At 28.7% G+C, this 40,953-nt stretch carries 38 protein-coding genes and 1 pseudogene; 10 read left to right on the top strand and 29 right to left on the bottom strand.

From position 1 onward, the window contains the following. From Q0V24_RS11555 to Q0V24_RS11580, 6 genes and pseudogenes are all read right to left on the bottom strand, one after another. A pseudogene (locus Q0V24_RS11555) lies at window positions 1–715 on the bottom strand (serine protein kinase); the annotation flags it as partial. Between the two features lie 163 nt (window positions 716–878). After that, entirely contained in the window at window positions 879–1,838 is a 960-nt protein-coding gene (locus tag Q0V24_RS11560; protein ID WP_297521635.1) for a DMT family transporter, read from the bottom strand. Between the two features lie 142 nt (window positions 1,839–1,980). After that, complete coding sequence (locus tag Q0V24_RS11565) at window positions 1,981–2,460, bottom strand: acyl-CoA thioesterase (protein ID WP_297521637.1); 480 nt, start codon at window positions 2,458–2,460, stop codon at window positions 1,981–1,983. 181 nt (window positions 2,461–2,641) lie between these two features. Beyond that, window positions 2,642–3,937: a M18 family aminopeptidase gene (locus Q0V24_RS11570; RefSeq protein WP_297521639.1), complete on the bottom strand. Its 1,296-nt coding sequence runs from the start codon at window positions 3,935–3,937 to the stop codon at window positions 2,642–2,644. 186 nt (window positions 3,938–4,123) lie between these two features. Further along, the gene (locus Q0V24_RS11575; RefSeq protein WP_297521641.1) at window positions 4,124–5,608 is read right to left on the bottom strand and encodes an SH3 domain-containing protein; all 1,485 of its coding nucleotides are present in this window, start codon (window positions 5,606–5,608) and stop codon (window positions 4,124–4,126) included. A gap of 32 nt (window positions 5,609–5,640) precedes the next feature. Then, window positions 5,641–8,244 (bottom strand): SH3 domain-containing protein, encoded by a 2,604-nt coding sequence (locus Q0V24_RS11580; protein ID WP_297521642.1) that lies wholly within the window; start codon window positions 8,242–8,244, stop codon window positions 5,641–5,643. Between the two features lie 186 nt (window positions 8,245–8,430). Here Q0V24_RS11580 and Q0V24_RS11585 point away from each other — a divergent pair, with 186 nt between their 5' ends. Together Q0V24_RS11585 and Q0V24_RS11590 are read left to right on the top strand one after the other, a co-directional pair. Continuing rightward, window positions 8,431–9,612 (top strand): cation diffusion facilitator family transporter, encoded by a 1,182-nt coding sequence (locus Q0V24_RS11585; RefSeq protein WP_297521644.1) that lies wholly within the window; start codon window positions 8,431–8,433, stop codon window positions 9,610–9,612. A 275-nt stretch (window positions 9,613–9,887) separates the two neighbouring features. Further along, window positions 9,888–10,472, top strand: coding sequence for a hypothetical protein (locus Q0V24_RS11590; RefSeq protein WP_297521646.1), 585 nt, complete (start codon window positions 9,888–9,890; stop codon window positions 10,470–10,472). Window positions 10,473–10,504: 32 nt separating this feature from the next. Here Q0V24_RS11590 and Q0V24_RS11595 read toward each other — a convergent pair whose 3' ends face one another. From Q0V24_RS11595 to Q0V24_RS11635, 9 genes are all read right to left on the bottom strand, one after another. Next, the gene (locus tag Q0V24_RS11595; RefSeq protein ID WP_297521648.1) at window positions 10,505–11,245 is read right to left on the bottom strand and encodes a hypothetical protein; all 741 of its coding nucleotides are present in this window, start codon (window positions 11,243–11,245) and stop codon (window positions 10,505–10,507) included. A 59-nt stretch (window positions 11,246–11,304) separates the two neighbouring features. Next, window positions 11,305–11,874: an isochorismatase family protein gene (locus Q0V24_RS11600; protein ID WP_297521650.1), complete on the bottom strand. Its 570-nt coding sequence runs from the start codon at window positions 11,872–11,874 to the stop codon at window positions 11,305–11,307. Between the two features lie 12 nt (window positions 11,875–11,886). Further along, window positions 11,887–12,906: a hypothetical protein gene (locus Q0V24_RS11605; RefSeq protein WP_297521652.1), complete on the bottom strand. Its 1,020-nt coding sequence runs from the start codon at window positions 12,904–12,906 to the stop codon at window positions 11,887–11,889. 99 nt (window positions 12,907–13,005) lie between these two features. Then, on the bottom strand, window positions 13,006–14,334 hold the full coding sequence (locus tag Q0V24_RS11610; protein WP_297521654.1) for an ABC transporter permease: 1,329 nt from the start codon (window positions 14,332–14,334) through the stop codon (window positions 13,006–13,008). A gap of 14 nt (window positions 14,335–14,348) precedes the next feature. Further along, entirely contained in the window at window positions 14,349–15,683 is a 1,335-nt protein-coding gene (locus tag Q0V24_RS11615) for an FtsX-like permease family protein (protein ID WP_297521656.1), read from the bottom strand. A gap of 1 nt (window position 15,684) precedes the next feature. Then, window positions 15,685–16,371: an ABC transporter ATP-binding protein gene (locus Q0V24_RS11620; RefSeq protein ID WP_297521658.1), complete on the bottom strand. Its 687-nt coding sequence runs from the start codon at window positions 16,369–16,371 to the stop codon at window positions 15,685–15,687. Between the two features lie 54 nt (window positions 16,372–16,425). Continuing rightward, entirely contained in the window at window positions 16,426–17,250 is an 825-nt protein-coding gene (locus tag Q0V24_RS11625; RefSeq protein ID WP_297521660.1) for an SDR family NAD(P)-dependent oxidoreductase, read from the bottom strand. A 60-nt stretch (window positions 17,251–17,310) separates the two neighbouring features. After that, on the bottom strand, window positions 17,311–17,778 hold the full coding sequence (locus Q0V24_RS11630; protein ID WP_297521662.1) for a TetR/AcrR family transcriptional regulator: 468 nt from the start codon (window positions 17,776–17,778) through the stop codon (window positions 17,311–17,313). Window positions 17,779–17,914: 136 nt separating this feature from the next. Next, window positions 17,915–18,232 carry a hypothetical protein gene (locus tag Q0V24_RS11635; RefSeq protein ID WP_297521664.1) on the bottom strand — a complete coding sequence of 106 codons (318 nt, stop codon included), beginning with the start codon at window positions 18,230–18,232 and terminating at the stop codon, window positions 17,915–17,917. 405 nt (window positions 18,233–18,637) lie between these two features. Here Q0V24_RS11635 and Q0V24_RS11640 point away from each other — a divergent pair, with 405 nt between their 5' ends. Continuing rightward, a complete protein-coding gene (locus Q0V24_RS11640; RefSeq protein WP_297521666.1) occupies window positions 18,638–18,928 on the top strand; it encodes a hypothetical protein in 291 nt (96 codons plus the stop codon). 46 nt (window positions 18,929–18,974) lie between these two features. On the opposite strand, the gene Q0V24_RS11645 is transcribed toward Q0V24_RS11640, so the two are convergent. The 8 genes from Q0V24_RS11645 to Q0V24_RS11680 all read right to left on the bottom strand — a co-directional run bounded on the left by Q0V24_RS11645 (window position 18,975) and on the right by Q0V24_RS11680 (window position 25,513). Then, window positions 18,975–19,532, bottom strand: coding sequence for a hypothetical protein (locus Q0V24_RS11645; RefSeq protein WP_297521667.1), 558 nt, complete (start codon window positions 19,530–19,532; stop codon window positions 18,975–18,977). A 114-nt stretch (window positions 19,533–19,646) separates the two neighbouring features. Continuing rightward, a complete protein-coding gene (gene lepB / locus Q0V24_RS11650; RefSeq protein WP_297521669.1) occupies window positions 19,647–20,141 on the bottom strand; it encodes a signal peptidase I in 495 nt (164 codons plus the stop codon). 140 nt (window positions 20,142–20,281) lie between these two features. Next, the gene (locus Q0V24_RS11655) at window positions 20,282–20,875 is read right to left on the bottom strand and encodes a hypothetical protein (protein ID WP_297521671.1); all 594 of its coding nucleotides are present in this window, start codon (window positions 20,873–20,875) and stop codon (window positions 20,282–20,284) included. Window positions 20,876–21,074: 199 nt separating this feature from the next. Further along, window positions 21,075–22,853: a DNA helicase RecQ gene (gene recQ, locus Q0V24_RS11660; protein ID WP_297521673.1), complete on the bottom strand. Its 1,779-nt coding sequence runs from the start codon at window positions 22,851–22,853 to the stop codon at window positions 21,075–21,077. Window positions 22,854–23,064: 211 nt separating this feature from the next. Continuing rightward, window positions 23,065–23,382 carry a hypothetical protein gene (locus Q0V24_RS11665; protein ID WP_297521675.1) on the bottom strand — a complete coding sequence of 106 codons (318 nt, stop codon included), beginning with the start codon at window positions 23,380–23,382 and terminating at the stop codon, window positions 23,065–23,067. 142 nt (window positions 23,383–23,524) lie between these two features. After that, window positions 23,525–24,139, bottom strand: a complete 615-nt coding sequence (locus Q0V24_RS11670; RefSeq protein ID WP_297521677.1) for a thiamine phosphate synthase — start codon at window positions 24,137–24,139, stop codon at window positions 23,525–23,527. A 356-nt stretch (window positions 24,140–24,495) separates the two neighbouring features. Then, on the bottom strand, window positions 24,496–24,855 hold the full coding sequence (locus tag Q0V24_RS11675; RefSeq protein WP_297521679.1) for a hypothetical protein: 360 nt from the start codon (window positions 24,853–24,855) through the stop codon (window positions 24,496–24,498). Between the two features lie 103 nt (window positions 24,856–24,958). After that, window positions 24,959–25,513 (bottom strand): hypothetical protein, encoded by a 555-nt coding sequence (locus Q0V24_RS11680; protein WP_297521681.1) that lies wholly within the window; start codon window positions 25,511–25,513, stop codon window positions 24,959–24,961. 273 nt (window positions 25,514–25,786) lie between these two features. Here Q0V24_RS11680 and Q0V24_RS11685 point away from each other — a divergent pair, with 273 nt between their 5' ends. Both Q0V24_RS11685 and Q0V24_RS11690 read left to right on the top strand, forming a co-directional pair. Further along, window positions 25,787–26,011 carry a DUF2164 domain-containing protein gene (locus Q0V24_RS11685; RefSeq protein ID WP_297521683.1) on the top strand — a complete coding sequence of 75 codons (225 nt, stop codon included), beginning with the start codon at window positions 25,787–25,789 and terminating at the stop codon, window positions 26,009–26,011. Between the two features lie 71 nt (window positions 26,012–26,082). Beyond that, window positions 26,083–26,976, top strand: a complete 894-nt coding sequence (locus Q0V24_RS11690; RefSeq protein ID WP_297521685.1) for a TetR/AcrR family transcriptional regulator — start codon at window positions 26,083–26,085, stop codon at window positions 26,974–26,976. A 43-nt stretch (window positions 26,977–27,019) separates the two neighbouring features. On the opposite strand, the gene Q0V24_RS11695 is transcribed toward Q0V24_RS11690, so the two are convergent. After that, window positions 27,020–28,672, bottom strand: coding sequence for a nucleoside kinase (locus Q0V24_RS11695; RefSeq protein ID WP_297521687.1), 1,653 nt, complete (start codon window positions 28,670–28,672; stop codon window positions 27,020–27,022). 121 nt (window positions 28,673–28,793) lie between these two features. Between Q0V24_RS11695 and Q0V24_RS11700 the strand changes: the two genes are divergently transcribed. From Q0V24_RS11700 to fba, 3 genes are all read left to right on the top strand, one after another. Continuing rightward, the gene (locus tag Q0V24_RS11700) at window positions 28,794–29,489 is read left to right on the top strand and encodes a DUF421 domain-containing protein (protein ID WP_297521689.1); all 696 of its coding nucleotides are present in this window, start codon (window positions 28,794–28,796) and stop codon (window positions 29,487–29,489) included. An 8-nt stretch (window positions 29,490–29,497) separates the two neighbouring features. Beyond that, a complete protein-coding gene (locus Q0V24_RS17110) occupies window positions 29,498–29,893 on the top strand; it encodes a DUF4363 family protein (protein WP_366938306.1) in 396 nt (131 codons plus the stop codon). A gap of 142 nt (window positions 29,894–30,035) precedes the next feature. After that, the gene (fba, locus tag Q0V24_RS11705; RefSeq protein WP_297521690.1) at window positions 30,036–30,968 is read left to right on the top strand and encodes a class II fructose-1,6-bisphosphate aldolase; all 933 of its coding nucleotides are present in this window, start codon (window positions 30,036–30,038) and stop codon (window positions 30,966–30,968) included. A 116-nt stretch (window positions 30,969–31,084) separates the two neighbouring features. Here the strand turns inward: fba and Q0V24_RS11710 are convergent, their stop codons facing one another. Further along, window positions 31,085–32,125: a nucleoid-associated protein gene (locus Q0V24_RS11710; RefSeq protein WP_297521691.1), complete on the bottom strand. Its 1,041-nt coding sequence runs from the start codon at window positions 32,123–32,125 to the stop codon at window positions 31,085–31,087. Window positions 32,126–32,394: 269 nt separating this feature from the next. On the opposite strand from Q0V24_RS11710, the gene Q0V24_RS11715 reads away from it, so the two are divergent. Beyond that, entirely contained in the window at window positions 32,395–33,723 is a 1,329-nt protein-coding gene (locus Q0V24_RS11715; RefSeq protein ID WP_297521692.1) for an amino acid permease, read from the top strand. Window positions 33,724–33,771: 48 nt separating this feature from the next. Here Q0V24_RS11715 and Q0V24_RS11720 read toward each other — a convergent pair whose 3' ends face one another. From Q0V24_RS11720 to Q0V24_RS11735, 4 genes are all read right to left on the bottom strand, one after another. After that, window positions 33,772–34,788, bottom strand: coding sequence for a DUF4179 domain-containing protein (locus tag Q0V24_RS11720; protein WP_297521693.1), 1,017 nt, complete (start codon window positions 34,786–34,788; stop codon window positions 33,772–33,774). Continuing rightward, window positions 34,778–35,353 (bottom strand): sigma-70 family RNA polymerase sigma factor, encoded by a 576-nt coding sequence (locus tag Q0V24_RS11725; RefSeq protein WP_297521694.1) that lies wholly within the window; start codon window positions 35,351–35,353, stop codon window positions 34,778–34,780. Before Q0V24_RS11725 ends, Q0V24_RS11720 begins: the two co-directional genes overlap by 11 nt. A 157-nt stretch (window positions 35,354–35,510) precedes the next feature. Further along, window positions 35,511–38,111 (bottom strand): transglutaminase-like domain-containing protein, encoded by a 2,601-nt coding sequence (locus tag Q0V24_RS11730; protein WP_297521695.1) that lies wholly within the window; start codon window positions 38,109–38,111, stop codon window positions 35,511–35,513. Window positions 38,112–38,327: 216 nt separating this feature from the next. Continuing rightward, entirely contained in the window at window positions 38,328–39,869 is a 1,542-nt protein-coding gene (locus Q0V24_RS11735) for a Csa1 family protein (protein ID WP_297521696.1), read from the bottom strand. A 463-nt stretch (window positions 39,870–40,332) separates the two neighbouring features. Between Q0V24_RS11735 and Q0V24_RS11740 the strand changes: the two genes are divergently transcribed. After that, a partial coding sequence (locus tag Q0V24_RS11740; RefSeq protein WP_297521697.1) for an IS110 family transposase occupies window positions 40,333–40,953 on the top strand: 621 nt, incomplete at its 3' end.

Raw genomic sequence — 40,953 nt, forward strand, 5'->3', positions numbered from 1 at the left:
CCTCTGCATACATATCCATTCTTGAAATATCAATTGACCCATTTAGAATACTAGTATCCTGATTATTAGGGTCAACTGGTGGCACTACCCCAATCCCTTTTCTTGAACGAATTGAAAAATGTTTAGTTTCAACAGGAACATTTTCATATTCTCCATTATACTCATTCATAAGTCTGTGCTTACATATTGGACATAAATCTCCCTCTATTTGAATACCTAAAAGCTCCTCAAATTGTGTTCTAAGATGCTTAGGTATAAGATGCATTGGTTCTTCATGCATTGGACATCCTTTTATACTATAAATAGGTGGTGCTGTTTCAAGTACTTTTTTAACTGCTTCAACAAGGGAAGATTTACCCGCACCAACTGGTCCTACAAGATATAAAACCTGTCTTGCTTCTTCACCTTTCATTGATGCTGAATAGAAGTAATTCATAAGTTTCATTATTACCTTATCTATTCCATAAAAATCATCTTTGAAGAAATTGTACTTTTTGATTTTTTCATTGCCATAAAGTTTTTTAATCTTTTGGTTATCCTCTGGCTTTAAAATTTGTGCACCTTGTTCCATCAATAGTTTATAAATTCTTTTATGTGATAATTCAGTTATATCAGGATTATCTTTAACAAGCTCTAGATACTCTATAAACGTACCTTCAAATTTATAATTATTACGGCTTTCTCTATCATTTTGAATAAACTCTTTAAAATCCATATATAATCCCTCCTTTTGTTATAAATATATTCATACTTATGCTCTATATATGATTATTTTTTAACTTTTTTCTTTAAAAAACTTTCTTATTTTACATAAATTTTTTTTATTGATAATTTTATTTCTTTCATAAAAAACACTATAAAAAAAGAAACATCCTAAATTAAGAATGCTTCTTTTCTGCTTTTCTTCGTGGTTGTGAAACCATATAAAGAGTTCCAAATATAACTATAACTGCTGCAATTATCATTGTTGGAGTTATAGACTTCCCTTGGATAATTAATGCAAATATCATTGACCAAATAGAAGCTGTTGAATTAAGCCCCATTGCCTTTGTTGGTCCAACTGAATCTATAGTCTTATAATAAAATATTATTGATATAGTTCCTGCAAGTGCTGCAAGTCCAAATACAAATAATGTTTCTTTATAAAATATTACATCTTTGACAACTGGAAATGCTGATAAAAGTGGCAAGAAAATTATAAGATATGTAAACCCTGAAATTATCTGCCTTATTTGAAGTATGTACTCTGGCTTTAAATTTTCATTTGCTTCAAATCCAACTGAACATAAAACAGTTTCTCCACCCCATCCTAGAATTGCCATAAGACCAAATAAAATACCCGTTGTAGTCATTGACTGTGAATCTCCACCATAACCTAAAATTATAACTCCTATAATTGTAAGCCCAAGACCAAGCCATGCTTTATAATTTAATCTCTCTCTTAAAACTATTGTTGAAAATAATGCTCCAACGGCTGGATATATAGCTGTAAATGTGGCCGCATTAGATGCCCCCATATAATTAACAGCCCCATAGTACCCTGTCATTGCAATAGGTCCTGCTAAAACCCCAATCATTACTGCTGTTCTAACAGACTTAGTTTTCATAACCCTTAATAAATCACGAAGTTTACCTGTTATAACTATGTATATAAATGTCCAAATCCCTGATATTGAATCATGGAAAAACACCCCTACAAAAGGTGCCATTAAAGCGGCTTGTTTTAAACTTATAAATGGAAACATTGATAATGCCATAGCACTAAAAACTGTATCTAATCCCCACATAAGCCCTGCCATAAGCCCTTGACTCGTCCCTTTGACTATATTATTTTTCATCTGTTTATATAACTAAATTTATAATTTAATTATTTCTCCTTTATAAAAATTTAATTATAAAAAATAAAGTTTCATAGATTTACTAATAAATCTATAAAACTTTATTTTTTATTTATATTCTAACTCATAACTATGAATTATACTATTTTTTCTTTTTTTGAGCTTCGTATTTTTCTTTACCCTCTTCATAATTAGCTTTTTCTTTTTCTGTTTCAATTACTAAAGTAGGTACTTGTACTGGCTTATTATTTTCATCTAAAGCAACCATTGTAAAGTATGCTGATAATGCTTTATTTCTATAACATACATCTTTACACTCAAGGCTTTCAACCTCTACTATTACTTTAACTTCCATTGAAGATCTTCCAACATAAACAACCTCTGCTGTACATGTTAATAAGTCTCCTATGTATACTGGTGAATGGAATTGAAGTTCATCAACTCTAGCTGTTACCGTATTCGTATTTGCATATCTTCTTGATGCTGCATATGCTGTTGAATCCATTATTTTCATTATTTCTCCACCATGCATATTTCCTGCTATGTTTGCTTTATGCGGCCATACCACTTCACTTGTTATTATCTTTGAATCTGAAGGTCTTTTTTCAATTACTGCTGGCATATTTATATTCTCCTTTTATCTTTTGTTAAAGTTTTCTATCTTATTAAGTAATAATCATTATTACTTCTTTCTAAATAAAGTATAAAGTATTTTTTATTTTTTATCAAGTTTTTTTATCAATTAATAATTTATTTATAAAAAAGGAACATTTTCATCAAATGCTCCCCTAATATAAATACTTTTATAAATTAAAGAATTCTGTAAATACTTTTATACAATCCGCATGATCATCAACTGAACCAAGCTCTCTTATTGAGTGCATTGCAAGAACAGCATTTCCCATATCAACTGTTTTAACAGCTAAGTGTGATGCAGCTATAGGCCCTATTGTTGACCCGCCTCTAACATCTGATCTATTTACAAATCTTTGAACTGAAACATCTGCTTTTCTAGCAACCATTTCAAACGTAGCAGCTCCCTCACTATCTGTAGAATAACTTTGTGATGCAGCTATTTTTATAACTGGACCTTTTCCCATCATTGGTCTGACTACTGGGTCGTGCTTCTCTGTAGCATTTGGATGAATAGCATGTGCTAAATCTGCAGAAATTAAGAATGAATTTGCCACTGCTCTAAATAAATCTTCTCTATCCCCACCAAGTGAAAGAACTATTCTCTCTAAAACCTCTGGGAAGAATGGTGAATCTGCTCCCTGCTTTGTTCTACTACCAACTTCTTCATTATCATAGCAAAGCATAACATTTACTCCATTTTTAACTTTAGCATCTACTAAAGCCTTTGTACCAGCTTGTATCATCGCAAGGTTATCAAGTCTTCCTGTTGAAATAAATTCTTCATTTAATCCAATTATTGAACCTTTTTGATATTCATATGGCATAAGTTCAAAATCTAATATATCCTCAACCTCAACTCCCATCTCATCTGCTAAAAGAGTTAATAAATAATTTTCTTTCTCCATTTCTTCATTCATCAATGCAAGCAGTGGTAATGTATCTTTTTGCGGATTTATTTTAATACCATTATTTATCTCTCTATTCATATGAATAGCTACATTTGGTATTATCATAACTGGTTTATTTATATTTATTATCTTACTTACAGGTTTTAATGGATTTTCTGAAACAAGAGTAACTCTTCCAGCAATTCCAAGAGGTCTATCAAACCAAGTATTTAATATTGGTCCTCCATAAACTTCTGTATTAAGTTTTACATAATTTTTTTCTACTTTCATATCTGGTGATGGTTTAATTCTAAAACCAGGTGCATCTGTGTGCGCCCCTATTAATTTAAATCCATGTTCTGCAACATTTCCAGACCCTACTGTAAATGCAACAAGTCCACTATTATTTTTATCAACAAAATACTTTCCACCCTCTAAAAGGTTCCATCTATCGCTTGATTTAATTTCTATAAACCCTTCCTTTATAAGCCATGCTCTTAATGTTTCTACTGCATTATAAGCTGTTGGACTATCATATATAAAATCTATTAATTCATTTGCTATTTGCTTTTTCATAGTTAATTTCTCCTTCACGCACTATTATTAATATTTATTATACACCTTTTATAAATCTTTTACCTACTCAAAAAGTTGCGAAATCCTCATTTAACTCTCTTTTACTTAATAATTATTATCATTAACTATCAAATTCAATTATACTAAAAAAAGGTATAGAATCTTACGATTCCATACCTTTTTATATTAACCTAGTTTGATATATTTTTTTGAAACATAAGCAGAATTAGCTTTAGATGATTTAATCTTATACCAACTTCCTGACTCTCCTATTATTTCAACAGTTTCATTATTTCTTAGGTAAGTTATAACTGAACTTGACATACTTGCACCATTTCTTACATTTAAAATTGTGCTTATCCCCGTAACTTTACCTCTTTTAATATTTTCTATATTTTCATCACTGTCATTTCCTGAAGAAGATAATACTTTTATATATTTGCTACTTACATATCCCGATCTACCATTAGCAAGTGTTACATGATACCATCCACTCTTTTCTGAGTTTATTGTAAGTTTTGTATTATTTGTAATAGTTGTAATGACAGAATAATTTGTTCCTGCCCCACTTCTTACATTTAATCTTGAACTTATATTTATAACTTGCCCCTCCTTAATACCATTTCCAGTATCAGGCTTTTCTGGTTCTACAGGTTTTGATGTATCTGGTTTTTCAAGATTTTCAGTTATATTAATATACTTGTCACTAACATAACCATAACTCGTACTACCATTTATAGCATAATCAATTTTATACCAACTATTTGTTTTTTCATATATATTAACACTTTGATTATTTCTAAGACTTGAAACAATAGAATGATTCGTCCCAGCTCCACTTCTTACATTTAATCTTGAACTTATTCCTGTAACTTTACCTTTTGCAATTAAACTTGAATCTGGCTTTGATATTTCAACATCTGGCTCATCAATATCTGGTTTTGATGTATCTCCATCATGAACTCTAGCTTGGTCAATTAATTTATAAATTTGTTGCCCATAAGAATCATTAGATTTTGCAGCAGCTTCTAAAGAACTATATTTTGATGTAGAATATCCTGGATATGCCCATCTACCTGCAAGTTCTTCAACCGATGGTCCACTTCCTCTTGATACAAGATTAAATCTTGGATCTACACATTTTTGTATAAGTGCCTGTGTTGAACCATACGCCTTTAAATGTTGAACTTGCGCTCTAATTCCAATTCTTGCTGTTGGGAAGCTTTCTGATGCGCCTGATGCTCCAGTAACCCCAATCCCAGCAAAATTATTATCTTTATAAGTCAGTTCTCCACCAAACTTGAAATAACCAGTTTCTTTTATAGCTTGTGCTACAACTATATCTGCTCTAACACCTTCTATTTTTGATTCTTCATATACAGTATCTACCCACTCATTCATGCTACAAGTTAACTTATATTCAAATCCATATTTATCTTGCTGAGCTTTTAAAAATGCTTTAAATGCATCTGCTGATACATTAGCTTCTCCCATTATATTATGTTTAATTGGGAATATATCTCGATGTGAAGCCTTTGAAAGTTTATTTTCCTCTTGATAATCTCTTTGAATATCATCATTATCTTGTGCAATTGCAATATTAGTATTGACCCCTAAAGTTCCTGTCACTATCGAAGTAGCAATCAGTGTGTTTATTATTTTCTTCTTCATAAATTCCATTCCTCTTTTTTATCATAAATTTTTTATAAGATTTTCACAAAATCATCTTTAACATATCCTGTTTTTTTACCACTACTTGTTGTATATTCGATTTTATGCCATCCCTCTTTATGATCTAAAACAGTTATTATCTCATTACCTAAAACATACCCTACTATTGAATAGCTTGTCCCTCTGCCAGCTCTAACATTTAAATTAGTGCTTACATTTATTATCTTTCCTTTTTGTGATGTGCTCTCAACTGTTGTATCATCAACTTTTATATAATCTTTACTTACAAATGCTGTTGACCCATTAAAATTAATATTATACCAACCATTTTTCTCATAATTTATAGTTACCTTAGCATCTTTATTTAAAGTCCCCACTTTTGAGTGGTTAGTTCCAGCACCACTTCTAACATTTAAAGTATTACTTACATTGATAACTGACCCTGTTTTCTTTTCTGTTTCTGGTGTTATAGTGTCCCCACCTGTTGAGCCACCACCACTTGAACTTCCTGAAAGTTTAATATAATCTTTGCTTACATATCCTATTTTTCCATCATAGCTAATATTATACCAACCATCTTTTTCTGAATTAACTTTAACAACTTTTCCTTTTGAAATCTTATCTTTTATACTATAAGAAGTACTTGGACCAGTTCTTACATTTAATGATGTGCTTACATTGATAACTGTACCATTTTGATTTATGTTACCCCCATCTGTACTTCCACTATTCCCGTCTTCTATAAGCTTTATATAATCATCACTTACAAATCCAGTTTTTCCTGAATAGCTAATATTATACCACCCATTTTTTGTTTTATAATTTACTCTTACTTTTGTATTTAATGATAATTTATCTTGTATGCTATTTGTAGTTCCTGGACCTGTCCTTACATTTAATGCTGATACTGAACCTAGATTTGCTACTAAGCCATCTTTATTTACTGGTGTTGTGTCAGTTTGTCCACCACCACCTGTGCTACTATCTTCTATAATCTTTATATAATCTCCACTTACAAATCCAGTTTTTCCTGAATAACTAATATTATACCAACCATTTTTTGTTTTATGATTCACTCTTACCTTTGTATTTAAAGGAAGCTTATCTTGTATACTATTTGTAGTTCCTGGGCCTGTCCTTACATTTAATGCTGATACCGAACCTAGATTTGATACTAAACCATCTTTATTTATTGGCGTAACATCTACTTGTCCACTACCATCTGTATCCGTATCTTCTACAATTTTAATATAATCATCACTTACAAAAGCTGTTGACCCATTGAAATCAATATTGTACCAACCATCTTTTGCATAATTTATAGTAACACTCGCATTAGCTTTAAGTATTCCTACTTTTGCATGATTAGTGCCAGCTCCACTTCTAACATTTAAAGTATTACTTACATTGTAAACAATACCAGTCTTTTTATCAGTTTCTGGAGTTGTAGTTCCACCACCTGACCCTTCATTTCCCGATTCAGAAAGTGTTATATAATTTTTACTTACATAGCCTATTTTTCCTGATCCATAAGTTATGTTATACCAATTATTTGTTTCATAATTAACCTTAACTTTTGTATCTTTAGGCAATCTATCTTGAACTGAATTGGCTGTACTTGGGCCACTTCTTACATTAAGTGCTGATCCTAGTGCAATATTTGAAACTAAACCATCTTTATTTATTTCAACTTTATCTTGAGTACTTCCATCTGTGTCTTCATCAATATTACCACTCAAAATTTCAATATATTCTTTTTTTACATACCCATAAGTTTTTCTAGTACCCATAAAATCTACTTTATAGTAACCATTTTCTTCTCCATATATGTTCATTCTTTTATTTGGATAAACATTTCCTAAAACTGGAGCATAGGCATTCGCCTCTGTTCTTATATTTAAATATGAACTAACATTTATAAGCTTCCCTTTTGCTATTGGTGCTATCCCATCATTGACTAATGATTCTCCTGGCATTCCAACTGCTGCTTTTGATTTAAATTCTTCCCAAAGGTTAGGTCTATCCTGTATCATCATTCTAGAACAAATTTTTCCTGAAGCATGATTATGCATTACTACATTTTGTGCAGGAATATTATACTTTCTCATAAGATGTCTTGTAAGTTCTATACCTGTCTGGTATGTTTTATCAAAATTATTTCCACTATTTACTGCAAGTTCAATTCCAATTGAGTTACCATTTTGCACTGCTGCACTATTTCCCCCATCCCCTACATGCCAACCTTTCCAAGTATCTTCCAAAGCTTGTACTATATTCGAATCGTCTATTATGTAATGTGCTGATGATTTTGCATTTGGATGATTTGCAAAATAATTTCTATTTGCCATCGCATCTGCTGTTGCTGCTCTATTATCAGTGTCATGTATTACAATATATTTAGGTGATATTGTTACACCTTTTGAATAGTTAATATCGATTAATTGTTTATTGACCTTTATCCCATTGATAACCGGAGTTGATTTTTCATTTACCTGTTGTGTTACTTCTCCAGTATTCTTCAAAAATTCTGCATTTGTTGTCATATCTTCTGCTAAAGCTAAAGTTGAACTATCTAACATTGCTCCTGTAAAGATTGCTGTTGACATCAAAAGTGCTTTTAACTTATTATTTTTCATCTTTTTACCCCTCTAAATGATTACAATTTGGTTACACTCCATTATTATATCATTTATCGTCCTTTTTCAACCATTTTTTAAATAAATTAGCAAATTCTTTATAAATTCTTCATTAAACAAATAATAATTCACAAAGTTTGCTTTATGCTATAATATAATAAGGTCTAAATTCAATGGAGGTAACCTATGTTTTCAAAAATATTAATAAAAAAATTCGTCGAAAATAATGAGAATTATAAAGACGAAAAAGTAAGAAGTTCTTATGGATATCTTGCTAGTGTGATTGGAATAATTTCTAATCTAATTTTATTTGTTATTAAATTTGTTATCGGTTTTATAACTGGAAGTATAGCAATAACTGCTGATGCTTTTAATAACTTATCAGATGTATTATCATCTATAATAACAATCGTTGGATTTAAATTAGCTCAAGCTCCACCTGACAAAGAGCATCCTTTTGGGCATGGAAGAATGGAGTATATATCTGCATTTATAATTTCTTTCATGGTAATGATTGTAGGATTTGAATTTCTTAAAACATCTATAGAAAGAATTCTTAATCCTTCTATAGTTAAATTTGCTTTACTACCTTTTATACTTTTAATAATTACAATATTCGTAAAGCTTTGGCTCGGATATTTTAATACAAGTATAGGTAAAAAAATAAATTCTAGTGCAATAAAAGCTACTGGTATGGATGCTTTTGGTGATGTTTTTGCATCAACTTGCGTCGCTATTTCATTTTTAGCAGTTAAATTTACAACAGTGCCTGTTGATGCTTATGTCGGTGGTCTTGTTTCATTCTTCATAATTTATGCTGGACTTTCACTTTTAAAAGAAACTATTAGTTCGCTTTTAGGTGAAGCACCAGACCCTGAATTTGTAGAACAAATAACAAATGAACTTATGGAATATAATAACTTTATTGCTATTCATGATTTAATGATTCATAACTATGGTGTTGGGAATACAGTCGCTTCTGTTCATGTAGAATTTCCTGCAGATGTTAATATAATAGATATGCATAATACTATAGATCAAGCTGAAAGAGAAATCTCTGAAAAACATAAACTGTTATTAACAATTCATATGGATCCTATTTATATTGCAAAAGGTGAAACTGTAATAGTTAAGGACAAGCTTCTTAAAATGATTGAATACAATCCCTTATTAAAATCAATGCATGATTTTAGAATTATTGAAAAAAAAGATTCTATAGATTTAAGATTTGATATCGTGGTTCATTTTGCTAAATCTAAAAATATAATGAGTGATGATGAAATTATTAACTCTATTAAAAATACTATAAAAGCTGAACATCCAAAATATAATTGTATAATTACTCTTGATAGAGACTATACTGAATAAAATCTTTCTTTTTTACCCATACTATTAAATGTAGGGTATAGCTATTAACTAAGAATACTAGCTATCATAAAAACATTTATAACACGGCATAGATGTTTTAAAGGAACTCTCCTAATATACTATTAGGAGAGTTTTTTATTTTTATATTAGATTTTGTAAGTTTATATAACTATTATATAGAATTACATCCAAGTAGTATTTATGTTTCTTATTTCTCTTTAATACAACTTTGTTATATAATATACTTAAATTTCAAACAAAGGATACAAAAAAAAATGAATAATAAACAAAAGAAAACAACTCATCGAAGAACTCGTTTTAATTTTTTTAAATTTTTAAGAAATATGACTATTCTTGCAATAATTATATTTGCTGGCTATTGGGTGATTAGTGCTTTATTTACATCTACTGAAAAACCACTCCCTAAGGTTGTAACTGCACCAACAAAAATCAGTTTACCTAAGCCGGTAGCTATAAATCCAGTTCAAGAATATAAAGCTAAACAAGATAAAATTATAAATAGTATCTTTAGATTTAATGAAAATCTTTATATGTCTATGAATAATAATAATGTTGTGAATTTATATCCTGATTCTCAAAATGCAGTCACTGCTTTAAATGATAATTTAAGCTCTTCTGCTAGCAAACTTCAGTCATCTGATGTGCGTGCTGAATCATTATTTTTAAGTGAATTAACTCTTAAAAATAATGCTTACATAAATGCAGTTATTGCTTACAACAAAGAAGCTTTAGTAAAGGTTCCAAATCCTAAAAATTTAAAAGCACTTAATATTACAGTTCAGAAGTCTTATAATGATATAAATACTTTTATGAACAAAAATTTATCATTATTTAAATAAGTAAAAAATGCAGGGTATACCCCTGCATTTTCTTATTTATTTGATTTATCAATTCCTACAAGATGTATCCCACTAACTCCATTTACGTTAATAGAATCGCCATTTGCCAATGTTAGTTTTATATTTTGAGAACCCTGATTATTTAAAATTTGGCTGAATAATGGTATCCCAATGGGGTTATTTACAGATACCATCCCACTGCTTGATGGTATCTCCATAATATAATCCCCTTGCTTTATATCAACTCCAACTTCATATGTCCCTGTGCTTAAAACAGTTTTAAAATCTCTTTTATATGGGCTAAATTTAACACTACTCATCCCTGTTATCTCAAGTGTGTCTCCTTCCTTTAATAAAAAGATAGATTTTAGAGGAATAGAACCACCTTTATCAACTACATCTGTTTCTTGTATTTTTTCATTTTTACTATTATATACACTTATTTTCCCAGATTTTAATGTTTGCACAATATAAAATCCTTGCTCAATTTCTTTTCCTACTGCATACTTTCCTGAATTTAAAGTGACCGCTTTTGCTTTTGAATTATCTATATTTCCATCATCATTAGTTATATTTTGTACTACTACAGTTGAACTTCTCATTATAGGATTTACTAATCTTGCCTCTGCCTGTTCCTTAATATCTGTTACCATATACGACATAGCTATTCCTATAGATAAAAGTATTATAAGTATTACTACTAAAATCCAAAACCATACCCTTTTATAAAAAGGTCTTTTCCCATAACCTAAATTATCAAATTCATCACTCATAAAACTCTCCTTTTCATCTATTTTATCCTTAGTTTTAATATACCCAATTTTTATAATAATTATTTAAAATATTCTAAAATCTCCTCTGTAGTTCTAATTCTTCCTATTCTAGGAAATATATTTTTCAAAACATATGTATTTTCTTCTACTGAAAGACCTGTCATTGCATCTGATACAAATATTTGATTAAATCCTCTTTGATAAGCTTCTCTAGCTGTTGTATCAACTCCTATGCCTGTTGCTATCCCACAAAGAACTATTGTATCTATACCTCTTCTTCTTAGTTGAAGTTCAAGTTCTGTTCCATAAAAAGCTCCCCATTGTCTTTTAGTTATAACTTTTACACCTTCTATTTGTGCAAGTTCTGGAACTAATACATCCCATCCCTCTTTATATGGAGATGTAGCATAGCTATCTAATGCTGGTTTTAACCCATCTTTTCCATCAGATGTAACTCTAACTAAAAATACTTCACCACCATTTTTTCTAAAAGCTTTTACCATCTTAGCTGATTTTTCAATAACCTGTGCTCCACTATATGGTGCTAATCCCTCTCTTCTTGCAATTCCTTCTTGCAAATCAATTACTACCATTGCAGTTTTGTTGATATTAATAATATTATTTTCCATTATAATTCCTCCTTAGTTTTCTCTTAAATCTTTTGATGTTACCCATCCATAAATCCCATCTACATTTACATAATAATATTTGCTATTATTTATATTTTCCATAGAATTTAAAATATAAATTTTCTTTTCTTTAAAACTTTGATAAATAATTTCTGAATATTCACTAGGATATTGTCTTAATGAAACAAATGATTTCATCTCTCGAGTTTTATTTATCTCATCTATTTTTTTTGCAGTTAATTCTGCTATAATTCCATTTTGATCTACACTAACCCAACCTTTATCAGTATTAATATTATCTCCTATAATATTGCTAACATTCGCATTAAATAAAACCGCTTTGCTTTTATCAAATGGAATATAGTTATTTTGATATAAATCAAATTTTGCATCTACTGTTGGGTCAAGATTATAGTTAGATTTAATAGGTCCTTCAACTAAATAATCTTTATATATAGTTCCTTCTACAGTTATGTAAAAATACTTTGTCCCTCTTGGTATTAAAACTCCATTGTTTGTGAGATTTCCCTCTAATTTTTGATAACTTTCTGGCTTTGGTGCCGTATTATTACCCATAATATAATGCAAACTCTCACTACTATTCCAAACTAAATTTTTCTCATCTTTAGTTTTTGTAATAAGGTCAAACTTTGCAACAAGATTTCCATTTTCTATATTTGTATTATTTATAATAATTTTTCCAGAACACATCATATATTTTCCTGTTAATTGCTTATCAAAAATATCTTTATATTGATTGTATACTGCCTGATTATCTTTAACATAAATCTCTAAATTATACGACTTATAAACTTTATGTAATCCTAAACTTGCTAACTTTGTTTCTTCTACTTGTTTTTGTTGTTGCTTTTCCTTTTGTAATTTTTCTTTTACACTTTCAGTTTTAATATTATTAAGCTTATTTTTATTACTACTTATACTTTCATTTATTTTATTAAATTTAAGATAAATAAATGCACTACCTATAACTATTAAAATAGAAATTATAATTGCCACAATTATTTTTTTCATATTTATTCTCCTTAACCTAAAAAAAGAAGAAGCTATAATTCCTCTACTTTAGATTATAACTTCTTCTTATTCATTATTGTTAACATTTTCCTAACATTTTTACTCTTCATTAATTGTTTCAACAACATCTAGCTTTGCAGCTTTCCCTGCTGGGGCTATCCCTGCAAGTATTGAGACTATTATAGCTACAATAAATCCTAGCAATACATTTGCTGGTGTTAAATTAACTATAAAATCTTTTCCTATATATATTAAATATTTATTTACGCCAAAGATTCCTACTATTGCAAGAATACAACCAACTATTCCTCCAACAGTTCCAAGAATTATTGATTGAGTTAAGAATATTAATCTAACATCACTCTTTCTTGCTCCTAGTGCTCTCATTATTCCTATCCATTTTCTTTTTTCTTGAACTGTCATTGTCATAGTATTTACAAGCCCTACACTCGCAACTGCTATAACAATTATAGCTGCAATATCTAAAATAATAGTAATAAACCCTGTAAATACACTTGCTATTCCAACAACTTCACCAAGACTAAAAGTTGTATAGCCAAGAGTAGAATTTATTTGCTTATTAATTTCTGGTATTACTTTTTGATTTGGAACATCAATAGTAACCATTGAATATGTAGGTTTTATCTCACTTGATGTTTTCCCCATATAATAAGCTGTTATTTCTTGTGTTACACTACTTAAAGTTATTATATTACCTGGATAATAAGAGTTTGGTTCAGTATAAACTCCTTGAACTATTCCTTTTACTATCAAAGGTTTTCTAATCGGCATTCCTGGGATATCTGGCATTTTAACTGTGAAAGTTATTTCCTTACCTACTACTGACTTATAATCAGTAATTCCCATACCCTTTAGATAATCTTTACTTACAAGAAACTCATTAGCCTTTCCTGTTAAATCTTTTCCTGCTACAATTTTACCCTCTTGAGTATATTTATAATCTTTTGCATATCCAAGAATTAATGGACTTGTTCCATCTTCTTTAACTCCTGAAATTTTAACACTACTTGCTTTTGTAGCATTATATGCATTAAGATCTTTTACATTTTTAATTTTCATTACACTTGCAAGTGTTGCATTTGTAATTTTCTTTGAGTTATCCTCTTCTTTAGGATTTAATTGTTTATTTGCTGTATATGGTAAAAAACTCATTCCTTGGCTCATTTGCTGATTTACTGCCATATTCGATTTATCTGCATTATATTTCTCTGGTAGAACCATAACCTGCTCTAAATTACCAAAGCTTGATATAAATGTTGTTGCTGTTTTACTGATAGTACCACCAAGTCCTTGCATAGACACAAGTAACATACTACCAACAGAAATTGCAATTATAGTAAGAATACTTCTAAGTTTTCTTCTACTAATATCTCTAGCTGCCATAGCTATTCCATCTGTTAATTTCATAATACTGCTCCTCTCTACTGTCTTAATGATTCTACTGGGTCAAGTTTTGCTGCTCTTGATGCAGGGTAAACTCCTGCTAGAACTGAAACAACTATTGAAAATATTATTGTTGCAAGTATAAGCCACCAAGGTACATTGCTAAGTAGACTTACTCCCTGCCCTTGTTTTGTAAGCATATGAGCAATACCTATACTAATTACCTTAAATAAAACTACACTTATAATTGAACCAATAACTCCTCCAACAAGACCTATAGCCCCTGACTGAACAAGAAACATTGATTTTACATCTGAATTACTCGCTCCAACTGACTTCATAACTCCAATACTTTTTGTTCTTTCTGTTACTGCCATAATCATTGTATTAATTATTCCTATAGCTGCAACTATTAAAACAATAATTCCAAGTATTGATAGAACTAAAATTATATTCCCAAAATTCTCATTAATACTATCTACTTTTTGTTTATCTGAAGTTGCTTGATAACCTATTTTTTGAACTGCTGCTTGAACACTAGCTACATTATTCATATTATTAGCCTCAACAACAACACCATTATAGCCATAGTCTTTCATAAATTGTGGATTGTATTGTAAGAATCCAGCTATATCACCTGCATTTTTAGCACTCATAACAAATTTATTACCATCTGGCATATACTTACTTTCTACACCTACAACCTTAAATTCTTTTGTCATTGGAGTAACTGGTTTTCCTTCTATATTATTTATTACAAAGCTTAAATTCTTTCCAACTATATCAGAAGGATTTGAAACACCTATATCTTTTAATAAAGATTGTCCAACTACAATTCCATTATCTACATTTTTAGAAATATTTTTTCCTGCTATAATTGCCTTAAAGTTTACATCCTTTGATGAACTTTTTGCATTTTTAACATCTGAATCAAAATATGTATCATAATTTGCATCATATCCTTTTATAGGGAAGTTTCCATAGTATACTTTATTATCTATTTTAATTTCTGCAAGACTTGCATTGATATATGCTTGTATACCTTGAACATCTTTAACTTTTGCAATCTCTGCTAAACTATTTTCATTTAATGCTTTAAAATTATTTTTTATCCAAAGAGGCATATCTTTTGCCATTTCTTTTGGATTAGTTGGCATAACTGCATCTGCTTTTAAAGCTTGAACTGTTACATTTTTTGTGCTTCCACCACTATTTACAGTGTCAACTAAAAATCCTTTTATCATCATCCCAAGCGAAACCATTAATATAATAAGAATAGCCCCGACAGTAATTCCAAGTGAAGTTAAAAAAGTTCTTTTCTTTCTTCTGTTTAAATCTCTAAAAGCCATTGAAAGATTATCAGAAATTTTCATTTTACTTCACTCCTTCATTTGCAGAGTCATGAGTTATATTACCATCTCTAATATGAACAATTCTTCTAGCTTTTTCAGCCTCTTCTGGGTTATGAGTAACCATAATAAATGTATATCCCTTATCATTTAAATCATGGAATAACTTCATTATATTTTCACCAGTTTTAGAATCAAGATTCCCAGTTGGCTCATCAGCAAATATTATCTTTGGGTCGTTAACAAGCGCTCTAGCAATAGAAACTCTTTGTCTTTGTCCCCCTGACATTTCACTTGGTTTATGCTTTGCAAGTTTACCTAGTTCAACTTTTTCAAGCGCTGCCATAGCCTTCTTCTTTCGTTCTGATTTTCCCATTCCTGAAAAAATTAATGGCATCATAACATTTTCTAAAGCTGTCTGAGTATTCTCTAAATTGAATGCTTGGAATACAAATCCAATCTCCTCATTTCTAAATCTAGCCATTTCTTTATCTTTATGACTTGATATATCTTTTCCATCAAATAGGACTTGCCCACTAGTAGGTGTATCAAGTCCTCCTATAATATGCATCATAGTAGACTTCCCTGACCCTGATGGTCCTATTATTGCTAAAAACTCCCCATCCTCTATTTTCAAAGATACATTATTTAAAGCTACTATTGTTTCTTTTCCCATTTGATACTTTTTAATTATATTTTTAACTTCTATCAAATCTCTTTCCTCCTTGATCTAATTATATTACACATAAACTTATATGTAAGAAACTTAGTTTATGTGATTGACAGTTATAATGTTTTGAACTATTTCATACAACTTATTAAAATTATTTTCTTTTTTACTAATCTTTTTATCTAAGCTGCAAAGTTTATCTATATTATAAAACTTTTTTGCACTCTCATTTGAACTTATCATAATAATATTATCAACAATTCTCTTTGAAACTACTTCTGGCTTTTTAGAAATCATACGAATCCAAAAACTTGATTTTTCTCCCTGCTCATTATTAGTATCAACCATTCCTGGATTTACAAAGATACTAGGTACTTTAATTATTTCTCTATCATTTAAGAAATAATTAAAATAAGCACTTCCTGTATAAGCTGAAAGTAATGACTTCATTCCTGAAATTCCATCTACCTTTAAATTTTTTTCATTTATTTTTTGCAAAAGTCTTGCATCACCTATATGAACTATTTTACCCTCTTTAGATGTCAATAAAATATCTTCAAATTCTTTTATAAATAAATATCTTGAAATACATCCTACCATAAATATATTGTTATAACCTTCATTAGTTAAATCCGCTATTTTCCTTGGTCTAATATTTGCATTTAAAATTAATAAATCTAGCTGTTTATACAAACTTTTATATTCACATACAAACTTTTTGTTTTCTTCTATTGATTCTAAGTCAACAATAAATAATTTATGTATTCCTTTAGGATTAATATTTTCTAATTCATCTATAACTTTTTGCCCTTGTTCTTTATTTCTTCCAACTATATGCACTTCATAATCAGCTCTTGCAAAATCAACTGCCATAGCTTTTCCAATTCCTCTTGTTCCACCAGTAATAAGCACTCTTTTCATTCCTAATCACCTCTGCTATTAGTGTACAAAAATAAGCCCGCCCCTACAATATACAGTTTTCTATTTTTGTATATTACTTAACATCTCACCTGCTCTAATCATTAATTCCTGTTTACTAATAACGCCCGATTTATATTGGACTCCAAGGGCTATCATATAATTTGTAATCATTTTATCCTGAAAATCAAATCCTTCAAGTTCCTCATTAATTGTTCTAAGTCCTAGTTCTGAATCAATAATATTAACAAAGTAGTCAATCAGTTTATTGTAAAAGCTCATATCCTCCTCTAAATTTTTTATAGTATCTAAGTTAAAGTATTCCCCTAAAAAATATCTATATGTATATATGTAGACATCCTCTAATGATTCAAAATATGAATAAAAAGTAATCCTTGGAATTTCTGACTTCTTACATATATCTACAACTTTTGCTTTATCAAAGCTTTTTTCTAAAAAAACTTCACTTGCACCCTCTAATATTTTTTTTTGTTTATCTTTATCTAAATTTAAAAATGTTTGGCTTGGCATTTTTAATCACTCCCATATTTTTCTTTAGTTTAACACTATCTATAATACAAAAAAAAATCCAAAAATAATATAATTACTTTTGAATAGAAAAAGAGTCTAGATGTATCCCATCTAGACTTATATAAAATATATTTTTTTAAATTAATGCGATAACCATATTAACGCTCATTGAAACAATAAGTATTATCTTTGATAAAAAGAACATTCTTTGCTTTATAACTAAAGCTGAGATTGCTGCTATTCCACCTATAACTGCTATAAGTCTATCTATATAAAACTCCCCTGGCATTGAAATATATGCCACTATAGCTAATAATATAGCAAAAACAACTACACCGATATATACTCTTATATCTTTTGCTAACCTTCCATTCTTATAAAATAACGTAGCACCTGAAATCGCAAATAAAATCAACATTAGACTTGCTAATGACCATACTGTTGCTATACTCATATTTACGCCTCCTTAAATTTTTTTCATCCACTATTTAAAATCTATTTTTATTATATACTTTCTTTCGACATTTTTCGTCAAGTTTAATAAGAATTAACTTTATGTTTAAACTTTGTTCTTTATTCCCCCAAAACAATTAAATTTCTTTTACAAAAATACTACACTCAAAAAAAAGCAAATTTTTTTATAACATTTAAACTACTTTTTAATACATTTAAATCCTTTAATTTCTTAATATTTTTTTAACACAAAGTCCATTATAGTCAGATACTCTATCAAAGTCCAGAACTTATTTTAGTATAATATTAAATTTAATTTAACTTTTTTTAAAAACCTTTTAAATTCACACTTTAACAACAATTAGCATAAATAAACAATATAACAGTAATTTTCAGGGAGATTTAAATGGAAAATCAATTAGATTTACTAAAATTCAACGAACAAGTTATACTTAACCTAGATGTTAGTGATGATAAAATTTTCAAAGTAATTTTAGCTTTAGAATGCATCTTAGAATTTGAAAGCTATAAAGCTTTTGATTCTATTAAACTTTGTAAATATATAAATATACCATTTGAGGATATAGACTCTTATTTCGATATACTTATAAATAATAATATACTTATCAAAACTGAAACAAACTCTGCTTTTCTAAGTTTATATAAACTTAACCTTGATTATGGTTATGAATTATAAAAAAGCAGAATCAAATTAGATATCTAATTTGATTCTGCTTTTTTATTTAGCCTTGTAATAAAAAATTATACTCTTTATAATCATTTATTACACCTAGCCATTTATTAAATCTTTTTTTAATATTCTCTAGATCAAATTTTAAATCTTTGCTAATATTAAAAAGTCTTACATACTCTTTGTAATCATCATCTATTCTTACTTCATTTCCGTATCCATTATCTTTTAAATAATCCATAAAAATTTCTGATTTATAATTTCTTTTTTTGAATCTAAATTTGCCATACATTCTGACTTCTATTAGTTCATCTGTTTCATAAACTTGACTATTGTATCTAGTCGATAATTTATATGGTAGGCTAATTTCTAGTACTTCTCCACCAATATTCTCTGCTTCTGATATGTACACTAGTTTTTTGCTTGGATTTTTTTCTCCAACTTTGCAACTTTCTCCAAATGAACACCAAACTTTGTTTCCGCCATCTATTAGTTCAAATGTGTCTACTTCTTCTTTTAGACTTCCCCATTGCTTTTTACCTACGCATGTTTCTTCTTCTATAGCAGCTTGTATAGCATCTATAATTTGTTTTCTTCTATCCGTTCCCATAATACTTACATTCTGCCTTTCTTTATTTTATTTTACTCTCTCTTTTTTAGTCACTTATCTATTATAGATTAAAGAGTCTAATCAGTCTATCAATTTTTTTAATTTAGTAAATTATTATACCATCTTCCATTTGCTCACGCTAAAAATTACTTTTCCATATATTGATTTATTAAAATCTATATATCCAACATCATTACTTCTACTATCTAAACTAATATTTCTATTATCTCCCATAATAAAAATTTTACCCTCTGGAACTTCAAATTCTTGATTTCTTCCTCGCATCACTTCTTTTAAATATGGTTCAGAAATTAAAATATTATTTATATAAAGTTTATTGTCTTCTATTTTTATCAAATCCCCCCCTATTCCTATTATTCTTTTTATAACCCTTGTTTCTTTACCTTTATAGTCTATGTCTAGTATTGCTATATCGCCTCTATTTATCTCTTCAAAATTATATAATTTATCTATACACAAAATTTCTCCATTTGTCATAGTACTCTCCATAGATTTTCCTATTATATATGTAAAACCAATACTTAAATAAACTCCAATCCCTGTAAGTATAACTAAAGATAATAATACTATTTTTTTAATTTTATTCATCTTTTCCACTGCATCACTTCCAATATATTCCATTTATATATATTATAGTACCATTTTTATAAATTTAAAATATATTTTTGCTAAAAACACAAAAAAAGTTGTATGCTTAAATTAAGCATACAACTTTTTTATCTCTCTATTTAATCAATAGCCACTATTTCTATTGATTTTGCTTCTGGAAAAACTGCCTTTAATACCTCTAAAACCATATCTTTATATCTAACTTCTACAATACCTCTTGTAAAATCATTAGCTGCTGGAAACTTAAAATGTGTTTTACTTATTTTACTTAAGTTTTCAACACCTGTTTTAAGCCATGTATCATATCTGACTTCACTTTTCATTATGTCTTTTAATTTTTCTCTAAAGTTTTTCATATCTTTTTTATCTATCTTAAAATCATCTTCTGATATTCTTTCTTTTTCTACTTTAGCTTTACTTATCGTACTTTTTATATTTTCATTTGAAAGTTTAATAAATTCTTTTGTTGATAGCTCATCCACTTTTTTCTTTTTTTCTTCTGAATCTATCTTTTTATTTTTTATTAAAGTGAATTTATTATTAGTTCGTCCAGTGTTCTCACCCACAACTTTTAAATTAGAATTCACTTTATTTATTTCTCCTATTACCGATATATCTGCTTTTAAACTTTCTATTTCTATTTTCATTTCTATCAATTCACTTCTTAACTTAGAAATTTCTTCTATAAGAACTTTTATTTCTGGGTTTCCCACTCCAAACACACCCCTTTTTTCTATATTCCCCTCAAGTTCAACACTTTTCTGCTAATTACTTATATTTTAGCATATTTTCACAATATTTTAATATATTTTTTTCAATAGCAATTTATTTAAAATTGCTATTGAATCCTTTTCAAGTAAAATTTTTTATTCTATAAAAAGGTAATCATTCATTATTACTATATCCTTTTTTTCAGCTATTTATTTTTTGTTTTTTATAATCTCTAATTATAGTTCTTATAAATGCTCCATATTTTCTTATTTTTTCTTCCTGAAGTCCCTCTATCTTCGTTAATTCTTCATTAGTTTCCGGCAGTTTATTTACTATATCTATAAGAATATTATCAGTGAAAATATTATATGGTTTTACATCTTCTCTAACTGATAAATCCTTCCTAAGAATTCTAAACTTCTTAAATAATTCTTGATCTAAACAAATATCTGTACCACTTTCTTCTATTTTAAGATAAACTTTCTCTTCACCCTTTAAAATACGTATAGACTTCTCATTAAGTTTAACCATTATCCTTGTATTTTCTCTTCTATCTAAATATCCCTGCTTTATAAGTTCTGATAGTATTGCCCTTATCATACCACCTGAATACTCAGGCATTATTCTAAATGTAGAAAGCTCATAATATCTATTTTGTTCTACTTTTGGCCCTCTTATCCCTCTTAAAATATCTACTAAAACACTTTCTCCAACTTTTTCTTTAGTTCTATATATACATGAGAGTATCATTTGACTTTCTCTTGTCATATCCCTTATCTCATTATTATGTAAACAATAACTACAAGCATTACAATAATCTAAAGTATTTTCTTCTGAAAAATACTTTAATATAAAACTTCTATAACATGCCTTTTGCTCACAAAAATCAACTATTTTTTGAAGTTTTCTAAGTTCGCTCTCTCTCCTGCCCATTTCAACACTCGTATTAATTAAATACTCAACTGTAGCTATATCATCCCTATTATATAGTAGGAAACACTCCGCTCTACTTCCATCTCTTCCAGCTCTCCCAATTTCTTGATAATAACTTTCTATATTTTTAGGTATAGATGAATGAATGACATATCTAACATTAGATTTATCAATTCCCATTCCAAATGCATTTGTTGCAACAATTAAATTACTATCTTCTTTTAAGAACTCTTCTTGATTTTTGTTTTTGTCTTTATAATCCATTTTACCATGATACTTAGATGCATAAAAACCTCGTTCATTTAAATATAAATGTAATGCATCTACTTCTTTTGTTGTATTACAATATATAATCCCTGCTTTATCTTCATTTTCTCTTACCTGTGAACTTATAAAACTTAGCTTATCATCCTCATTTAACACTGAAATTTCTAAATTATCTCTATTAAAACTTCCAATATAACTAAATGGATTTTCTAAATTCAAAAGCTTTATTGTATCTGATATAACCTCTTTTGTTGCTGTTGCTGTAAATGCTGTTACCACAGGTCTTTTTGATAATTTTTTAATAAATGGCTCTATATTTCTATAACTTTTTCTAAAATCATGCCCCCACATAGAAACGCAATGTGCCTCATCTACTGCAACTTGACTTATATTTATATGTTTTAGCTTACTCACAAAAAAACTTGACTCTAACCTCTCTGGTGTTATGTAAAGTAGCTTTATCTCTTCATTCTTAATTTTTTCTAAAATACTATCTGATTCTTCTAATGTCAGTGCTGAATTTATATAATCTGCTGATATTCCTATTTCTCTAGCAGAATCCACTTGATCCTTCATAAGAGAAACAAGAGGACTTATAACTATTGTTAGCCCTTCAAACAATATAGCTGGAATTTGATAACAAATCGACTTACCACCACCAGTTGGAAGTATACAAAATGTATCATTTCCTTTTAAAATACTATTTATAACTTCATATTGTCCTTGCTTAAAACTGTCATAACCAAAAAATTTCTTTAAAATAATACTTGCTCTATTCATTCCTCTTCCCTCCCTACTCATTACTAATTATAAACATCTTTTTATAATATTATATCTAAGAGAAGTTTATTTTTCAAAATAATGCATAAAAAAAGTTAAATTACTTAAAATATAGTTGTAAGAGAAAATCATTTTTTTGATTTCTACTTAAAAAAGAGCCTTCCTTTATGAGATGAGTTTTTCTCATCATATAAAGAAGGCTCTTGATTTTTTACTTTATAAATAAATATGACTTTATATTTACTTCACCAGATTCCTCTTTTAATATCTTTAATTTAATATTAACTTCACTATTAACATCTATATTCTTATATATAATATATTCTTTCTCCTTATAAATCATCTTTAAATTAACTAAATCATCTATATCATCTACATTTAAAAAAACTGTTTTTTCATAATCATTTTTTATTTTCAAAACTTCTATAGGGATTTTATCTCCAGCGTAAGTTATCACTATATCCCTTATTGTCTCACCAGTTAAATTAATTAAATTTATGATGGTTACATTATCTTTTAAATTTATCACTTAACACACCCCCTATATATTTAATATTCTACAACTTAGAATTGAAATCCTCTTTAATTTCCTAATTTTACCTTTTATTTACTATAAAAAAATCCTTAGCTCTATACCAAGGATTTTTATAATATATCATTTATCAAAAAAATTATAATTTTTCTATTTTCTTCTTTAATTTATCACTATACAAATCACTAAATATAACACTAGAGCTTCCAATTAAACCATCTATAAGTGATTTGTTATCATACCTATCAAACTGTGATTTCATTCCATACGTTCCATAAATATTCCCTTTATATATATCTCTTAAAAAAATCATATTCTCTTCTGTTATTACATCTATCTTATCGTTTTCAATTCCTTCAAGACCTTTGCCAACCGTAATATAATCAAGTTTATACTCTTTAATCTCACTGAGCATTTTTTTATTATCTACCGTTAATCCAATTATTTTATTTTCACCTATTAGACTTCTTGCTATATCTGCTCTCATATCTGATTTTCCAAGATGTACTCCATCAGCATTCACAGCAATTGCTATATCAATTCTATCATTAACTAAAAATATTACTCTATGTTTTCTGCATATTTCTTTTATCATATTTGCCTCATAAACCATTTCTCTAACTGATTTACTTTTTGCTCTATACTGCACTACTGATACTCCTGATTTTATTGCTTCGTCTAATCCTTTTAATAACTCCTCTAATTTCATATTTTCATCTGTTACTAAATATAATTTTCTTTCACTAAATCTCAAGAACCTCACCCCATTTTAATACTTTTTAATTTATAATTATCTATATTGTAATAATATTGTTAAGCCTAAAATAACTAGTATTTTATATAATTAAACTAAGGTTATATATTAATCTCTCTCAAATCCCAAAGAAACAAACAAAATTATAATGAGCAAAGTCTAGATAATCCCTCTAGATTTTGTTTTTTTCATTTCTTTTAAAATTCAAATCTTAATTTCTATAATATTTTTATTTCTTTGAATATGTTACAAATATTTTTTATAACCACTTAACTTAAACCCTATATTTTATTATTATATAAAGCAAAAAAAGAAGATATACCTATTTATACATCTTCTTCCTCTTAAAATTTAATTTACTTCACATTTTTTTGTTGGTCTAACCCTTTTATATATTCTATTGCTTTATTAACTTTATTCTCATCATTTTTAGGAACTATTTTTTTCACAAAATTAAGTTCATCAACTGCCTGTGAATATGTTATTTTATTATTTTCCGCCTCTTGTACTATATATGATATTTTTTCAACTGCAACTCTCTGAACTTGCACCCTCTCAGTTGTGTTAAGTCCATGTATATCTTCTAATACTTGTTGATAATTCCCAGCCTTAACGTCATTTATAACCTCTTCCTTTGTAGCATTTATGCAAGATATAAAAAAAATAGCAAATAAACAAGTTACTATAGATAAAACTAATTTCTTTTTATTCCTCAATATTTACACCTCCTATATTAAAATATCTAGAATTAGTTTGTATATTTTTTTCATTTCTATACATAAAAAAAAGAGCCTGGAACTTCTCCCAAACTCTTAAACTTTATAAATATTTCACTCCAAATTTTAAAATAAAATAATCATCTTCTATTTTCAAAATATAAATATCACTTACATTATAGAAAAATGCATCATATATAAAATCACTATCACACACAAGTTTCCAATATTTTGATCCTCTAAGTCCTAGCTCATCCATCATATAATTTAATATATAATTATTTACCGATGTCTTATTTTTATTCTCACTATATTTTACTACTCTATTAGTAATCCAAACTCTTAAAATAGAGTCTAGCTCTTTCTCAAAAGTATTTATAACCTTAAAACTTAAAACTTGATTATAGCTCTCTTCTATAAAGCTTAAAATTCTTTCCCCTTCTGTATTACCAAGATTTAACCATCCCATACTACCTCTAATATTCTCATCTTCTCTTATGTACTCTTCACAATAACTTCTAAAACTTTCTTCTGGACTTTCTAAAAAATTTATTTTTTCAAAACCAAAATCATATTGCATATCTGAATCTGCCATAGACTGAATATCTGCCATAGCTTTCAAATATCCATCTAATTTCAAAGCATCCTTACAAATCATCTCCCATCCCCCCTATATATTATCTTTATACTATTATGTATCCTCTTCAATTATATCATATTTTTACTTAAATGCCATAAAATGACACATAAACATACCTCTAACACTAAGATATTCGATATTTTTTTTAATTTCTTAAATTTATAAGGATTTTTTTTCCTAATTTGCTTTATAATAAATTTAATATTATAATTATTTGTAGAACTGATAAGTTTTTATATAGAACTATAAAGTTCTATAATAGTTATTATTTTACCTTAGGAGTGTGAATTAATGAATAAATTTAAATTTTCAAAAGAAAGAGAAAGAGATTTAATAAATAGCATACAAGAATTTTTTATAACAGAAAGAGATGATCAATTAGGTGACCTTGCTGCCTCTATTGTCTTAGACTTTATAATAAATGAAGTTGGAGCTGAAATATATAATCAAGGTGTTGCTGATTCTTATAAATATATGTCAGATAGAGTTGAAGATCTCCTTGGAATAACAAAATAATATATCACAAATATTAGCATTATTTAACTAATTATAAAATTAATACTTCAAACTTAGAAAGGACTGTTTTTATGGATAACACTTATGAAAAAAGAAATGATATACTCCATGCTGCTGTATATTTATTTTCAAATAAAGGCTTTACTGCAACATCTGTTCAGGATATAGCTTCACATTGTAATATATCAAAAGCAACTATATATAAATTATTTAAATCAAAAGAAGACCTACTTATCCAAATATTTAAATACTTAAATAAACAAATATTTCTTTTAGTTGAAAATATTGACCTAGAAGGTTGTATGTCTGATATTGAAAAATTCGAAGAAAAACTCTATGTTTTTTTTGAACACTTATCAAGCAAAAAAGAATTTACATTAATGATTTATCAAGATCAAACTATTTTAAGAGCCGAAGAGTTTAAAAAAATCTTAATTGATAGTAAATTCTGTATACTAAATTGGTTTAAAGCTATCTTACTAGACACTTATGGAAAAGAAATCGAACCTATCATTTGGGATATTACACTCTCATTAGCTGGTTTAGTCAAAGAGTTTAGTCAAATATTTGTAACTAGAGAATTTCTTATAAAAGACCTTAGAGAAGTTTCTAAATATATTGTAAGAGATATCTCTGCAATAGTTAAAATTAATATTAATGAAGAACCACTTATTCCTTCAGAGGTTATTTGTGGAATGAACTTTAATACAGATTCTTTCTTTAATAAAGATTTACTTTTAGAAGAAGCTTCACTACTTATTGATAGTCTAAAATCAATTATAAAAAATTCTAAAGCTATTATAAACAAAGAAGAGATTAACGAAGCTATTGATACATTAGTTCTTGAACAAAATTCTAAAACATCAAGACGATATATAATAGATGGGCTTTTCCTTTATCTTTTAAAATATAGTGAATTAGAAAAAGATGTCTTATTCTTAAAACAAATTTATAGAAAACTATAAATCATAAAGGCTTGTACATTTGCACAAGCCTTTATAATTTATATTAATATTTATAAAAACAACTTCCTCCAATAAATTCTCTTAGTAAAGAATTACTTGGGACCCTATCAAAATCTATATCTTCAAAAAAGTTTAAAAATGTTTTTAGCCTTTTTGCCTCATAATATACCTCACTATCTTCACTTACACGTGATAATTCTTTTAGTGCTAGTGCTTTTAGCACAGATAACTCATATACCAAAGTTGAATTAAACATAACATCAGCCTCTTCCTGAAATATAAATATGTTTTTTTCTTCTCCTCTTTTAATTGATGGCCACATAGATAATGTCTTTTGTGCATCATATCCTCTTGATAAACTATCTCTAACTATTCTCCTTACCTTCCTTACATCTGTTGTAGATATCTTATTATGACTATCTAGATTAAGTTGTGTAAGTGCTGATATATATACTTTAAATTTGTACTTATCATCAATTTCACTAGTTAATCTGTCATTAAGTCCATGTATTCCTTCTACTATAAGAACTCTATCTCCATCTAATGAAACTTTATTCCCACACCACTCTCTTACCCCAGTTTTAAAATTAAAACAAGGTACTTCAATCTCTTTACCTAGTAATAACTCATTTAAATGTTTATTAAACAGCTTTAAATCTAAAGCTTCTAAGCATTCAAAATCTGGTTTCCCCTCCTCATCAACTGGTGTTTTATCTCTACTCACAAAATAATCATCAAGTGAAATCATAACAGGCTTTAACCCATTAACCTTTAATTGAACAGAAAGCCTTTTTGTAAATGTAGTTTTACCTGATGATGATGGCCCTGCAACAAGTATTATTTTCGCATCTTTTTTTTCTGAAAATTTATCTGCAATGCAAGCTATTTTCTTCTCGTGCAATGCTTCTGATACTCTAATTATTTCATCTATACTTTTATCAGTTAATGTATAATTTAATGCCCCAACATCTGCAACCCCTAGTATATCAAGCCACTTTGCTGTTTCTTTAAAGACTCCATATAATTTTTTTTGTTCTTTAAAAACTGGTAACTCTGTAGGATTTTTAGTTCTTGGAAGTCTTATAATAAAACCTGGGTTATAAAATAATAAATCATAATTTTTAAGTACACCTGTTGAATATGCCATAGAACCATAAAAATAATCATATCTATTGTCAATTTTATAAAGCTTAACCCTATCACTTTTTACATATCTTAAAAGTCTTAACTTATCATCCATTTTATATGTTTCAAAAACTTGCTGTGCTATATTTTTATCAACTGCCCTTTTTTCTATTTTTATATCAGAACTTATAATTTCATCCATTCTATTTTTTATCTGTGCTAATTCCTCTTTTGTTAAAGGGCTCTCCTTATGAATCTCACCATATATCCCTTTATTTATAGAATGCTCTATTGTAATTTTTGCATCTTTAAAAATATCAATAGCCGCTTTTATAAAAATAAATTGAGCTGTTCTTTTATAAGCATCCATCCCAACTTTTTCAGTTATATCTATAAATTTTATTTCCCCCTCCTCTTTAATTTTAGAAGTTAACTCATAATATTTATCATTTTGTTTAGCTAAAACAATAGGTATTAATCGCTCCTTATAATTAATAGGAAGAAGCTTACCAAAACATACTTTTTCTTCTATAACTTTACTAACGCCATCTACAATAACTTTTATACACATAAACTTCGCTCCTTTTAAAATAAAATTTTAGTTACTTTATTTTATAGAAGAGGCATCCAAAAGTGTCCTATTTTAGAATAAATATTTTCAATATTGTTAAACTACACTTAGGAGGTGTTTTATGTTTCTAGTTTTCATAAGAACTACTATTTTATATTTTATTGTAATACTTGTAATAAGACTTATGGGTAAAAGACAACTTGGTGAACTTCAACCCTATGAACTTGTTATAACCATTATGCTCTCAGACCTTGCAGTTCTGCCCATGCAAGATACAAGACTTCCACTTCTCCTTGGTATAATCCCAATAGTTACACTTTTAATGATAAAAACAATACTCACAGAACTTCAAATGAAATTTCCTTTAATAGCTAAAATAATTGATGGAACACCTGTAATCCTAATACATAATGGCAAAATTCAAATTAAAAATCTTAAAGATCAAAAAATGACAGTTAAAAATTTATTAGAAGAGATTAGAGAAAAAGGTTACCTAGATATTGAGCAAATCAAGTTTGCAATTCTTGAAAATAACGGAAGTGTTTCCATCTTTCCTCATGATGCAATCTCCCCAGTGACAAAAGGTGATTTAGATATACAAATACTCCATAGAAATCTACCTAAAATTCTTTTTTTAGATGGGAATTTACACATTAACTCACTTACAGAAATCGGTAAAGATTTCAACTGGTTATCTAATAAACTTTCAGAACTTAATGCACCACCATTAAATAAACTTTTTTTAGTCATTTTTACTTCTGAAAAAAAAATATTTTTCCAAGAATACGCACAATTAAATAAAGGGTCTGATTTATAATGAAAAAAATGATATTTTCCATACTACTATTTCTATCAGTATTTATTTTTGTTTTTTACTCACATAATCTTCTAAAAAAGGTTTGCAATAACATACTTATATACTGTGAGACAATCGAAGAAATTTTTGAAACTTCTAATTTAAATTCTGATAACACTTTAAATTGGAACAATATTCACAAAAATTCCATAGAATTAGAAGTTTATATTAAATCTAACTATAGATTACTATCCCTATATATAAATCATGAATTATTAGACTCTCTAGATAGTGAAGTTCTTACTTTAGAACAATTTTCAAAGTCACAAGAAATCGGAGAATCACTCTCTTCTCTTCATAAAATAATAAGCCAAACTAAAAATATTTTATCATTGCAAGAGATAAATTTTGAAAATATAATTTGAATTAAGAACATTCTATGAACTAGTGGAAATATTCTTAAATTTAGGTTATAATAAAAACATAACAAGGGATTAGTCCCAGTGGGTCTAAAAAAGACCCTTTATAGAAAATATATATTAAAACTTATGAAAGGTGGTACACACAATGGCATTAGTTACTACAACAGAAATGTTCAAAAAAGCTTACGAGGGTGGATACTCAATCGGAGCATTTAATATCAATAACATGGAGATCGTTCAAGGAATAGTTGCAGCTTGTAAAGCTAAAAACTCACCTGTAATTCTTCAATGTTCAACAGGAGCAATCAAATATGCAGGAGCAGAATACTTAGTTTCAATGGCTAAAATCGCTTCAGAGCAATCAGGAATAGATATCGCTGTTCATTTAGACCACGGTCCAAATTTAGAAGCAGTTAAAGAAGTTATCGCTGCTGGATTCACATCAGTAATGTTTGATGGATCACACTACGATTTCGAAGAAAACATCAAAAAAACTAAAGAGGTTGTTGAATACGCTCACGCTAGAGGCGTAGTTGTAGAAGCAGAACTTGGAGTTTTAGCTGGAGTTGAAGATGATGTAGTTGCAGACTCACATGTTTACACAAACCCAGATGAAGCTGTAAGATTCGTTAAAGAAACAGGGGTTGATTCATTAGCTATCGCTATAGGAACATCACACGGAGCAGTTAAATTTGCACCAGATGCTAAACCTCAATTAAAATTCGAAATATTAGCTGAAATTCAAGACAGATTACCAGGATTCCCTATCGTATTACACGGTGCTTCAGCAGTATCTGCTGAAACAGTTAACAAGTGTAATGAATTCGGTGGAAAAATAGCTAACGCTAAAGGAATTCCAGTTGAAATGTTAAGAAAAGCATCTTCAATGGCTGTATGTAAAATAAACATGGATACAGACATCAGACTTGCTATGACAGCATCAATCAGAGAAACATTTGGAACAAAGCCAGACGTATTCGACCCAAGAGCATACCTTGGAGCTGCTAGAACAGCTGTTCAAGATTTAGTTACTGATAAAATCGATAACATCTTAGGATCAGAAAACGGAATGAACTAATTCCAATTTAAAAGGAACTGACTTTTGTCAGTTCCTTTTTTTATCCACCAATTATTAAAACTAAAAAAAGAGCTAGAACTTAGTTATATACTAAATCTTGCTCTTTTTTATAGGTTTTATTTTTCTATATAATTTTTAACTCTTTTTATCATAATATTTATTGTTCCATCACCATTTTTTATAATTTCAAACTTATCACTATCATTATAAGCTTCATCAGCAAGGTAAATATCTATCTCTTTATCTACATTTAATCTTACCTTTTTAAGTTTTTTCTCAACAAAAGATTTATCAATTGTAATATCTTGCTCTACACCTTGAGATTCCATATAGTCATTAAAACTTCTTTGAACCTCTGGTTCTTCTTTAAATATCTCTCTTGCAATCTCATTTACATTGATCATTTCTTCTTCTTTAAGCTTTGATTTTATAACTTCTCTAACCTCTACTGATTTACCAGCATCTTCTGTAACATTAGTTCTAGTCCATGTTTCAGCTGCTTTCATAAAGTTTTTAGTCATATCCCTCTCATTTGGTACTATTGTACATCCAAGATAATGATCTGCAAAATATGCTGCACCATAATCTTCACCCTCTTTAGTTCTCTTTTGCTTATCTATAACCATTAAATCAATTTCCTGATCTTCTTTTATTGGTCTGATAAAAACACACTTTTGAACTTTTTGACTTGCTGATGGAAGTCCTGCTTGTTGTTCTACAATTCCTATTCCAAGTTTTTCATCAACAAAATCTATATTATGAGTAAAATTTTTCACATAATCCATTTTTAATATCCCAAGCATTGGACCTTGGTCAGTTGAAATATACACTGTTAGTAAATCACAATTTGGTATACTTCTATTAGCATTCATTATGTAAAACATTTGTTTTGCAAACTCTTGTGAAACTCCTATTATATCAGTTCTAAGTCCTGTTAAAAATTCTTGTGATATGTTCTTTACCACTCTATTCTCTGGATTAAATATCGCATATCTAAGTTCTTCATCTCTAAAACATTTTTCTATATGCTTATATAAAAACTTATATATATCATCTGTAAGCTCTAACTTATAATTATTTAAAATTGGCTCATCATTATTATTATCCAGTATGTGTATTACTGCATCTATTATATTTATATCATTAACATATTCCATAATTCTACCCCTTTTCTCTAAAGTCTTAATTTCTATTTTATCAAAATGAACTACTATTAACAATGCACTTAATATAATATTCTATTTTATACTTCCAATGCTTTACTTTAGTATAGTAAAGTGTTAAACTATACTTAATGATTAATACAGGTATAATTTATGTTTATTAACTGAAACTATATTTATCTGAATGATTTACCTAAATAGGTTAAATCCTAATTTATCTAAATTAAACAAATGAGAAAATATTCTTTTGGAGGAATAATGAAATGGAGAAAAAAAATAAGGGGTTAAAAAAAGAACTTGGACTAACAGTAGCCATAGCCTTAGTATTTAGTAATATAATTGGTGCTGGTATATTTGTTATCCCATCTCAACTAGCACAAGTGACAGGGGCTGGTGCTAGTATTGCAGCTTGGGTTCTAACAGGAGTTGGAGCTATTATACTTGCTCTTACATTCGCAAATCTTGGTTCAAAAATGCCAGTTAGTGGTGGTGTAGTTGAATATTCAAGAAAAAGTTTAGGAAGCTTCATGGGATTTATGACTGCTTGGCTTTATTGGAATGGATGCTGGATTGGTAATGCAACACTATTTATCGTAATTTTAAAATATTTAAGTGCTGTATTCCCAATTTTAAGTGCAAATCCACTCTATGGATTCTTACTAAGTAGTATGATAATTTGGTTATTTACATACATAAATATCAGAGGTGCTAAATCTGCTGGAGTAGTTGGAAGTATTCTTATACTTCTTAAATTAATAATTTTAGTATTATTTATAATTCTTGCAAGTGGTGTTTTTGATGTTAACAATATCGGACCTTTATTCCCATCAGGTGGTGGAATAAAAACTATACCTATGGCTGCTGCCGTAACTTTTTGGGCATTTGAAGGTGTCGAAGTTGCAACAGTTGCTTCAGGAGAAATTAAAAATCCTAAGAGAAATGTTAAAATCAGTACTATACTTGGAATATGTCTTGCACTATTCTTCTACATAGTAGTATCTGTACTTTCTCTAGGTGCTATGACTAGAACAGAGCTTGCAAATAGCCCTGACCCATTATCATTTATTATGGCAATGGTACTAGGCGATAAATCTTTAATCTATATAAATATAGGAATTGCATTAAGTATTTGTGGTTCATCTATTCTTTGGCTACTAGCTACAGGTAGAGCTGCATACGCTGCTGGAAAAGATAAACTTTTCCCTGGATTTTTTGCAAAACTTCACCCAAAGTATGGAACACCTTATGTTTCACTTATAATAGGTGCTATCCTTATAAATGCACTTTTACTACTAAACTTCTTCAAAGGTTTAAATGGTGCATATAACTTTATTGTTTTACTATCTACATTATCATATCTGCCAGTTTATGCAGTATCAACTATTGCAGAAATGATGCTTGTAATAGATTTAACAAATAAAACTATGGCAAAAAAAATACTTTCTCTTATAAGACCTAGTCTTGGATTTGCATTCTGTGTATGGGCAATTTATGCCTCTGGTGCACAAACTGTATTATACGGATTCCTTCTTATAATGGTAGGAGTTCCAATCTATGCTTATATGAAAAAGAAACATAATCTTGTAAATTAAGATATAATAAAACACCTCAATGTAAAAATACACATTGAGGTGTTTTACTTATTTTATTGGTATAACTATATCCATTATAGGCTTTTCTTCATAGTCTGGTGGTCCATATGATGGAATTCCCTTTTCTGAATACCCAAGGAAATTTTCGTTTTTAACCTGCCTTACAACTAATCTTATACTCTTACTTTCATTTTTTGGTGCCCTTGCATGTATCAAACTTTCTGAACTGCTATTGATAAACAATTCATTTTCATATTCATCATATATAAAAGTATCATACTTTTCATTCTTATTTTCTATTTCTATAACTATCTTAAATGGACTTATCTGCATATTTTCAACTTTATAATTAGTAACTTCTTTATTAATTTCTATTTTTTTAGCTAAGTCTTTATTAACTGTAACCGGAACCTTAAAGTTCCACTCTCCCTTTAATTTCTTACTAGTTTTTTCACCTACTACAAATTCAAAATAATCCATATTTTTAGTTAACATAAACTCATCTGGTATCTTCTTTTTAATATGTGTAAGTTCATACATTTCGATTCCTATAAAAGTATTTTCATCAGTAAACTTTCCTACCAATGATAAGCTTGAAAATAACTCTTCACTCTTAAAATCTGCTTCTGCTTCTGGATTTGTTAATACCTGTTTTCCATCATGCCACTCTTTTGCATCTTCTAATATTTCATTACTAAATGGTTTTTCACTTTCTATTATATAAGTTATATATAGATTTAATCCATCACTTACAGCCTCTGAAATAGTCACTTTTACACCTCTTGACTCTACTGTTTGATTTATCTGTGTTGCATACTTCTCATAGTTTTCATCTTCCTCTAGTTTTTCAAAGACACTTTCCATAAAAGGTATTTTTGATGCTATAGCAGGGATTGAAATACCTAAGGTTATAATACCTGCTATAGCTGCTGCTATTCCTATATATTTTTTCTTTTTAGACCTTCCATTTTTACATTCTTCATCTTCAAATTTCTTCATACCTTTTTCAATTGCTTTATCTATATCTTTTGGAATTTTTATATCATCAAAATCTTTAATACTCATTGCTGCAGCCCTCCCCTAAATATACCTTTAACGCTTCCTTACCTCTCCTTAAATGACTTTTAACAGTATTGACTGGTAGTTCCATTACACTTGCTACTTCATCTATACTCATATCATTAAAATACCTTAGCATTATTGCAGTTTTATATTTATCTTTTAGTTTATCCATAGCTTCATACAAATCTAACTTTTCACATATAGTATCCTTTTTTTCATCAACTATAAGCGGACTATCATCATCTGTATAAACATATTTTTCTTCTTTCTTAATCTCATTTACTGCTATATTTATAAGAATCCTTGTAATCCAAGTTTTAAAAAATTCTGGTTTATTTAATTTCTTTATATTTGCTATTCCTCTATATGTGGTTTCACTAATTATATCTAGTGCTATCTCTTCATTTTTAACATAACTATAAGCTATCTTATATAAATAATCCCTATTCATCTTTATAAGCTCTATATAAGATTCCTTATTCCCATTTATAGCTTCTTTCACTAAATCAATCTCGGTCTTTTCTTTATGCTTTTTTCTATGCCATCGCAAAGAAATTATATTTTGCATAATCTTTTCCCCCTCAAATTCCAAATCTTTGTTATGGTACCATTAACCCTCTTACACCTATTAGAGCACAGAAAAAACAATAAAGTTGCAATTTTTCTTAAATTAATTTTAAATAATAAAAAGCAGATTCAAATTCGAATCTGCTTTTTATAAAAATTCATTCTTTTTCTATTGATATTACTCCAAGCCAAGTGTATGCATCTTTAACATTAAACTTACCTTTTTCAATAGCTTTATTGATAATCTCAACAGCCTCAGACTCTGTTAAATCATAACTTGTTCTAACAATTGCCTTACCATCTCCTTCTATCTGTTTAACTATTTCATCTACAACTTTATCCTCATCAAAGAAGTTTTCTTCTACCTTATAGAACTCTGATTCATCACTCTTTGCTATAAAATCTCCAATTCTTTCATCTAAGATATATCTATCATCTTCTACTAACACAGTTTCTGAAACTTCATCTGGAAGATTTAAAAGTGCATTAGGATACTGCTCTATATCATTATTTGTAGCATCTATTGAAATCCACTCATCACCTATCTTAACTCTGTTCCAAGCATGAGGTAGATTACCATTAAGATTTCCTGTAACTACTATTGATTCAAGTTCTGCTTCATCTGCTAATAACTTGAAGGCACTTGCATAACTTGCACATACTCCAACCTTATTAATTAATACTCCATAAGGCGTAAATGAATCATTGAACTTATCATCAGTTATAGTCATGTCATTTTCCATTGCATGCTCAAGTGCTGCATTATCATACTCTGCTGTATCAACAAGGTAATCATTTATAGCAAACTCTTTTTCAAGGTCTGTCATATCATCTTTGATAATTTCATCAACAACCTTTGTAACTTCCTTTGCAACTTCTTGTTGCTTCTCTTCTTGCTCATCAGCTGTTTGACCATATTCTACAATAAGATTATTATCAACATAATCATATCCTATAGCATCTACTGTCATAACCATTGGATTTTGATATATAGCCTCATAAACAGCATCTATTAAAATATCCTTATTTGTAGCTTCTGGGAAAGCATCAAGATTTACTTCTTCTTTATTATTAAGCATAGCTGTTGCAACATACTCACTTAAAGCACTTGTAGCAAATATCTCTTCATCAACTTCAACTACGTCTGTTTCTATCGCTTCCTTTTCTTCTTCTTTCTCATCTTCATCAGATTCTTCTTTGTCTACTTCATCATCTTTATCATCTGACTCTTCTTTCTTTTCTTTTTCTTCTTCTTTATCATCAGATTCTTCCTTATCTTTATCTACTTCATCCTCATCAGTTGATTCATCTTCTTCTTTTTCTTCAGTTGTATCTTCTTCTGACTCTTCTGTCGCTTCCATCTCTGCTGGTGGAGTTGTTTCAATATCTATATCAACATCTTGATTTAACCCTTGTTCTACTATTTCTTCTTGTCTTTTTTGAAGTTCTTTAAGTATATCAAGAATTTCCTTTGTAAATTCTTCACTTTCTTCCTCAGTTGGAACTGGATAAGTTTTTATAATAGACGTTCCTCTTATTTTATATCTAAACATTCCTACAAGTCCGCTCTTTTCAAGTTCTTGATATTCAAAGTAATCAGTATCAAAATCTATAGCCGCTTTTACACTTGCCCCATCTCCCATTTTTACATATACATGAGTTGGGAAAGCTTCAAGTCTTTCCTTTATTTGTGGTAGCATTTCTTTCTCTTTATCATAAAGTTCAAATTTATTGAATATTTCTTCTTGATTTCTCTCAAGATCTGCTTCAATTGGAGCTTGACCTGCTATCTTATCTGCTGAAATCATATTACTTACTATTGATTTTTTATCACCTGAAACTGCCATTACACAATAACTTGGTAGATATTCTTCCCCTAAAGTACTATCTTCAGCATATCTTACCATCTCAAAATCAGTATTTGTATTTAGCACACCACCATTAAAATCAAATAATTTACCACTAAAGTTTTCAAATGTAGTTTCCTTAGTTTTTGCAAGTTCTTGGACACTATAAGTTTTACCAAACTTCTCCTCTACTTTGTCCTTATTCTCTAATACTTTACATACTATATAGTTATCAGCGCCTTCAACCGGCTCCCATTCTAGTTGAACTAATCCTTCAGTAGTTATAGATGCTTGAACTGTAGGTGTATCAAGCTCTGGTTTAATTGTAAATACTGTTACCTCTGGCCTCGCTAACTTTTCCCCAGTTTGTGTATCTATATGTTTTGTTAGATAATAGTTATTTGCATTTCCCCAATCTAACTCATGCTCTCTTTCAACCTCAGTATCAAATTCATCAACAACTATTTCTGTTTTTGATTCTAAAGAATCGTCTGAGTTATAATATACTGGGATTCTTGGTGCTTTTATTTTTAATTTCCCTGACTCTTTATCTATTGATATTACTGCATCAACCTTATTACTTCCATCAGCTTTTAATGAAACACTATAAATTGCTGATAAATCTTCTTCATGCTCTTTTGCAACTTCTTCTGCTATATCAAATTTAAATGTATGATTTCTCTCTAAATTATATTTTGCCTCTGTATAATCCTGAGCCTCACTACTAGCATACTTTTCTCTCATAGATGCTATATCTATAGTTTTCCCTTGTGGCTTCTCTTCTTTATCATCTTTGCTTTCTTCTGCTTTTGGCTTATCACCTTTAGCTTCTTCTTTCTTCCCACCCCCACAAGCTAAGAAATTTGATGATAACATAACTGCTAACGTAACTGCTATAAACTTTCTTTTCATAAATTCTCCTTTTGCCTCTTATAATATCCTTTTTTTTCCATTTATATATATGATAACATAGTTAATTCTTACATTTACAAATAAAATTATTAATTTTCTATTAAAGAAAAATATATATTTAAAACAACTTTATGATAAAAAAAAGAAAGCACAAATTTCTTTATGCTTTCTTATTACTTATATAATTAAAAATATTAAACTTTTCATTGAAACTCTCTATTCGCTATAATCTTTGCCCCTATCAAAAAACATAACAAAGGATAGTTTGTTTTTCTCATCTTTATCAAGATAAAATTTCACACTTAAATAACTTCCTACACCCCAAGGAACTCCAGTACCATATAACCCCAACGCACAATTATTTTCATCAATTTCTAACTTTGGATATAAACTCTTTATTTTAGCTATATTTTTATCAGTAGGCTTTAACTTGCATTTTAGTCCCTCTCTAAATTTTTGAAAGTCCAAACTCTTTATATACTCTTCATCTAAAGTTATAAACTCATTCATCATTTTAAAACTAGCTAAAGTTTCTTTAACTTCTTTTGGAATATCCTCATCTAATAAATACATTCCTTCCTCATTACAAGAGATACTATAATCTTTCCCATATGAATCTTTAACTATACTAAGCTCCCCCTCTACGGTTCGAGTATTCCTATTAAATCTTAAAGTTGAATCTACCTCATACTCATAATCATTAATAATCAAATATGAAGATACATTCCAACACCCTAAATCTCCATTTTCTAATTCAAATTTTTTATCTAACATCCTATCCTCTACATTTGATATATCACCTACTTTATCATATAAAGAAAATAAATTTTTTGAAGTAAACATAGGGAAAAAATCATTATATTTTTCAAGAAGTTCTTCGACAGTAAATTCTTCTTTCTCTTCTTCAACCTCATCTAAGTTAATAGATTCCTCAACCTTATTTATACTATCAAATGTATCTATGCTATCCGTACGTATAGAAAATTCAATACTTGTATCATTTTCCTCATCTAATATAATCTCTAAATCTTTAGATTTTCTCCATCCCGTGTTACTTGTTTCAAAATTTAATTTACAATGTTCTTCATCAATCTTAAATTCTGGATATATTTCTTTTATTTTTGCTACATTTTTATCCTCTAAAGTTAAAAGATAGTTTGCAGTATATCTACCCACTTTAGATGAATGTCTTATTTTTGAAGGTTTTAAACTTTTTATATAACTTTTATCTAATGTTAAAAATTCAGTTGCAAATTTAAAATTTTTCACTTCATCTTTAACTATTTGATCAACATTTTCATCAACTAGATGCAAACCATCTTTATCATAATAAATTGGATATGTATAATCAATATCCTCTCCCTCTTCATCCACTTCTCCATAGTCTAAATGTAAATTCCCTCTAGCTTCTCTAGTATCTAGATTAAAAACTAAAACACCATGTGCACGCTTTTCCTTATTTCTAAAGTTAGTTGATACAACCCATACACCATTACTATGATATTCTTCTTCAATTCCTGCTTCTAATAACTCATTTCTTTTTTTTAATTCTTCCTCAGTTATTGCACCACCTTTTTCATATAAAAACATTAAATCTTCTGATGGGAATAACTCTTGGAAATCACTAAATACGCTAGTAATCTCTTTATCACTTTTTCCAATTCCAAATATGCCCTTGCCACACCCCATAAATTCTGTCAATATAACAATAAAACTTAACATTATTATATACTTTTTATTTATTTTCCCCTTAAACATAAACTCTCCCCTTATAAACTTTTATTATTTATTTTTTGATTACACTTATACCCTCCCTTGTATGATGTAGTTATAACTTAACAGTAAAAACTAAATACGTTCTAACCGAACATTATTACACATCACATCTTTATTATTCTTATTTTTAATTTTCACTTCTAAACTAGAAGGCTTATCTTTAACTGTTTTAGTTTTTATATTAAATCCCAATAAGGGAACCTAACCAAATTAAATATTTTTTAGTATAATACTCCTGAATAGAAGATAGATGTATCCCTCCTGGGTGATCGTATAGATCAGATACCCGTAAAATAGCGTATCACTTCCATCAGGTAGAATTCTATGTTTAGCTGGTTGGGTTTCCAAATTTGGAATTACCCGTGTCACAAACAAGGTTATAGACTATCTGATAGAATGGAATTTCTATTCTATCTCTAAACTAAATTTAAAGGAGATATATACAATGTCAAAATTTTTTAATAATCCAGTAGTAGGAATCGATGTTTCAGCCGATTTTTCATTTGTAGCAATATTAAAACCTAATGGTGATATTTATAGAAAGGCTTTTAAGATAAAACATGATCTTAGTGGCTTCAATCACTTATTTACAGAAATAAAAAAAGTGGAAGAAGAGTTTAACATGAAAACTGGCATTTTCATGGAGTCCACAGGTGTGTACCACTTATCTCTTTTCCACTATCTTAACAAAAATTTTGATAACACATTTGTTATCAATCCACTTATTACTAAGTGTAACAAAAATTCAGATATAAGAAAAGTGAAAAATGATAAAAAAGATGCCTTATCTATTGCTCAAATAGGAAAATTTCAAAATATTAAAACTTCACAAAGTATTGGCCTCGATATCTTTCTACTAAAATCTCTAACTCGAGAATATTACAAACTTACAGATACTTGCTCTACTTTTAAGAAAAAATTATCTGCTGATTTACGAATAATATTCCCTAATTACAATACGATTTTTTCAAGTACAACCTCTAATAGCTCTATTGCTATTTTAAGTACTTATTTAACACCACAAGCTATTTTAGATGCTCCTAAAGAAGAAGTTTTAAAACTTCTT

The organism is uncultured Clostridium sp. (assembly GCF_947039605.1).
GTDB lineage: Bacteria > Bacillota > Clostridia > Clostridiales > Clostridiaceae > Sarcina.

Excerpts from the sequence above, each read along its gene's own strand:
- Q0V24_RS11560 (WP_297521635.1), bottom strand. The coding sequence starts at position 1,838 with ATGAAAAATAATATAGTCAAAGGGACGAGTCAAGGGCTTATGGCAGGG.
- Q0V24_RS11565 (WP_297521637.1), bottom strand. The coding sequence starts at position 2,460 with ATGCCAGCAGTAATTGAAAAAAGACCTTCAGATTCAAAGATAATAACA.
- Q0V24_RS11570 (WP_297521639.1), bottom strand. The coding sequence starts at position 3,937 with ATGAAAAAGCAAATAGCAAATGAATTAATAGATTTTATATATGATAGT.
- Q0V24_RS11575 (WP_297521641.1), bottom strand. The coding sequence starts at position 5,608 with ATGAAGAAGAAAATAATAAACACACTGATTGCTACTTCGATAGTGACA.
- Q0V24_RS11580 (WP_297521642.1), bottom strand. The coding sequence starts at position 8,244 with ATGAAAAATAATAAGTTAAAAGCACTTTTGATGTCAACAGCAATCTTT.
- Q0V24_RS11585 (WP_297521644.1), top strand. The coding sequence starts at position 8,431 with ATGTTTTCAAAAATATTAATAAAAAAATTCGTCGAAAATAATGAGAAT.
- Q0V24_RS11590 (WP_297521646.1), top strand. The coding sequence starts at position 9,888 with ATGAATAATAAACAAAAGAAAACAACTCATCGAAGAACTCGTTTTAAT.
- Q0V24_RS11595 (WP_297521648.1), bottom strand. The coding sequence starts at position 11,245 with ATGAGTGATGAATTTGATAATTTAGGTTATGGGAAAAGACCTTTTTAT.
- Q0V24_RS11600 (WP_297521650.1), bottom strand. The coding sequence starts at position 11,874 with ATGGAAAATAATATTATTAATATCAACAAAACTGCAATGGTAGTAATT.
- Q0V24_RS11605 (WP_297521652.1), bottom strand. The coding sequence starts at position 12,906 with ATGAAAAAAATAATTGTGGCAATTATAATTTCTATTTTAATAGTTATA.
- Q0V24_RS11610 (WP_297521654.1), bottom strand. The coding sequence starts at position 14,334 with ATGAAATTAACAGATGGAATAGCTATGGCAGCTAGAGATATTAGTAGA.
- Q0V24_RS11615 (WP_297521656.1), bottom strand. The coding sequence starts at position 15,683 with ATGAAAATTTCTGATAATCTTTCAATGGCTTTTAGAGATTTAAACAGA.
- Q0V24_RS11625 (WP_297521660.1), bottom strand. The coding sequence starts at position 17,250 with ATGAAAAGAGTGCTTATTACTGGTGGAACAAGAGGAATTGGAAAAGCT.
- Q0V24_RS11630 (WP_297521662.1), bottom strand. The coding sequence starts at position 17,778 with ATGCCAAGCCAAACATTTTTAAATTTAGATAAAGATAAACAAAAAAAA.
- Q0V24_RS11635 (WP_297521664.1), bottom strand. The coding sequence starts at position 18,232 with ATGAGTATAGCAACAGTATGGTCATTAGCAAGTCTAATGTTGATTTTA.
- Q0V24_RS11640 (WP_297521666.1), top strand. The coding sequence starts at position 18,638 with ATGGAAAATCAATTAGATTTACTAAAATTCAACGAACAAGTTATACTT.
- Q0V24_RS11645 (WP_297521667.1), bottom strand. The coding sequence starts at position 19,532 with ATGGGAACGGATAGAAGAAAACAAATTATAGATGCTATACAAGCTGCT.
- lepB (WP_297521669.1), bottom strand. The coding sequence starts at position 20,141 with ATGAATAAAATTAAAAAAATAGTATTATTATCTTTAGTTATACTTACA.
- recQ (WP_297521673.1), bottom strand. The coding sequence starts at position 22,853 with ATGAATAGAGCAAGTATTATTTTAAAGAAATTTTTTGGTTATGACAGT.
- Q0V24_RS11680 (WP_297521681.1), bottom strand. The coding sequence starts at position 25,513 with ATGATTTGTAAGGATGCTTTGAAATTAGATGGATATTTGAAAGCTATG.
- Q0V24_RS11685 (WP_297521683.1), top strand. The coding sequence starts at position 25,787 with ATGAATAAATTTAAATTTTCAAAAGAAAGAGAAAGAGATTTAATAAAT.
- Q0V24_RS11690 (WP_297521685.1), top strand. The coding sequence starts at position 26,083 with ATGGATAACACTTATGAAAAAAGAAATGATATACTCCATGCTGCTGTA.
- Q0V24_RS11695 (WP_297521687.1), bottom strand. The coding sequence starts at position 28,672 with ATGTGTATAAAAGTTATTGTAGATGGCGTTAGTAAAGTTATAGAAGAA.
- Q0V24_RS11700 (WP_297521689.1), top strand. The coding sequence starts at position 28,794 with ATGTTTCTAGTTTTCATAAGAACTACTATTTTATATTTTATTGTAATA.
- Q0V24_RS17110 (WP_366938306.1), top strand. The coding sequence starts at position 29,498 with ATGATATTTTCCATACTACTATTTCTATCAGTATTTATTTTTGTTTTT.
- fba (WP_297521690.1), top strand. The coding sequence starts at position 30,036 with ATGGCATTAGTTACTACAACAGAAATGTTCAAAAAAGCTTACGAGGGT.
- Q0V24_RS11710 (WP_297521691.1), bottom strand. The coding sequence starts at position 32,125 with ATGGAATATGTTAATGATATAAATATAATAGATGCAGTAATACACATA.
- Q0V24_RS11715 (WP_297521692.1), top strand. The coding sequence starts at position 32,395 with ATGGAGAAAAAAAATAAGGGGTTAAAAAAAGAACTTGGACTAACAGTA.
- Q0V24_RS11720 (WP_297521693.1), bottom strand. The coding sequence starts at position 34,788 with ATGAGTATTAAAGATTTTGATGATATAAAAATTCCAAAAGATATAGAT.
- Q0V24_RS11725 (WP_297521694.1), bottom strand. The coding sequence starts at position 35,353 with ATGCAAAATATAATTTCTTTGCGATGGCATAGAAAAAAGCATAAAGAA.
- Q0V24_RS11730 (WP_297521695.1), bottom strand. The coding sequence starts at position 38,111 with ATGAAAAGAAAGTTTATAGCAGTTACGTTAGCAGTTATGTTATCATCA.
- Q0V24_RS11735 (WP_297521696.1), bottom strand. The coding sequence starts at position 39,869 with ATGTTTAAGGGGAAAATAAATAAAAAGTATATAATAATGTTAAGTTTT.